Source organism: Roseibium sp. (assembly GCF_050301095.1).
GTDB lineage: Bacteria > Pseudomonadota > Alphaproteobacteria > Rhizobiales > Stappiaceae > Roseibium.
The window spans coordinates 1-56,275 of record NZ_JBNKYW010000016.1; the positions used below are offsets into that span (position 1 = coordinate 1).

At 59.5% G+C, this 56,275-nt stretch carries 57 protein-coding genes; 28 read left to right on the plus strand and 29 right to left on the minus strand.

Annotation, left to right across the window (positions count from 1 at the left end):
• Window positions 1–174: 174 nt before the first annotated feature.
• The 5 genes from ACQY7U_RS00765 to ACQY7U_RS00785 form a co-directional block, all read right to left on the minus strand.
• A complete protein-coding gene (locus ACQY7U_RS00765) occupies window positions 175–1,935 on the minus strand; it encodes an ABC transporter ATP-binding protein (protein ID WP_428640992.1) in 1,761 nt (586 codons plus the stop codon).
• Window positions 1,936–1,945: 10 nt separating this feature from the next.
• The gene (locus ACQY7U_RS00770) at window positions 1,946–3,028 is read right to left on the minus strand and encodes an ABC transporter permease (RefSeq protein ID WP_428640994.1); all 1,083 of its coding nucleotides are present in this window, start codon (window positions 3,026–3,028) and stop codon (window positions 1,946–1,948) included.
• 93 nt (window positions 3,029–3,121) lie between these two features.
• Window positions 3,122–4,522 (minus strand): CmpA/NrtA family ABC transporter substrate-binding protein, encoded by a 1,401-nt coding sequence (locus ACQY7U_RS00775; protein WP_428640996.1) that lies wholly within the window; start codon window positions 4,520–4,522, stop codon window positions 3,122–3,124.
• A 376-nt stretch (window positions 4,523–4,898) separates the two neighbouring features.
• Window positions 4,899–6,008 (minus strand): CmpA/NrtA family ABC transporter substrate-binding protein, encoded by a 1,110-nt coding sequence (locus ACQY7U_RS00780; protein WP_428640998.1) that lies wholly within the window; start codon window positions 6,006–6,008, stop codon window positions 4,899–4,901.
• A gap of 66 nt (window positions 6,009–6,074) precedes the next feature.
• On the minus strand, window positions 6,075–6,662 hold the full coding sequence (locus ACQY7U_RS00785) for an ANTAR domain-containing response regulator (protein WP_428641000.1): 588 nt from the start codon (window positions 6,660–6,662) through the stop codon (window positions 6,075–6,077).
• Window positions 6,663–7,004: 342 nt separating this feature from the next.
• Between ACQY7U_RS00785 and ACQY7U_RS00790 the strand changes: the two genes are divergently transcribed.
• From ACQY7U_RS00790 to ACQY7U_RS00805, 4 genes are all read left to right on the plus strand, one after another.
• Complete coding sequence (locus ACQY7U_RS00790) at window positions 7,005–8,498, plus strand: sulfatase-like hydrolase/transferase (protein ID WP_428641002.1); 1,494 nt, start codon at window positions 7,005–7,007, stop codon at window positions 8,496–8,498.
• 75 nt (window positions 8,499–8,573) lie between these two features.
• Entirely contained in the window at window positions 8,574–9,401 is an 828-nt protein-coding gene (locus ACQY7U_RS00795) for a trypsin-like serine peptidase (protein ID WP_428641003.1), read from the plus strand.
• Between the two features lie 189 nt (window positions 9,402–9,590).
• A complete protein-coding gene (locus ACQY7U_RS00800) occupies window positions 9,591–10,403 on the plus strand; it encodes an NAD kinase (RefSeq protein WP_428641005.1) in 813 nt (270 codons plus the stop codon).
• Window positions 10,404–10,509: 106 nt separating this feature from the next.
• A complete protein-coding gene (locus tag ACQY7U_RS00805; RefSeq protein WP_428641007.1) occupies window positions 10,510–11,034 on the plus strand; it encodes an Hpt domain-containing protein in 525 nt (174 codons plus the stop codon).
• A 164-nt stretch (window positions 11,035–11,198) separates the two neighbouring features.
• Here ACQY7U_RS00805 and ACQY7U_RS00810 read toward each other — a convergent pair whose 3' ends face one another.
• The 4 genes from ACQY7U_RS00810 to ACQY7U_RS00825 all read right to left on the minus strand — a co-directional run bounded on the left by ACQY7U_RS00810 (window position 11,199) and on the right by ACQY7U_RS00825 (window position 15,368).
• Entirely contained in the window at window positions 11,199–12,362 is a 1,164-nt protein-coding gene (locus tag ACQY7U_RS00810; RefSeq protein WP_428641009.1) for a DUF2336 domain-containing protein, read from the minus strand.
• Between the two features lie 147 nt (window positions 12,363–12,509).
• Window positions 12,510–13,820: a transglycosylase SLT domain-containing protein gene (locus ACQY7U_RS00815; RefSeq protein ID WP_428641011.1), complete on the minus strand. Its 1,311-nt coding sequence runs from the start codon at window positions 13,818–13,820 to the stop codon at window positions 12,510–12,512.
• A gap of 342 nt (window positions 13,821–14,162) precedes the next feature.
• The gene (locus tag ACQY7U_RS00820; protein WP_428641013.1) at window positions 14,163–14,765 is read right to left on the minus strand and encodes a flavin reductase family protein; all 603 of its coding nucleotides are present in this window, start codon (window positions 14,763–14,765) and stop codon (window positions 14,163–14,165) included.
• Window positions 14,766–14,768: 3 nt separating this feature from the next.
• Window positions 14,769–15,368, minus strand: coding sequence for a nitroreductase family protein (locus ACQY7U_RS00825; RefSeq protein WP_428641015.1), 600 nt, complete (start codon window positions 15,366–15,368; stop codon window positions 14,769–14,771).
• Window positions 15,369–15,725: 357 nt separating this feature from the next.
• Here ACQY7U_RS00825 and ACQY7U_RS00830 point away from each other — a divergent pair, with 357 nt between their 5' ends.
• A complete protein-coding gene (locus tag ACQY7U_RS00830) occupies window positions 15,726–16,796 on the plus strand; it encodes a hypothetical protein (protein ID WP_428641017.1) in 1,071 nt (356 codons plus the stop codon).
• 99 nt (window positions 16,797–16,895) lie between these two features.
• Here the strand turns inward: ACQY7U_RS00830 and ACQY7U_RS00835 are convergent, their stop codons facing one another.
• From ACQY7U_RS00835 to ACQY7U_RS00855, 5 genes are all read right to left on the minus strand, one after another.
• A complete protein-coding gene (locus ACQY7U_RS00835) occupies window positions 16,896–17,750 on the minus strand; it encodes a lysophospholipid acyltransferase family protein (RefSeq protein ID WP_428641018.1) in 855 nt (284 codons plus the stop codon).
• 141 nt (window positions 17,751–17,891) lie between these two features.
• Window positions 17,892–19,862: a threonine--tRNA ligase gene (gene thrS, locus ACQY7U_RS00840; protein ID WP_428641020.1), complete on the minus strand. Its 1,971-nt coding sequence runs from the start codon at window positions 19,860–19,862 to the stop codon at window positions 17,892–17,894.
• A 139-nt stretch (window positions 19,863–20,001) separates the two neighbouring features.
• Window positions 20,002–21,468: a RimK family protein gene (locus tag ACQY7U_RS00845; protein WP_428641022.1), complete on the minus strand. Its 1,467-nt coding sequence runs from the start codon at window positions 21,466–21,468 to the stop codon at window positions 20,002–20,004.
• Between the two features lie 4 nt (window positions 21,469–21,472).
• On the minus strand, window positions 21,473–22,603 hold the full coding sequence (locus ACQY7U_RS00850) for a peptidase C39 family protein (protein WP_428641024.1): 1,131 nt from the start codon (window positions 22,601–22,603) through the stop codon (window positions 21,473–21,475).
• 215 nt (window positions 22,604–22,818) lie between these two features.
• A complete protein-coding gene (locus ACQY7U_RS00855; RefSeq protein WP_428641026.1) occupies window positions 22,819–23,271 on the minus strand; it encodes an Lrp/AsnC family transcriptional regulator in 453 nt (150 codons plus the stop codon).
• Window positions 23,272–23,405: 134 nt separating this feature from the next.
• Between ACQY7U_RS00855 and ACQY7U_RS00860 the strand changes: the two genes are divergently transcribed.
• Entirely contained in the window at window positions 23,406–24,293 is an 888-nt protein-coding gene (locus tag ACQY7U_RS00860) for a DMT family transporter (RefSeq protein ID WP_428641028.1), read from the plus strand.
• A 28-nt stretch (window positions 24,294–24,321) separates the two neighbouring features.
• On the opposite strand, the gene ACQY7U_RS00865 is transcribed toward ACQY7U_RS00860, so the two are convergent.
• The 3 genes from ACQY7U_RS00865 to ACQY7U_RS00875 all read right to left on the minus strand — a co-directional run bounded on the left by ACQY7U_RS00865 (window position 24,322) and on the right by ACQY7U_RS00875 (window position 27,040).
• Entirely contained in the window at window positions 24,322–26,106 is a 1,785-nt protein-coding gene (locus ACQY7U_RS00865) for a B12-binding domain-containing radical SAM protein (RefSeq protein ID WP_428641030.1), read from the minus strand.
• Between the two features lie 102 nt (window positions 26,107–26,208).
• Window positions 26,209–26,559, minus strand: coding sequence for a membrane protein insertion efficiency factor YidD (gene yidD, locus ACQY7U_RS00870; protein ID WP_428641032.1), 351 nt, complete (start codon window positions 26,557–26,559; stop codon window positions 26,209–26,211).
• Between the two features lie 28 nt (window positions 26,560–26,587).
• Entirely contained in the window at window positions 26,588–27,040 is a 453-nt protein-coding gene (locus ACQY7U_RS00875) for an iron-sulfur cluster assembly scaffold protein (RefSeq protein ID WP_428641034.1), read from the minus strand.
• Window positions 27,041–27,324: 284 nt separating this feature from the next.
• Here ACQY7U_RS00875 and folE point away from each other — a divergent pair, with 284 nt between their 5' ends.
• The 10 genes from folE (at window position 27,325) to ACQY7U_RS00925 (ending at window position 35,395) form a co-directional block, all read left to right on the plus strand.
• Window positions 27,325–27,960, plus strand: coding sequence for a GTP cyclohydrolase I FolE (gene folE / locus ACQY7U_RS00880; RefSeq protein WP_428641036.1), 636 nt, complete (start codon window positions 27,325–27,327; stop codon window positions 27,958–27,960).
• A 48-nt stretch (window positions 27,961–28,008) separates the two neighbouring features.
• Window positions 28,009–28,464: a phosphoribosyl-AMP cyclohydrolase gene (hisI, locus tag ACQY7U_RS00885; RefSeq protein WP_428641038.1), complete on the plus strand. Its 456-nt coding sequence runs from the start codon at window positions 28,009–28,011 to the stop codon at window positions 28,462–28,464.
• A gap of 361 nt (window positions 28,465–28,825) precedes the next feature.
• Window positions 28,826–29,347 carry a ferredoxin-type protein NapF gene (gene napF, locus ACQY7U_RS00890; RefSeq protein ID WP_428641040.1) on the plus strand — a complete coding sequence of 174 codons (522 nt, stop codon included), beginning with the start codon at window positions 28,826–28,828 and terminating at the stop codon, window positions 29,345–29,347.
• Window positions 29,344–29,646, plus strand: coding sequence for a chaperone NapD (locus ACQY7U_RS00895; protein ID WP_428641042.1), 303 nt, complete (start codon window positions 29,344–29,346; stop codon window positions 29,644–29,646). The genes napF and ACQY7U_RS00895 overlap by 4 nt, the downstream gene beginning before the upstream one ends.
• Window positions 29,633–32,125, plus strand: coding sequence for a nitrate reductase catalytic subunit NapA (gene napA / locus ACQY7U_RS00900; RefSeq protein ID WP_428641044.1), 2,493 nt, complete (start codon window positions 29,633–29,635; stop codon window positions 32,123–32,125). Before ACQY7U_RS00895 ends, napA begins: the two co-directional genes overlap by 14 nt.
• 20 nt (window positions 32,126–32,145) lie before the next feature.
• The gene (napG, locus tag ACQY7U_RS00905) at window positions 32,146–32,964 is read left to right on the plus strand and encodes a ferredoxin-type protein NapG (RefSeq protein WP_428641046.1); all 819 of its coding nucleotides are present in this window, start codon (window positions 32,146–32,148) and stop codon (window positions 32,962–32,964) included.
• Window positions 32,961–33,872 carry a quinol dehydrogenase ferredoxin subunit NapH gene (gene napH / locus ACQY7U_RS00910; protein ID WP_428641048.1) on the plus strand — a complete coding sequence of 304 codons (912 nt, stop codon included), beginning with the start codon at window positions 32,961–32,963 and terminating at the stop codon, window positions 33,870–33,872. Before napG ends, napH begins: the two co-directional genes overlap by 4 nt.
• A gap of 21 nt (window positions 33,873–33,893) precedes the next feature.
• Window positions 33,894–34,337 carry a nitrate reductase cytochrome c-type subunit gene (locus tag ACQY7U_RS00915; RefSeq protein WP_428641050.1) on the plus strand — a complete coding sequence of 148 codons (444 nt, stop codon included), beginning with the start codon at window positions 33,894–33,896 and terminating at the stop codon, window positions 34,335–34,337.
• 24 nt (window positions 34,338–34,361) lie between these two features.
• Complete coding sequence (locus ACQY7U_RS00920) at window positions 34,362–35,066, plus strand: NapC/NirT family cytochrome c (protein ID WP_428641051.1); 705 nt, start codon at window positions 34,362–34,364, stop codon at window positions 35,064–35,066.
• Between the two features lie 62 nt (window positions 35,067–35,128).
• A complete protein-coding gene (locus ACQY7U_RS00925; RefSeq protein ID WP_428641053.1) occupies window positions 35,129–35,395 on the plus strand; it encodes a hypothetical protein in 267 nt (88 codons plus the stop codon).
• Window positions 35,396–35,675: 280 nt separating this feature from the next.
• On the opposite strand, the gene ACQY7U_RS00930 is transcribed toward ACQY7U_RS00925, so the two are convergent.
• From ACQY7U_RS00930 to ACQY7U_RS00940, 3 genes are all read right to left on the minus strand, one after another.
• Window positions 35,676–36,356, minus strand: coding sequence for a hypothetical protein (locus tag ACQY7U_RS00930; RefSeq protein WP_428641055.1), 681 nt, complete (start codon window positions 36,354–36,356; stop codon window positions 35,676–35,678).
• 259 nt (window positions 36,357–36,615) lie between these two features.
• On the minus strand, window positions 36,616–37,047 hold the full coding sequence (locus tag ACQY7U_RS00935) for a CBS domain-containing protein (RefSeq protein WP_428641056.1): 432 nt from the start codon (window positions 37,045–37,047) through the stop codon (window positions 36,616–36,618).
• A gap of 98 nt (window positions 37,048–37,145) precedes the next feature.
• On the minus strand, window positions 37,146–37,931 hold the full coding sequence (locus ACQY7U_RS00940; protein ID WP_428641058.1) for a rhomboid family intramembrane serine protease: 786 nt from the start codon (window positions 37,929–37,931) through the stop codon (window positions 37,146–37,148).
• Between the two features lie 513 nt (window positions 37,932–38,444).
• Between ACQY7U_RS00940 and ACQY7U_RS00945 the strand changes: the two genes are divergently transcribed.
• The 3 genes from ACQY7U_RS00945 (at window position 38,445) to ACQY7U_RS00955 (ending at window position 41,507) form a co-directional block, all read left to right on the plus strand.
• A complete protein-coding gene (locus ACQY7U_RS00945; RefSeq protein ID WP_428641060.1) occupies window positions 38,445–39,089 on the plus strand; it encodes a PAS domain-containing protein in 645 nt (214 codons plus the stop codon).
• A gap of 371 nt (window positions 39,090–39,460) precedes the next feature.
• A complete protein-coding gene (locus ACQY7U_RS00950) occupies window positions 39,461–40,096 on the plus strand; it encodes a PilZ domain-containing protein (protein ID WP_428641062.1) in 636 nt (211 codons plus the stop codon).
• Window positions 40,097–40,892: 796 nt separating this feature from the next.
• A complete protein-coding gene (locus tag ACQY7U_RS00955; RefSeq protein WP_428641063.1) occupies window positions 40,893–41,507 on the plus strand; it encodes a transglutaminase-like cysteine peptidase in 615 nt (204 codons plus the stop codon).
• 138 nt (window positions 41,508–41,645) lie between these two features.
• Here ACQY7U_RS00955 and ACQY7U_RS00960 read toward each other — a convergent pair whose 3' ends face one another.
• Complete coding sequence (locus tag ACQY7U_RS00960; protein WP_428641065.1) at window positions 41,646–42,173, minus strand: gamma carbonic anhydrase family protein; 528 nt, start codon at window positions 42,171–42,173, stop codon at window positions 41,646–41,648.
• Window positions 42,174–42,178: 5 nt separating this feature from the next.
• Window positions 42,179–42,505, minus strand: a complete 327-nt coding sequence (locus tag ACQY7U_RS00965; RefSeq protein WP_428641066.1) for a DUF6949 family protein — start codon at window positions 42,503–42,505, stop codon at window positions 42,179–42,181.
• Window positions 42,506–42,593: 88 nt separating this feature from the next.
• Here ACQY7U_RS00965 and ACQY7U_RS00970 point away from each other — a divergent pair, with 88 nt between their 5' ends.
• Together ACQY7U_RS00970 and ACQY7U_RS00975 are read left to right on the plus strand one after the other, a co-directional pair.
• Window positions 42,594–42,722 carry a hypothetical protein gene (locus ACQY7U_RS00970; protein WP_428641067.1) on the plus strand — a complete coding sequence of 43 codons (129 nt, stop codon included), beginning with the start codon at window positions 42,594–42,596 and terminating at the stop codon, window positions 42,720–42,722.
• Window positions 42,719–43,432, plus strand: a complete 714-nt coding sequence (locus ACQY7U_RS00975) for a hypothetical protein (protein WP_428641069.1) — start codon at window positions 42,719–42,721, stop codon at window positions 43,430–43,432. The genes ACQY7U_RS00970 and ACQY7U_RS00975 overlap by 4 nt, the downstream gene beginning before the upstream one ends.
• A 95-nt stretch (window positions 43,433–43,527) precedes the next feature.
• Here ACQY7U_RS00975 and ACQY7U_RS00980 read toward each other — a convergent pair whose 3' ends face one another.
• On the minus strand, window positions 43,528–43,743 hold the full coding sequence (locus ACQY7U_RS00980) for a DUF3126 family protein (protein WP_428641071.1): 216 nt from the start codon (window positions 43,741–43,743) through the stop codon (window positions 43,528–43,530).
• A gap of 114 nt (window positions 43,744–43,857) precedes the next feature.
• Window positions 43,858–44,694 carry a serine O-acetyltransferase gene (cysE, locus tag ACQY7U_RS00985; RefSeq protein WP_428641073.1) on the minus strand — a complete coding sequence of 279 codons (837 nt, stop codon included), beginning with the start codon at window positions 44,692–44,694 and terminating at the stop codon, window positions 43,858–43,860.
• Between the two features lie 169 nt (window positions 44,695–44,863).
• Between cysE and ACQY7U_RS00990 the strand changes: the two genes are divergently transcribed.
• Complete coding sequence (locus tag ACQY7U_RS00990) at window positions 44,864–45,673, plus strand: enoyl-CoA hydratase-related protein (protein WP_428641074.1); 810 nt, start codon at window positions 44,864–44,866, stop codon at window positions 45,671–45,673.
• A gap of 107 nt (window positions 45,674–45,780) precedes the next feature.
• Here ACQY7U_RS00990 and ACQY7U_RS00995 read toward each other — a convergent pair whose 3' ends face one another.
• Window positions 45,781–46,665, minus strand: coding sequence for an alpha/beta fold hydrolase (locus tag ACQY7U_RS00995; protein WP_428641103.1), 885 nt, complete (start codon window positions 46,663–46,665; stop codon window positions 45,781–45,783).
• Window positions 46,666–46,709: 44 nt separating this feature from the next.
• Entirely contained in the window at window positions 46,710–47,465 is a 756-nt protein-coding gene (locus ACQY7U_RS01000; RefSeq protein WP_428641076.1) for an alpha/beta fold hydrolase, read from the minus strand.
• Window positions 47,466–47,731: 266 nt separating this feature from the next.
• Between ACQY7U_RS01000 and ACQY7U_RS01005 the strand changes: the two genes are divergently transcribed.
• From ACQY7U_RS01005 to ACQY7U_RS01025, 5 genes are all read left to right on the plus strand, one after another.
• Window positions 47,732–47,977, plus strand: coding sequence for a zinc-finger domain-containing protein (locus tag ACQY7U_RS01005; RefSeq protein ID WP_428641078.1), 246 nt, complete (start codon window positions 47,732–47,734; stop codon window positions 47,975–47,977).
• 15 nt (window positions 47,978–47,992) lie between these two features.
• Window positions 47,993–49,195: an FAD-dependent monooxygenase gene (locus tag ACQY7U_RS01010; RefSeq protein ID WP_428641080.1), complete on the plus strand. Its 1,203-nt coding sequence runs from the start codon at window positions 47,993–47,995 to the stop codon at window positions 49,193–49,195.
• A 177-nt stretch (window positions 49,196–49,372) separates the two neighbouring features.
• Window positions 49,373–50,116: a competence/damage-inducible protein A gene (locus ACQY7U_RS01015; RefSeq protein ID WP_428641081.1), complete on the plus strand. Its 744-nt coding sequence runs from the start codon at window positions 49,373–49,375 to the stop codon at window positions 50,114–50,116.
• Between the two features lie 16 nt (window positions 50,117–50,132).
• Window positions 50,133–50,642, plus strand: a complete 510-nt coding sequence (gene gpt / locus ACQY7U_RS01020) for a xanthine phosphoribosyltransferase (RefSeq protein ID WP_428641083.1) — start codon at window positions 50,133–50,135, stop codon at window positions 50,640–50,642.
• Window positions 50,643–50,836: 194 nt separating this feature from the next.
• The gene (locus ACQY7U_RS01025) at window positions 50,837–51,502 is read left to right on the plus strand and encodes a L,D-transpeptidase (RefSeq protein WP_428641084.1); all 666 of its coding nucleotides are present in this window, start codon (window positions 50,837–50,839) and stop codon (window positions 51,500–51,502) included.
• A gap of 10 nt (window positions 51,503–51,512) precedes the next feature.
• On the opposite strand, the gene sfsA is transcribed toward ACQY7U_RS01025, so the two are convergent.
• From sfsA to ACQY7U_RS01040, 3 genes are all read right to left on the minus strand, one after another.
• Window positions 51,513–52,217 carry a DNA/RNA nuclease SfsA gene (gene sfsA / locus ACQY7U_RS01030; protein WP_428641086.1) on the minus strand — a complete coding sequence of 235 codons (705 nt, stop codon included), beginning with the start codon at window positions 52,215–52,217 and terminating at the stop codon, window positions 51,513–51,515.
• Window positions 52,218–52,257: 40 nt separating this feature from the next.
• Complete coding sequence (locus ACQY7U_RS01035; protein WP_428641105.1) at window positions 52,258–53,682, minus strand: TrkH family potassium uptake protein; 1,425 nt, start codon at window positions 53,680–53,682, stop codon at window positions 52,258–52,260.
• A 256-nt stretch (window positions 53,683–53,938) separates the two neighbouring features.
• Entirely contained in the window at window positions 53,939–54,418 is a 480-nt protein-coding gene (locus ACQY7U_RS01040; RefSeq protein ID WP_428641088.1) for a MarR family winged helix-turn-helix transcriptional regulator, read from the minus strand.
• Between the two features lie 81 nt (window positions 54,419–54,499).
• On the opposite strand from ACQY7U_RS01040, the gene ACQY7U_RS01045 reads away from it, so the two are divergent.
• Complete coding sequence (locus tag ACQY7U_RS01045) at window positions 54,500–56,275, plus strand: N-acetylglutaminylglutamine amidotransferase (RefSeq protein WP_428641090.1); 1,776 nt, start codon at window positions 54,500–54,502, stop codon at window positions 56,273–56,275.

Genomic DNA, 56,275 nt, shown 5'->3' on the forward strand with positions numbered 1-56,275 from the left:
AAAGCACAGGCGACAGCATGATGCGGTTGTAGTTTCCCCGCGGCTCGGCCCCGAACAGCGTGACGTCGAACGCTTCCGGAGTATTTTCGAAAAGGTGCTCGAGCATGCGGCCCGAAGCCATGCCTGCACCGATAACGACAAGTTTCTGTTTGCTCATGTTCCCCCTCCAAGCTCTCATTCGGCGGCTTCGATGACGGCTTTTTGCCGTGCCATGCGGGCTGCGCGTTTTTCCTGGATGGATTTCAGTTGGTCTTCGCTGGGATCGGCCCCGCCCTCATAGGCCTCGAGGAAATCCAGAAGCTCTTCGCGGTAGGCGTAGTAATCCGGGTGCGCCAGCAGTTCCTTGCGCGAACGCGGACGCGGCAGGTCAACTTCCATGATGTTGCCGATCCGGGCGTTCGGCCCGTTGGACATCATCACCACGCGGTCGGCGAGCAGGATGGCCTCGTCGACGTCATGGGTGACGCAGACGGCTGTTACCTGCGTGCGCTTCCAGACATCCATAAGGACGTCCTGCAGTTCCCAGCGGGTCAGGCTGTCCAGCATGCCGAAAGGCTCGTCCAGCAGCAGCAGCTTCGGCGACAAGGCAAAGGCCCGGGCGATGCCGACGCGTTGCTTCATGCCGTTGGAAAGGTCCAGCGCGGCCTTGTGCATGGAATCGGCAAGGCCGACCTTGGAAAGGTAGTACTCGATGACATCGCGCTTCTCGGACCTGGAGGCGTCCGGGTAGACCTTGTCGACCCCGAGTTCCACGTTCTGATAGGCCGTCAGCCAGGGCATCAGGCTGGGCGCCTGAAACACCACGGCCCTGTCCGGACCGGCCTGTGTGACATGCGTCCCGTCCAGGACGATCGCCCCTTCTGTGATCTTGTTGAGACCGGCGACCATGGAAAGGACCGTCGACTTGCCGCAGCCTGAATGGCCGATCAGCGTGATGAACTCGCCCTTTTTCATTTTCAGGTCGAAACCGTCGACAACCGTCAGCGGGCCTTTCGGAGTCGGATAGACCTTCTTGAGCTGCGAGAAATCCAGGTAACGGTCCTGATTGATCGCCTCAGAGGCCCGCTCATAGGCGGCCGGCAGCTTGTCGCCCTTCACGCCGCGCCGGGTGATCGGCACGATGTCAGGCAGAACGATATCGCGTTCCAGATCCGCACCGCGCTCGGCGCCTGCTTCCATCAGGTATTCGGTGACTTCCGCCCTGAGACTGATGAATGCGTCGTCGTGATTGAGCTCGCTCCGGTCGCGCGGACGCTTGAACGACACCTTGAACTCGGGGCCAAGCGTGGCCGGTGTTCCCGGCCTCAAGGGAATGATCCGGTCCGCCAGAAGGATGGCCTCGTCGACATCATTGGTGATGAGGATGATGGTCTTCTTTTCCTCCTCGCAGATCGCGGCGAACTCGTCCTGGAGTTTCGAGCGCGTCAGGGCGTCGAGAGCCGAGAGCGGCTCGTCCAGAAGAAGGACTTCCGGCTGCATGGCCAGCGCCCGGGCGACGGCAACGCGCTGGCGCATGCCGCCGGAAAGCTCCGCAGGCTTGCGGTCCTTAGCGTGGGCAAGCCCAACCATCCCGATATATTTGTCGCAGATGGCCTTCCGCTCGGCGGAGGACTTCTTCTTGAAGACGCTGTCGACGGCAAGCGCGACGTTGCCGCCGACCGTCAGCCAGGGCATCAGGGAGTAGGACTGGAACACGACGCCCCGGTCCGGATGCGGCCCGTCGATTTCCTTGCCCTTGAAGATGACCCCACCCTTGTCCGCCTCGATGAGGCCGGCCAGCAGGGAAATGAGTGTGGTCTTGCCGGTGCCGGAAAAGCCGACAATGGCAATGAACTCGCCCTCTTCCACCTTCAGGTTGATGTTGTCCAGCACATCCGTCCTGCTGGCGCCTTCGCCGTAGGACTTGGAGACACCGGAGATTTCCAGAAAGGACATATCCGTCTCCTTAGCGGTTGGCGCTGAATGTGAAGGCGCGTTGCAGGGCGAACATCAGCCGGTCCAGCATGAAACCGATGAGACCGATCGTGACGACCGCGACCATGATCTTGGCAAGCGACTGGGAAGAACCGTTCTGGAACTCGTCCCAGACAAATTTTCCAAGGCCCGGGTTCTGCGCCAGCATTTCGGCGGCGATCAGCACCATCCAGCCCACGCCCAGAGACAGGCGCAGTCCGGTGAAGATCAACGGCAGCGACGACGGCAGAACCAGCTTGGTGACGGTCTTCCAGGTCGGCAGTTGCAACACACGGCCGACGTTCATAAGGTCCTTGTCGACCGAGGCCACACCAAGCGCAGTGTTGATCAGGGTCGGCCACATGGAACAGAGCGTCACGGTGACAGCGGAAATCAGCAGCGACTTGGACAGCCAGTCCACCGGGTTTGCATAGGTTGCCGAGACGATCATGGTGACGATCGGCAGCCAGGCGAGCGGCGACACCGGCTTGAAGATCTGGATGAGCGGATTGATCGCGCCGTTGAACGAGCGTGACAGGCCGGAGGCAATTCCAAGCGGCACCGCGATCAGGGTAGCGATCAGGAAACCGAGGCCGACGGTTTTCAGGGACGTCCCGATCTGGTCGATATAAGTCGGCTTGCCGGTATAGTCGCGCCACTTGATCTTGTCGGTCTTGCCTGCCGCCTCGAATTTGGCGTTGCGTTTCTCCTGGCGCTCGTAAAAGGCATCGGCCTTTTCGCGTTCGCGCACATGGTCGTCCCAGAGATTGACTGCCTGGGACCAGACAGCTGCAGGACCGGGCACGGCGCCAAGCGAAGTCTGGACCTGCGGTGCCAGAACGCCCCAGAGCACCAGGAACGCGGCAATCCCGAGAAGCGGGATCAGGAGCACGCGCTTCAGTTCACCCATCTGCTCCTTCGGGTTGTCGCCCGCGGCGATTTTCAGAAGCGGCACGGTCCAGCTGAGGCCGAGGGCATCCAGCCAGCCGGCCGCCTTGTTGATGCGCGTAAAGAGCTTCTCCCTGCGTGCGGCGCGGGCAAGTTCCTGACTGCCAGCGGTATCGGCATTGGCCATGATGTCGATCCTTGTTCGAATTCTGCTTGTTTCGTTTCGGAGAAAAAGGGGAGCGGCAGGGCTGCATCGCCGCCGCTCCAGTTTGGGGGCGGCCTATCCGCCGACGATTTCGCTGCCTGTCACGACCTGTTTGCCCTTCAGGCCGATCGGCAGGCTGTCGATGTAGGCATTCGGCGTTTTGCCGTCATAGGGAATGCCGTCGATGACGTCGGCGGCCGGTGTCGGCGCGCGGTAACCGTCGCTGTCCCAAGGAAAGTCTTCCCTGGCGACGAGGCCTTCCTCGACCAGCATTTCAGCGGCTTTGAGATAGATGTCCGGGCGATAGACCGACCTGGCGACGTCGTCGTACCAGTTGTCCGGCTTGTACTCGGCGATCTGCCCCCAGCGGCGCATCTGGGTCAGGTACCAGACGGCATCCGAATAATAGGGATAGGTGGCAAAGTAGCGGTAGAAGACGTTGAAGTCCGGAACGTCGCGCTTGTCGCCCTTCTCGTATTCGAAGGTTCCGGTCATGGAATTGGCGATGACCTCGGCGTCGGCACCGACGTATTCTGACCGGGACAGGATTTCGACCGCTTCCATGCGGTTGGCGTTGTCGTTCTCATCCAGCCACTTGGCCGCCCGGATCAGTGCCTTGGTAAGGGCCAGCGTGGTGTTCGGGTATTCCTCGGTGAATTCCTTGGTCAGGCCAAAGACCTTCTCCGGATTGTTCTTCCAGATTTCGTAGTCGGTGATGACCGGAACGCCGATACCCTTGAAGACGGCCTGCTGGTTCCACGGCTCGCCAACGCAATAGCCATAGATGGTTCCTGCCTCGAGGGTCGCCGGCATCTGCGGCGGTGGCGTCACGGAAAGCAGCGCGTCGGCCTGGATCTGGCCGGAGATGTCCGTTTCAGAGTAAAAGCCCGGATTGATGTCGCCGGACGCGAGCCAGTAGCGCAGCTCGTAATTGTGGGTGGAGACCGGGAACACCATGCCCATGTTGAACGGCTTGCCGTCGGCCTTGAACTTGTCGACCACCGGCTTCAGGGCCGAGGCCTTGATCGGATGCACCGGCTTGCCGTCGTCCTGCATCTCCAGGTGGGGCTTCATCATCTCGAAGATTTCGTTGGAAACGGTGATGCCGTTGCCGTTCAGGTCCATGGAGAACGGCGTCACGATATGCGCCTTGGTTCCAAAGCCGATGGTCGCTGCCAGCGGTTGACCGGCCAGCATGTGCGCACCGTCCAGTTCGCCGGTGATGACGCGGTCGAGGAGCACTTTCCAGTTCGCCTGCGGTTCCAGCGTCACGAACAGCCCTTCATCCTCGAAATACCCCTTCTCATAGGCAACCGCGAGTGGCGCCATGTCGGTCAGCTTGATGAAACCAAAGGTCAGTTCGTCTTTTTCGACATCCAGCATGTCTGCAAAGGCGCCGGTCGCAGGCATCAGAGCCGTGGCCGCCATCAGGGCGCCAATCGAAATCCGGCGGGTAGTTTTAAAATAATTTGCCATTGTCACGTCCCGTTCCCTCATTTGCCCGCAGCCATCCGCGGGGGTCAGGTCGAAAGAAAAAACCGCCGACTGATCGCGCACAGTTGGGAGGAGGCCCTATGCGGTCAGTGCGGCGGCTTTGCCTGAGCGCCCAGCGGTGAGCGCGGTATCTGATGGGCCAACGTCGGCCACGGAAACTTAAAAGCAGGAAGTGTGCCAGTTTGAATAAAACGGACTTAGTTGTTATTTTTCAGAAACTTATCTAAAATTCTCTTTCATACCTTGTCACGCCACCTGCATGATTTGTCGGCTAAGTGCGCGGGCAACTGATTGTTTTTTGTGCAACGCAACGTGATTAAATTTTGACCAGAAATCACACCGCTGTTGTTACAGCCACTCAGAAGCGCGCGCCGTCGAACATTTCCATGCCTTGAGCGTGCGGGACATTTGCCAGCCCCAGAGCCGCCAGGTAGGCGTCCGGTGAAAAGATCCTGCCGATCTCGGCAACGGCCTCAGCCGACCGCTCCACCTGCCCCCAACGCACCATCTGCTCATAGAACCATTTGCCGTGCGCCGGCATCGGTGCTGCCTTGAGGCCGCCGGAGAACGTCAGGAAATCGGGAACCCGCTTCCTGGTGTTCTGACCAAACATCATTTCACCCGACAGCGCCGCAGCGCAGATCTCCGAGGGGCACGCCAGAAGATCCGGCCGGGCCAGCAGCCTTGAAAGGTCTTGCGCATTATCAGGAGAAGCACACCAGTCTGCCGCCGCGGACAGCGCGCGCATGAGGGCGGCCAGTATCTCCGGATTGGACGCCGCCCAAGTACGCGTAACCCCAAGGACCTTTTCGGGACTGTCCGGCCAGATAGCCTGCTTGTAGGTGACGATCCTGCCCGTTCCGGCGGCGACCGCCACGCTGTTCCAGGGCTCGCCGACACAAAATCCGTCGAGCTGACCCGCCTTGAGCGCATCCGCCATGAGCTGCGGTGCAAGAACCGTGATTTCGACATCCCTGTCCGGATCTATCCGCGCCGCCGCGAGCCAGTACCGCAGTTCGTAGGCATGACCGGAAAACGGATGGACCACGCCAAAGCGGAGTAGCGGTGCCCCCATCCTTCGCCGCAAATGGATCACTTCGGCGAGCGCCCGGCCGGTCGTTTCCGGATCGCCGCCTGTGTCGGCACCGACGGAGAACATGTCCGCCCACAAATCCGACGAAACCGTAATGGCGTTGCCGCCAAGCCCAAGCAACATTGGCGCCAGCATGGGCACGGCCATGCTGGTCACGTTGAGACTGGCCGCGATCGGCATCGGCGCCAGCATATGCGCAACATCGAAATGTCCGACGGCAATGCGGTCGCGAATGTTGGCCCAGGAAGTTTCGCGCACCAGCTTCAGCGCAAGTCCCTCCCGCGCGGCGAAACCCAATTCCGCCGCCGCAACCAGAACAGCGCTATCCAGCAAGGGAATAAATCCGGCAATGACAGGCTTCAGGCTGGTATCCATTTTTCTCCGGTCCCCTTTTTGGCCGCCCCTCCCCGATCGAACATTGGCTTGCAGGTCCTCATCGACTTAGCCCTCCAGCAATCCGCTGGCGATCACCAGGCTTTGCGCCACATCGATGATCTTCCGGCTCTGGTTCATGGCCGTGCGCCGCAGAAGGTCATAAGCCTCCTGCTCGGTCACCCCCCTGGATTTCATGAGTATGCCCTTGGCCCTGTCGATGGTCTTGCGGTCCGCCAGTTCGGTGCGCGCCTCTTCCAGTTCTTCCGACAAGCGTGAAAAGGCCCGGAACCGGCTTATGGCCATATCCAGTATCGGCTTGACCCGCTCCCGCTTCAGGCCGTCCACGATGTAGGCGGACACACCAGCATCGACAGCGGCCTCGATCGACGTGCTGTCGGATTTGTCGACAAACATGGCGATGGGGCGGCGGACGGCGCGCGAGACCTGAAACATGTGTTCGAGCTGATCGCGATTCGGGTTTTCCAGATCGATGACGATGACGTCCGGATTGATGTCGGCGATCTGCCGCACCAGCCCGTTCATGTTGTGGACCAGAATGACCCGGTCATGTCCGGCATCGCGCAATCCCTGCTCGATGATGGATGCCCGGATCTTGTTGTCGTCTATGACCAGAATGCTTAGTCCGCCGCTCATGCCAACATTATGCGCAGGGCTATTTTTTATGCAACAAAAATGCTGCGTCGCAGCACAAATTGATGCCGATTTCCACGAAATTCAAATAATTCAGAGTGTTAGAAAAGAGCTCTCCTGCTGCAGCACACACAAAAGAACGCGGGGCTCCATAAATCAAACCAGGAGGCCCGTGGTCTCCGTTATTCTACAATCCGGACAGGTTTCTGCCGTACCACGATCGGCATTCCGGAGATTGCCGGACCTTTGCACGCCAAGTATGGTCACGCTCCCACTGTCGCCGGCGCGTCATTCGCGGCGGCCCCGCCGGATGCCCCAACCGTTTCGAGCAACTGGATGCGCCCGATGAAACGCCCCAATATTCTCCTGATCACTGCGGACCAATGGCGGGGAGACTGCCTCGGGACTGCCGGGCATCCCGTCGTCAGAACGCCGAACCTCGACGCCTTCGCGGAAACGGCAACGGTGTTCGAGAAGCACTTTGCCGCCACCGCACCCTGCTCCCCTGCGCGCGCTTCGCTCTATACCGGCCTCTACCAGATGAACCACCGCGTCGTCCGGAACGGCGCGGCGCTCGACGACAGGTTCGACAACATCGCCCGTGCGCTCCGGCGGGCAGGTTACACACCGACCCTCTTCGGCTACACGGATGCGGCACCAGATCCGCGGCGCCATCACCCGGACGACCCGGCCCTTCAGACCTATGAAGGCGTCCTGCCCGGCTTCGCCGTGCGCCAGGCCCTGCCGGAGGACGACAAGCCCTGGCTCTCCTGGCTTGTCTCCCGCGGGCACGATCCCGAGACGATGGACTCAATCCATCGGGTGGAGGCGGAGCCCGGAGAACGGGTCTCCCGCAAGGCTCCGCGTTATTCAAACAAAGAAACCCAGACCGCCTTTCTGGCGGACGCTTTCCTCAGCTGGCTCGGCGAACAGGACCGGGAGACGCCCTGGATGGCGCATGTCTCGTTTCTGCGCCCGCATCCGCCGATCGTCGTGCCGGAGCCCTACAACACGATGTACGACCCGGACGAGGGTCCCGATTTTGCCGGAGCAGAAACAGCCGGGGAGGAAGCCGCCTTCCACCCCCTCATTGCCGCACTGCAAGCCAATCAGCGTCTTTCCAGTCACGTTCCGGGCGCCACCGGCCTCGTGCGCGATATGACGCGACACGACCTGAGGCGCCTGCGCGCGCTCTATTACGGCATGATTACAGAGGTGGACGCGCAATTGGGCCGGATCTTCACGGCCCTCGACAACCTGGAAAACACAGTGGTCGTCTTCACTTCCGACCATGCAGAGATGTTGGGCGATCACTGGATGCTCGGCAAGGGCGGTTTCTACAAGCAGAGCTATCACATCCCTCTGATGATCCGCCTGCCCGGCGGCGCTCGCGCAAACCGCGTATCGGCCTTCACCTCCGCCGCCGACATCTTCCCTACGCTGCTGGAGCTTCTGGACGTCGCCCCCCTTCATGCCCCGGACGGCTTCAGTCTGCTGCCCTTTCTTTCGGGGCAAACACCGCTGGCCTGGCGCGACGCGGCGCTCTGGGAATTCGACTACCGTCAGCTGCTGAAGACTTCGCCAGGGCTCTTTCCCGAAACGGCCGGGACCGGATCGACAGCGCTGATCAGCCGCCTGGGAGAGGACTGGCACTATGTTCACGTCCCGGACATGCAAAGCCTCCTGCTGAAGGCAGACATGCCCGCCACGCTCCCCGAAAACAGGGCCGCAGAACACCCGGATGCCGTGATCGCCAATCTGGACGCGCTCCTGTCCACACGCATGCGCCACAACGACGAGACGCTCGCCCGCAGTCTAGTCTGGGATTATTACGCTTAAGATCAGTCCGCAATTGATTTGCCCTGGAGCGATCCGCCCCTGAATATGTGCTGGCAGGAAGCAGGACGAGGATACATGCACGGATCGGCTCAAGTGGACAAAGGTGCAAATAAAAAGTTTCGGAGCCTTGCCTTTTGGGCTGCGGCTTCCGCCTTGATAATTGCTTTTCCGGCACCGCTGCGTGCCGATGCGCCCGAACTTCAGGTCATCGACAGCACGGACGCACCCTGGCCTTCCATCGGCCGTGTCAACGTCGCCGGCTTCCGGATGACGGCTATGTGCACTGGCACGCTCATCGCACCCAAGATCGTCCTGACTGCCGCCCATTGCCTTTTCAACAAACGAACACAGAAACCGCACCCGAAAGACGACCTGCTTTTTTTAGCTGGCGTGCGCCGCGACCAGTATGCGGCACGACTGGAACCGGCTTGCGTGAAGACGCAGGAGGATTTCGCCCCAAGCCGGAAGCCGAAACTGGCAGATATCCGCAAAGATGTCGCGATTCTCATATTGAAAGAAGCGAGTCGATTGCCTCCGGTCCCGCCCCTCTCCCTGAAAGAAGCCCGCCTCCTGACGAAAGAGACCCGGTTCCGCTCCGCAGGTTATAGGCAGGGCCGCCGCTACCTGCCCACCGTTTCATCCGGCTGCAAATTGCTGGCGAAGTCCAAAGATGTCTGGATTACGGATTGTTCGACCGATCACGGTGCCTCTGGGGGCCCGCTTCTCGTGGAAACACCGCACGGCCTGCGTGTTGCGGGCATCACTTCGGCGAAAATTGACGATGACCGATCGGCAATCGTACCATTTTACACTTGGCAGGACTTGCTGAAGAACGCTTCGTGCCGTTCGGTCGACGCTCCCATACCGCCTGCCGCCCGGTACACGGTCCCGAAACGGAATTGACGGCTAACCAAGCCTGAAACTGACAGATTCCGGGCAGGATCGCGTTGCAGGTTTCATCGCGAGAAAGTTGAAAATTTCACTGCCGTGAACCGCCCAGCCCGGTTATGGTGCTCTCCGGGACCGGCAAACCCCGCGCCACGCCGCTTGATACCCGGGCGACAAATTGAAAGACGCAAAGTACCCTTGGAAATGAACCATTCCTCGCCTTCCCTTCACTCGGAGCCCAGTCTCCGGATTTCGGCCGACAAACTTGCGTTTGTCGCAAGCGATACCGGGGAAGCCCGCGAGGCTCTGGACAGTCTTGCCAGGAAATACGGCAATGTCCCGGTGGAGGAAGCCGACGCCATCGTGGCGCTCGGCGGCGACGGCCTCATGTTGCAGACGCTGCACGCCCACATGGGCAGCGGCAAGCCGATCTACGGCATGAACCGGGGCTCCGTCGGCTTCCTGATGAACGAATACCGGGAAGACAGTCTGAACGAACGGCTCTCCAAGGCAGACGCCACCACCATTCGGCCGCTTGAAATGACCGCCATCAACGAAGACGGCTCGAAACACAAGGCGCTTGCGATCAACGAAGTCTCGCTATTGCGCCAGACGTCCCAGGCCGCTCGCCTGAAAATCTCCGTCGACGGCCGTGTCAGACTGGAGGAACTTGTCTGCGACGGCATCATCGTCTCGACGCCCGCCGGCAGCACCGCCTACAACCTGTCCGCCCACGGGCCGATCCTGCCGATCACGGCTCAGCTTCTTGCCCTTACCCCGATCAGCGCCTTCCGTCCGCGCCGCTGGCGCGGCGCACTGCTGCCAAACTGGGCCCATGTGGACATCGAAATTCTGGACCCCGGCAAACGTCCGGTAAGTGCCTCTGCGGATCATCGCGAATTCCGGAGGGTCACGCATGTCTCCGTCAGGGAATCGACGGACACGGAAGGCGTGATCATGTTCGATTCCGACCACGGCTGGGATGAACGCATTCTGACGGAAATGTTCCGCTACTGACAATCTTTGTGCAAAAGCGTTTCCGGCAAGACCCTGTTAAGCAGGATTGACGATACTCCTATACACATATGTTTTGCGTAATCTGGAAATGAGGACAATCCGGACGATGACTGGCACCGCCAAGGATCAGGACTACGAAATCGTGTCCCCGCCGACGGACTTGCGCAAGAAGGTTCGGATACTGTCACCGCGCGAAGCCAGGAAATTCGACCCTGTGAAGGCCGCGGAAGACGCCGTCAAACGCCTTTCGCCCCAATTCAGCGTGTGGATGGACGATGAAACCAGAAGGCTTCTCCAGGCCTGGGAAACCATCCAGTCCGAAGGCATTTCTGAAGAGGTTCTGGCAACACTCTTCCAGTCCGCGCACAACATCAAGGGTCAGGCTCTGACACTTGGCTTCCCGCTGGTTGGAGAAGTCGCCGCCAATTTCTGCCGCCTGATAGAGAAGGTTCCGTCCCCGGAACGGCTGCCGCTGGAACTGGCCGAACGCTACGTAGAAGCCATTCGCGCGATGGTCATGGAAGGCGCCAAGGACGACGGCAACAAGACCGGCGTCGAACTTTTGGAAAAGCTGAAATCCGTTACGGACGATTTCCTGGAACAGCTGACACCGAAATCCGAAGACGATTAATTTCCGACGAGGATTTTAACCGCCTTCTGGCGGCTTGCATCTGCCGGTCGCCGCGTCCCGACAGCAATCAGACAAACGCGCAAACAGCAAACGAGCCGCGAGAGCGCGGTTCGGAAGCCTTCCGTCGATTTCGCGAGAGCAGGGACGAAAGCGCCGGACAGGCCTCAGGCGGCCCGGGTTGCCTGTGTCAGTTGCAGGCTGCCGTTCTTGACCAGAAGCCGGGCCTCCAGCCGTGCCACGTCGATGGCAAAACGGCGCAGGAAAGCGGTGACGTCCTCGTCGGTTCCAAGCGCTCCGTCCTGCATTTCAGCGAGCAGGGTTTCGGTCAGCATACGGGCTTCGTCGAGCGCAAGGTCGTAGGTGAAATCCGCATCCGCCTGCCGCGCAACGTCAATCGCCAGCAAAAAGGCCTGATGGGAGCGCAGCGGCAGTCCCGCCTTGCGCAGGATCGCCTGAAGCGCAGACCGGCGCACGGTCAAGAGCAGCTTGCAAAGGCGCGGCAGAGGAACCTGCCCGAGATTGGCCAGGGAAGCTGCAAAGAAACGCAGGCGCCCGCAGCAGACGGCCCGCAGCAGCAACCGCGTGGTCAGCTTGCCGTGGACGCGTAAGTGCTCGACGAATTCCGGCAGGTCTTCGTGCCCGGCCTCCAGAGCAAGGCGAAGAACCACCTTGTCTTCCGCATCGCTCAGGAAGGTCCGTCGCTGATGTTCCGGCACCCGCTCAAGAATGATCGGATGATCATCCAGATTCTCCGCCAGCTTCATCAGGAGCTGATAGCGCATGGCAAGCGGCAGCTCCCTGCTCTTCAGAAGTTCGTCGCAGACTTCCGGGTGGTTTTCGAAACGTTGCGCCAGGCGCAGCAGAGAGGATTGCAAAACCTGCGCGCTGGTATTGCGAAGCAGGGTCCGGCAGGCTGCTTCGCTGCCGACTTCGCAGATCGCGGCGCAAATGGCAGCCGACAGCCCTTCGCGTTCGGCAATGGCGCATTGCATGGCGTCGGTGCCTTCCGCCAGCAGATCGACGAGCTCAGCTTCCGTCAGGATGGGAGAATGTTTCAGAATGGGAACCGCGACTTCATCGACGTCGCTGGCAAGGCAGCGCACGACATGCCCCGGAGCATAGGGGCTCGAAGCCAGCGCCTTCGCAATCGCCTTGCGAACCGCCCGGCTCGGATCGTCCAAGAGCACGGTCAACGCCGCTGCCATGCTGACCCTTTCCTGACTGCCCTCATCCGCAGCCAAATAGCGTTCGGCGAATTCCAGCGCGGCCCGGACATCCAGGGTGTGCTCGTCATCGTCGGTCAGTTGCAGAAAGTCATGTACTGTCATGGCGGTAAAACAATCTTCCCAAGAGGTCGGACATCAGTCTGACATCAAAGGCTTAACGATCGGTTCACCATAAATTTCCCTAGTTGTTCCGTCTGTGGATGAAGCCGGAACCCTGCCTTCCCGTAGGGATACGGGAAAGCAAACAGATCATGCCGGCGGCAGAAGATCCTTTTGCTCTTCTTCCGCTTTCAGGCGCAGGAACCGCGTCAGATCGAGAGGTCCGCCCTGGTTGCTCAAGGCCAGCTCCTGTGCGACCACCTGGCTGGAGGCACCGGTCAGGGTGCTGAAGAGAGCCGCTTCCTCCACAGCCGCAAAGGCTGAAGCGAAGCGTGGATTGACCGCGGCCTGGTTCGATCCCTCATCGTTGCGGAACAGGGCTTCGAACGGATTGACGGTTTCCGTCGCCTGGAAGGCAGATAGAACACGCGTCGTTGCCTCGTCCGAACCGGTTCCGTTGAGGGACGCTTCGCGCGGATCCTGCGGTGCCGGTCGTGCGGGCGCTGCGGCCACCTTTTCCTCCTGCAGGAAGACCGCGCTTGCAGCGGTATTCGAAGGCCGCTCGGGCCGGCTCTGCGGCAGCGGCACATTCGCCTCGGCAAGCTGCACCGGATCGGCATCAGGAAGTTGCGGAACCGCCTGTTCCGCAGCGGCCAGTTGAGCCGGTCCCATGGGCTTGGAGCGCATGGCAAAGGCAGCCGCGGGATCGCCTGCCAGATGGTCGAACGTATCCTGGTTGATCCCGGGAGCATCGTTCACCGGCTTGGCATTGGGCAAAGTGGCGACGGCGGTGAGCTCGCCGGAGGTGCGCAGGTTTTTCTTGCCGCTGGCTTCCGCAATCATCGTGACCGCATCGTGCTTGGACACGATGACCTCATAGACCTCCTGCATGGAACGGGCCTTGCCGTTCCGCTGATAGAAGATCGGCTTGTTGGCCCTTGCCTGAGCCGAGAAGATCTTGTCGGCACGCATGTCCGGATTGGAGCCGGCAGATTCAATCAGCTTGCTGGCCCCGTGCGCCCCGAGGAAGTGCGCCATATAGAGTTCGCCGTCCGTCGGCTCGCGACCGATTCTGCGTTCCAGGTATTGGGAATTCTTCTGAGTGAGGGCTCCCGCCATCATCGACGAAATTTCGGGATCCTTGCGAAGGTCAAGGATTTCGCGGCGCATGTCCGCGTCCTTGACGTAGTACTTCCCGCTCTTCGTTCGTTGGATGTGGTCGGAATATTTCTCAAGGCCATGGCGCGGTCCGGCTTCCTTCATCGTCTCCAGCCAGGTGGATTCAATGAATTGAAACAATCCTGTAGCACTCGAAGTCTTTGCCTTGGCCGCCGGGTTGAACGACGACTCTCTCGCAGCGGTTTTCACCAGGTAGTCAAATGACGTACCTGTCGAAGTACTCGCAGACTGAAACGCTAGCTCGATCCTGGACGCGACCGAGGCGGTGTCAGCAACCCGCATGACCCTGTCTCCTCGACGGAACTAAGTTATTACTTCGTTAACCTTCAGCGTTAACTTTCACGCCCAAAAGGTTAACAAAACCTTAACAGCACACAGGAGGTGCACTAAGCAACGGCAGGTGAGTCGTTTTTCTTTTCAGACTGGTCAGATATACCTAGGCCGGCAACAGCGAATGTGGACATACAAGCAGTTTTCTGACCTTTTCTTGGGAAAAACACGACAGGAAATTCAGTCGTTTGCGCGGCTCGAATAGGCCCCTGCGGGCGAGTCGACTGTACAAAACCAAAAAAGACGCCGACTCGACCGGCGTCTTTCCGTTCCCTCGAGGAAAAGCGTTAATTTCTAGACCTTGGGACGGGTCATCTGGAACACGTCCGTAACCACGGCATAGTCCATGTAGCCGAGACGGGAGAGCGGCCTGAAGCGGGTGACGTCGACGATGCCGTCTACGATCACGCTGTCGTCGATGTGCACACCGACCACCTGGCCGAACACCACCCAGCTGTCGGTCTCCTCGCCGTTGAGGTCCTTGAGGCGTAGCGTTTGCAGGTGTTTGCATTCCAGTGCCGTTGCCGCCTTGGCAACGCGCGGCACCTTGACCAGGTTCGAAGGCGCCATTTCCAGGCCGGCAAGTTCGAATTCGGACGTTCCGTGCGGAACGGCGGCGGATGACTTGTTCATCGCGTCCTTCAGGTCCCAGCTCGCCATGTTGCACACGAATTCGCCGGTCGCGTCGATGTTCGCAACGCTGTCCTTGTATCCGGAGGAGGAGAAAAGAACGATCGGTGGGCGATCGCAGACGCTGTTAAAGAAACTGTAGGGCGCAAGATTGGCGCGCCCCTCCCCGTCCAGCGAGGAAATCCACCCGATCGGGCGCGGTGACACAATGGCCTTGAACGGGTTGTGCGGCAGCCCGTGGTCGTTTTTCGCGGTCTCATAAAACATTGGCTAGTCGGTCTCGGTCCAGTTGGTGATCAGGTCAGAAAGGTTCGGGCGCGGCCGCTCGAACGGCGGTTGTGTCGGTGTTCCGATGTGAACGAACCCGGCAAAACGCTCTCCGTCCCGGGCCCCCAGAAACCGCGCGGCTTCCATGTCGAAGCTGACCCATTCCGTCAGCCACTGGGACGCAAATCCGCTTGCGGCCGCAGCCGTGACGAGGTTCATGCAGACCGCGCCTGCGGAAAGCTGCTGTTCCCAGAGAGGGATCTTCGGATGATCCGCTGCGGTGCTGACCACGCCGATAACGACCGGAGCTCTCGTGAAACGCGTGAGTTCCTTGTCACGCTGATCGGCATCAAGCGGTCCGGTCTTGCGCTCATAATGCGCCGCGAGCCATTCGCCGATCCGCTTGCCCTCCTTGTCTGCACGAAAAAGGATGAACCGCCAGGGCGCCAGCTTGCCGTGATCCGGCACTCGGGCCGCGATGGTCAGAATATCCTGCAATTGCGTGTCGTCCGGCCCGGGATCCGTCATCGTGACGGAGGGATGAGAGCGCCGCTTCCGCAAGAAAGCGAGCGTTTCGGGAGATCCGGTTTCAAAACTCGGCATGAAGCTGTCCTGTTCCACTCATTCCATTCGAGCTATGCACCTAATTTATTGAGCGCATTTGTCAACTTTAACCGCATGTCTTGAATTTGCCCGATTTGCAGTCCCATTAGGGGCCGGTGGAATTCGAACCCGCCGAGGATGATGTAAACCACCTCTTTGACCGGCAGATACCCGGGACCGCCGAGCGGTCCAGCGCTGTTCCATGGCGCCAGTGAAATCCTGTTTGGGCAAATATCGGCAGACGAAGTGGATCACGATCATCCGCGGTTGGTAAAAACTCCAAAAGACTGGTAAAACCGCCCGAGTCAAAATGATAATGAAGTGTGCATGTTGAACGCTGGATCTGTCCCGGGCCGAATGGTGGACCTGAACCGTATCGTCAAGGGCGCAACCCTTGCTGCGATGCTGTGCGCCTCGCTTTTCACCGGTAGTGTGCAGTCAGCATCCGCACAGATTGCGGATACACCGCCCGTACCGACTGCCAAACCGGATCCGGGCGTTCCGGCCGCCCCGCCGGAAGAGCCGATCATCAATCTTCTCGACAAGGAACCGGAACCGCTCTTTTCCGACATCAGTCTTCCCTATGCTCCCGCCAACCCAACCACCCGCAGCCTCGGCGGCGGATTGCAGCAGGGGGCGCTCTACCTGATGGCGAAACTCTCCGCCGAGAGTGAGCCCCTCAATGAGGGATTGGTCTGGCGGATCTATTCGGAAACCACCAATGCCGACGGCCGCCTTCAACTGGTGGCGACCTCCAAGGGCGGCGACGCGGATTTCCGTCTCGATCCCGGCACGTATCTGATCCACACGGCCTACGGTTATGCCCAGGCAACCAACCGGATCGTCATCGGCAAGGAAGTCCAGTCGAAAATGGTGACGCTGAACGCCGGCGGCATCAAGTTCGGCGCGGCTCTCAAGGATGGTGAAGACCTGGACGGCAGCCCCGTTACCTTCAACGTCTACGGCATGGATTTCGATGAACGCGGCGAGCGGGACCTGATCGTCGGCAACATCAAGCCGGGCTCGATCGTGCGTCTCAATGCGGACACCTATCACGTGGTGAGCCGCTATGGCGACGTGAACGCCACGGTGCGCGCCGACATTCAGGTGCTTCCCGGCAAACTGACGGAAGCAACCATCTTCCACAAGGCTGCAGATATCACCCTGAAACTGGTCAACGAGCATGGCGGCGAGGCCATTGCCAATACCACGTGGTCCGTCCTCAGCCCCGGGGGAGACGTGGTGGTGGAAGCAACCGGTGCCTTCCCGGACTTCGTCCTGGCCGCCGGCGAATACGAGGCCCTTGCCCGCAACAACGGCCGCACCTACCAGCACACCTTCGAAGTGGCGACCGGCGAAGATCGCGAAGTGGAAGTGGTCACCAGCCAGGCCGAACTGATCGGTCAGCAGCCAGGTTCAAACAATTAGGGGCCACTGCCGGGCAGTTTCAACAGTGGCCTGCTCCGCGCTTTGCAGCAGCGTCACAAGCGTTCGAAAGAATTACCACGGCGCCTGGCGAATGCGCCTCTATCCTTTCATGCGCACCCTGCGTGACGGATACCGCCTGACAGGTGGAGCCATTTCCAGAACCTTTGCCTGCAGATAATCCATGATTTCCTTCTGGCCGTCGAAGCCTGACAGGGTCTCGTAAGGAATCGGTTTTCCCACACGCGCGCTGATCACCGAGCCAAGGATCCGGCGGAATTCACGCACCAGCAGAGACAGGCGCAGGGTCAGCGAATATCTGCTGACAAGGTGAAACAGCCAGGAATTCTGGCCGGCGAAATACAGCGGTAATACCGTCGCCCTGGACGAGCGGATCATCCTGGCGGTAAAGGTCTTCCAGGGCAGTTCCTCGGCCCGGCCGAACGGCCTGGCTGCCGTTGCCACACCGCCTCCGGGGAAGACGATGATGGTCGTGCCTTGCTTCAGGAGGCGCAGTGCCTCCTTGCGGGTGGCCATGTTGGTTTTCAGGGCTGCCCGGGTCTCCTCGAAATCGATCGGCAGCGAAAACGGCCGGACTTCGGGAACTTTCAGGAGTTCGTTGTTGATAAGGATCCTGAATGGACGGTTCAGCTGTTCGGCAAGCGCCAACACCGCCAGGCCGTCGCCAATGCCGTAGGGGTGGTTGGCGATCATCACCAGCGGACCTTCCGGCAGGTGCTCCGGCGGCCATGCATCGCCTGAAACGGACACATTCAGATTGATCAGGGTCAGCAGGTCGTTCCAGATGAAGTCCGATGTGCCGACCATCGTGTCTTTCCACTGGTCATAAAGGCTGACGAGTTTCCGGCGTCCGGAAAGGCCTTCGATCGCACGGATCGTCCAGCGCTTCAGCAGCGGATGATCGGGATTGGCATAACTGAATTCTGCGTAGTCCACGGCAATCGTCCTGCAGCTGACGGAAATCCGGCAAATTCGAAACCGGATACCAGAACATCCGCTTCTTGAATATGACAACACCGCCCTCGTTGGAGGGCGGTGCGCTGTTTTTCTGGTTGCGGCAGACCGGAGAGCCGCAGTCTATTTCAAGTCGGGCGGTGTTGCTTCTTCGACAAACGCTGCAATCGCCTCGTCGAGGCCCATCGGGGTTTGGTCCTTGGAACCGAGCCGGCGGATGTTGACCGTCCGTTCCTCCGCCTCGCGCATGCCGCAGACGATGATCACCGGCACCTTGGCCAACGAATGCTCGCGGACCTTGTAGTTGATCTTCTCGTTGCGGAAGTCGGTCTCCACCTTCAGGCCTTTGGCCTTCAGCAGATCGGCCACTTCCTGGCCGTAGCTGTCGGCCTCTGAAGTGATCGTCGCAACGACGATCTGCAGCGGCGCGAACCAGAGCGGGAAATGGCCCGCATAGTTCTCGATCAGGATGCCGAGGAACCGCTCCATGGAGCCGCAGATCGCACGGTGGATCATTACCGGCGTCTTCTTCTCGCCGTCACTGTCGACATAGAAGGCGCCGAAGCGTTCCGGCAGGTTGAAGTCCACCTGCGTGGTGCCGCACTGCCATTCGCGGCCGATGGCGTCCCGGAGGGTGTATTCGAACTTCGGACCGTAGAAAGCCCCCTCGCCCGGCAGGATATCGGTCTTCACCCGGCCGCCGGACTGGTCCTCGATCTGCTTCAGAACCTTGCCCATGACGTCTTCGGCATGATCCCAGAGTTCGTCGCTGCCAACCCGCTTCTCGGGACGCGTCGAGAGTTTGACGACGATCTCGTCGAAGCCGAAATCCTCGTAGACCGAAAGGATCAGGTCGTTGATCTTCAGGCATTCGTCCGCCATCTGCTCTTCGGTGCAGAAGACATGCGCATCGTCCTGGGTGAAGCCGCGCACGCGCATCAGCCCATGCAGGGCGCCAGACGGTTCATACCGGTGGACCACACCGAATTCTGCAAGCCGCAGCGGCAGGTCGCGGTAGCTCTTGAGCCCGTGCTTGAAGATCTGGACGTGCCCCGGGCAGTTCATCGGCTTCAGGGCAAAGACCCGGTCGTCGTCGGCTTCCGGGTCGGCGGACTGCACGGAGAACATGTTCTCCTTGTACCACCCCCAGTGACCCGACGTTTCCCAGAGCGAGGTATGCAGCACCTGCGGCGCGTTGACTTCCTTGTAGGTGTCCCGCAGCACCCGGCGCTTGTAGGCGATCAGGCTCTGGAACATGTCCCAGCCCTTGGGATGCCAGAAGACGACGCCGGGCCCCTCTTCCTGGAAGTGGAACAGGTCCATTTCCCGGCCGAGCTTGCGGTGGTCGCGTTTCTCCGCTTCCTCCAGCATGTGAAGGTAGCCCTTCAGCTCCTTCTCGTTATGCCAGGCGGTCGCATAGATGCGCGACAGCATCTCGTTGTTGCTGTCGCCGCGCCAGTAGGCCCCTGCCACCTTCATCAGCTTGAAGGCGTCGCCGATCTGGCGGGTGGAGGCCATGTGCGGGCCCCGGCACAGGTCGAGCCACTGGCCCTGCTTGTAGATCTTGATTTCCTGGTCTTCCGGAATGGCGTCGACCAGCTCGACCTTGTAGTGCTCGCCCTTGGCGGCAAAGTAGGTCTTTGCTTCCTCGCGGGACCAGACTTCCTTGGTGAACTGCGCGCCGCGCGAAATAATTTCGCGCATCTTCTTTTCGATGACCGGTAGCTCTTCCGGATGGAATGGCCAATCTTCACCCGTGTCCGGATGGACGCGCTTGAAATCGTAGTAGAAGCCGTTCTCGATCACCGGACCGATGGTAACCTGCGTACCCGGCCACAACTCCTGCACGGCTTCGGCCATCACGTGGGCTGCATCGTGGCGGATCAGCTCCAGCGCACGCGGGTCGTCACGGGTTACGATCTCGATCTGGTGATTGGATTCGATCGGGTCAGAGAGATCTTTAAGTTCCCCATCCAGTGCCATCGCAACCGCCTTCTTGGCGAGCGACTTGGAAATGCCTTCGGCAACGGCCAGACCAGTGGTCCCAGGCTCGTATGCGCGCACGGAATTGTCGGGGAAAGTCAGTTCGATCATCATTCTTCTCCTGCTCACTCCTGCAGACAAGGCAGGTAAGCTCATCAATGGTAATTGGATCGCCTGCTGATAGGGGATTCAAGGATGCCGGGCAACCATTGAGCGGACATTTCTTTCGATTTTGTAGCGAATCGGCGGCTTAACGAGACTCGAGCCGCCGCACGAACCAACGGATCAGCTGCTCCCAAACACTATCCTTTTCGGCAAGATCTTCCACACCGTGGTCCAGATTGGGATTGTCGTTGATCTCGATGACGACGACCCTGTCGCCGATGACCTTCAGGTCGACCCCGTAAAGCCCGTCTCCGATAAGCCGCGCCGCCCGCACCGCGATTTCGACAACAGCCGGCGGTGTCTCCGACAGCGAGACCGTCTTGTACCCTCCCTCCACAGACTTCTTGCCTGCTTCGTGACGAACGATCTGCCAGTGTTTCTTGGCCATCAGGTACTTGCAGGCAAACAGCGGCTCGCCGTCCAGGACGCCGATCCGCCAGTCATAGTCCGTCGGGCAGTATTCCTGGGCAAGCAGGATGGCGCTTTCCTGGAACAGTTCCTTGAGCTTTTCCCTGATCGGTTCCGCCCCTTCAACACGGAACACACCTCGGCTGAAAGATCCGTCCGGGATTTTCAGAACCAGCGGCGAGCCCAGTTTCGTTTCCAGGTCACCCGCCTCCTTGAGAGAAGACAAGACAATGGTCCTGGGCGTTGCAATGCCATGACTGTGCAGCAGCTCAGTCAGGTAGACCTTGTTGGTGCAGCGGATCATCGAAACCGGATCGTCGATGACTGGCATGCCCTCCTGCACCGCCCGACGCGCGAAACGGTAGGTGTGGTTGTCGATATTCGTTGTCTCGCGAATGAACAGCGCATCGAACTGGGCGAGCTTGTCCAGGTCGCCCTTGCCGATCGGGACAACTTCGACGCCGTGCCGTGCCGCCACTCTGGCCATATGCTTCAGGGAAGCAATGCTGGATGGCGGCAGCTCCTCCTTCGGATCGGACAGGACCGCCAGCACGTATTTCATCAGGGCGCGCTGCCTCGGAGCGCGCCAGGGCCGCGTCGTGTAACTTACGACCGCCGACAGAAATACCGCCCGTTCCTCGGGGGAAAGATCGTCCACGGCCAGCGGGCGTATCCGTTTGATGCTCCGCCATTCCCCGTCTTCAAGCAGGACCTCCAGAACCGGCGCGCGGAACCAGTCGAACAGAAGGCGTGCAAACGGATCCAGTACCGGTTCCCCAGTCTGCCCAAGACAGACGAGGATCCGCGTCAAGGACGCAGCATCCGGCCCCGGCATTTTGCGCAGGCACCGGTTCAACCGGTCTTCAAGCTCCGGCAAGGCTCGCTGGTAAAGCTGTTTGCGCGACAGCTCGATCATTGTCTCCACGGTCGGCACGACACGATGCTGACGGGCTTCAGCAAGCAGGGAAGCGTAATATCCGGCCCCCTGATAGGCGTAGGAGCGCGACAGGTTCAGGATCGTCGGCTTGGCACCGGCAAAAAGCTTCGGGTGCGTGAGATATTCACGCACCGTCATCACCTTGTGGGGTGTCTCGGTGTTGGAAACGTCTTTCAGCGTGTCGACCAGAATGACCCAGGAGGACATGGGATCAGCTCACCTTTCTTATCAGAATTTGCGCACGAACCTGGTTGCGGCCCCAGCGAGCCATCCGGTCGAACTCGGCAAACGGAATGGGAAGATTGGCGGCGTCCGCACTGCTCTCATGGCGCTCATGCGCAAGCCAGGGATCGTGAATGATCAGATGACGGTCGTCGGCGCCGTGAACGAGGATCCAGTGTGGAACCTTCTGGCCGAACATGCGGTAGCCCGAGATCAGTACGATGGCGAGTGCGCCATCGGCAATCTGACGGGCAAGGGCTTCTGCGTCCAACGGCTGATCAGAACGCAAAACACCCAGATTTTCCGCTTCGGCGCGGTAACCTTCCTGAACCATCGTCAGGATCTTGCGTTTTTCCGGATCCCGCACCGAGGTCAGAAACAACGGTTCGTCCGGGAAAAGCCGCACTTCGGCGGAAAGAGCGCGGCGCACGAGCGCATTCGCCAGGCCGAAAGGCCCGCAGCCGCCGTGCCCCGACGCCAGATAGATCGTCGTTGCTTCACGCCAGAGCGTGAGTTCCTCCAGCGGCGCCGCAGGAAACGCTGCGTCGAAATGCCGGACCGCCATCAGTGCGCAGGCAGGACCGCAGGTGAAATCGGTGGTCTGCGAATAGTACGGGGCCCGACCCTTTCCGAGATCCGGCCCGTGCAGAAGTTTTTCCATACGTACGGCACTGCAACCATCTTCATAATAATCACCGATACGCCCGATGTCCCGGTAGCCGGATTTGCGGTAAAGCGCCAGCGCCGCATCATTGTCCGCGCGCACTTCAAGGCGCAAAACGATGCGATCGTCCTCGAAGGCCTTGTCTTCCAGGGCTTTCAGTAGGCGAACACCCAGTCCCTGCCCCCGGGCTGCCGGATCAATTGCCAGAGAATAGAGCCGGGCAAGCGCAGTGCCCTGCCGCAACAACAAAAGCCCGTAGCCACGAATACCCTCGCGGTCCAAAGCAACGAGCAGCCGCGCCCGTTGACTAGCCAGAAATCGTTTGAAGCTTCGCCGGGAAATGCGATCCCCCGGGAAAGAACCGGTTTCGACACGAAGGAGATCGGCAAGATCGCCGCTTTGGGCAATGCGGATCTGAATATCCCCGGTTCCGGCCTGGGGAGACGCCTTGTTCATGGTGCCTTGAAGGACCCAAACGCCCGGTGCGCCGCGCCCGGTAACCATCCATCATTGGCGACGATCCGGCAGCGCCTCCGCGCCTGCCCAAACCCATCGGCGGCACTTGCGAAATACACCGATTTTCAGGTGCTGTCTTTCGGTATTTTCAGGGCGGCAGCATATTTTGCCCGACATCGGATCATCTGCGCAGACGGCACGCATATACGGTGCTTTCAACGCCCCTCGTCCCGGATGACCAGAGGCGGCGGCCGACGGCGAATCGGCTGTGATTTGATGATGGAGGTGCTGGTTTCCGCCTTGTCGGCGATCCTGTCCAGGATACCGTCGAGCTTGTCGATGGAAGGCACCGCGAGTCGCGCGATGAAACAATCGTCGCCGGTCACCTTGTCACACTCGCAGAACTCGGGAATATCCTGGATCAGCTGCTGCACGATATGCAGCTTTCCCGGCAAAGGCCGGATCCGAACGATTGCCTCCAGCGAATAGCCCAGCGCCTTCGGGTCGATCTCGGCTGTGAAGCTTCGAATGACCCCTCGCTCCAGCAACCGCCTGATCCGCTCCGAGACACCCGGCGATGACAGCCCGGCATGGGCGGCCAGATCCTTCAAGGACATGCGGGCATCTCCAATCAACGCTTCAATTATTTTTGTATCTGCCTCATCCATCTTCATAGAGCGCCTGATTTCCGAATTGAAACCTAATATAATAAAGTAATTTCAGAAAATACCTAATTTATCGAATGGATTCACTGGTCAGGCTTTGTCACTCTTGCCCCAACCTGGTTTTCTCGGAGACAAAGATGGACAAGACACTCCGCGGCGCCGTGGAAATGACCGCCGCAATGACAATTCTCGGATCGATCGGACTGTTTGTGGTTCTGTCAGGGCAAGGCGCAATCGACGTCGTTTTCTGGCGCTGCGCCTTTGGTGCGTTGGCACTCCTCGTCATCTGCGGCGCGCAAGGGCTTTTCCGGGCGAAGATCACATGGAAGCAACTTGCCATCGCGGCAATCGGCGGTGTGGCCATCGTCGTCAACTGGGCGATGTTGTTCAGTGCCTACGGCAAGGCCTCCATCGGCGTCGCGACGGCGGTCTACAACACCCAACCCTTCATTCTTGTCGCCTTCGGCGCGCTGTTTCTGGGCGAACGCATTACGGCCAACAAGCTCGGTTGGCTGGCCTTCGCCTTCGGAGGTGTGGTCATGATCGTCCAGGCCGAACCCGGCAACGTCGATTATGCGGGTTCGGGTTACGCGCTCGGGATCGCACTTGCCCTCGGCGCTGCCTTTTTCTGGGCCGTCGCTGCACTCCTTACGAAAAAACTGACCGGCATGCCGCCGCAACTGATCGCGCTCATTCAGGTCTGCATCGGCATCCTGATGCTCGCGCCTTTTGTCACCTGGAACGCCCTGCCGCAAGGCACCACGGCCTGGGGTGCGCTTATCACCCTTGGAGCCGTTCATACCGGCATCATGTACATCCTGATGTATGGCGCCGTTCAGAAACTGCCGACCTATCTGCAGGGTGCCTTTTCCTTCATCTATCCGGTGGTGGCGATTTTCGTCGACTACGCCGCCTTCGGCCACCAGTTGAAGCCACTCCAGCTCCTGGGTGCGGCAGCCATCGTCGTCTCGGCAATGGGCATGACCTTCGGCTGGCGGCTCATCCGCTACAAAGCCCCCGTGTGACCCTCCCGAGTAACCGATGCCCCCCTCGTTAGGAGGCGGCCTTGGCCCGGTCCTTCCCGGCCTTGCGCAAGGCGGCATCGCGGACATTTTTGGCGACGGCTTCCGTGCCGCCGCGTGTTTCCCTGATCATCGCCAGGTCTTCCTCGGCAGCCCCGTCCATGGGGGCAATGGCAAGATCGCTGTAGTTGCGCCGATCCGGCGAGGCTTTCACCTTCCGGTAGATGCGGTAGACACGCCAGGTCGCCGACACATAGGCCCAGTGTTTGGCCAGGATTTCAGACAGATAGCGCGGATAGAAGACAAGCGGATGTTCCACCGGCAGACCGCTGCGCCGGTCCCTGCGGTACTTCAGACGGAAATAGCCGCCTTCCAGCGGATGCACCCCCTCGCATTGCACCATCAGCTTGAACCACATCATCAGGAACAGCTTGTTGCCGGGCCGCCCCTTCTTGTGGGCTGCCGCCCGGCGCAGCACGGTCTCGATGTGCTCATCTGAATAGTAGCTTTCCCAGGCCTCGCGGTAGGCCTCCTCCCACTCCGTGTCACTCATCTTGGGATGATGGGTGACACGGTGGTTGAGGTCGTATTTGTTGAGATCCGGATCCATCCAGATGCCCTTGGAGAGAAGCACCTTGTGATCCTCCGATCCGGGCAAAGGCGTCAGATAGAAGAACTCGAGCAGGTCAAGCGGCAGTTCCTTCTTGATGATCTCAACATCGTGCAGGACCGCTTCCTTGGTATCCCCCGGAAAGCCGATGATATAGCCGGCATAGGTCGTTGCCCCGTGCGCACGCCACTTCTGCAGCATCTCCCGGTATTCCGTGATCTTGTTCTGGCGCTTCTTGGCCGCCATCAGGTTGTCCGGATTGATGTTCTCCAGACCGATGAACACGCGGTTCACCCCGGCGCGCGTCGCCTTCTCGATGAAGTTCGAGATCCGGTGGCAAAGCGTATCCACCTGGATGATGAACTTGATGTCGAACTTCTCCTCTTCGCGCAGAAAGATCAGCCTGTCGAATAGCGGCTCCCATTCCCGGTTACGGGCGAAATTGTCGTCGGTGATGAAGAAGCGGTCGATGCCTTGCGCATAATTGTCCCTAATGATTTGCTCCAGATCGTCGGCGGAGCGGAAACGGCTCTTGCGGCCCTGAACGTTGATGATCGTGCAGAAGGAGCATTGGAACGGGCAGCCGCGGCCGAGATCGAAGCTGGAATGCGATCCGGCGGTGTTGCGGATGTGCTGCGTCGGCAGGATCGGCGTGGGCTCGCCCGAGAGCGACGGCAGATCGGCCATAAAATTGTAAAGCGGCTTCAATTCGCCTGCGAAGGCATCCCGGAACACCATGTCCAGCCTGCGGTCCTCCGCCTCCCCGGCGAAATAGCTGACGCCCTCCTTCTGCAACTGAACCATTTCCTCCGGCATGTCTTCCAGCATGGAAATGCAGCCGGACACGTGGAAGCCGCCGATGGCGGTCGGCAGTCCCTCTTTCTGGAACCTTCGGGCAAGGTCCGTCGCCCGCGGAAACTGGTTCGACTGAACACCGACAAGCGCCACCAGCGCCTTGCCACCCTCGGCCCGGATCATTTCGGCAATCCTCTCCGGCCGGACCCGTTTGTTGGTTTCGTCATAGGTGTGCAGGTGAATGCGGACGTTTTCCCCGAGTACCTTGCGCTTGCTGGCGGCTTCCGCCAGGCCGTTCAGACTGGCGAGCGTGTTTGAGGGAATGGCCGATCGCAGCCACTGGATCGGATAGCCGTCGTCGTCGTAATGGGTCGGCTTGATCATCACGAAATGAAAGTCGTGCGCGTCCATATGGCCCTCACCTTCTGGCATGAAGGCGAAGCGTTGCACCCAACTGACGCAAGGTCAATCTTATAGTATCAGAAAGGACAATACCCGAAGTCCGACCGTCTTTCAGTCGAGCCGGTGCTCGTCCGGAATGTGCCGGCCGGTCCAGCGCCCGTAGCGCCAGGGACACCACCAGCGTGCGGTTTCCGGCAAGGTTTCCGGCAAGGGATCGAAGCCGGACGCCCCCCAGGGATTGCATCTGAGAATACGGGCCAGTCCGATCCAGCCGCCGGTCCAGAATCCGTATCTTCGGATCGCCTGCTCCGTATAGTCGGAACAGGTCGGAGCATAGCGGCAGGCCCGCCCCATGAAGAGCGACAGGGAATGACGGTAGATCCAGATCAGTCCGATCGCGATTAATCCGGCAGGGCCGAGCCGCTTGTCAGGATTGGAATGCTGGTTGTGGTTGCTGCACATCTGAAGGCCGGAATACCTGCCAACCCATTCAGGCGGCGGCGCCGTTTTCCTTTACCTTCGCCTCGATCTGGTCGAGCGCGTCCACGACGGCGTCAAAGGTCAGCATCGTCGAGGCATGCCGGGCCTTGTATTCGCGTACAGGCTCCAGAAACCTGAGGTCCTCGAACCGGCCCTTGGGCGGCTCGCCTCCCTCTTTCAGCATCGCGCGCATACTCTTCTGGACCTCACGCAGCTCCTCGGCTGTCGCACCGATCACATGTTGCGCCATGATCGACGACGACGCCTGACCGAGGGCACAGGCCTTCACGTCGTGAGCGAAGTCGGTCACCACGCCGTCCTTCATGCACAGGTCGACGAGAACGGTCGATCCACACAGTTTGGAATGCGCTTTTGCCGTCGCGTCGGGATGCTCCAGACGGCCGATCCGGGGGATGTTTCCGGCGAATTCGAGGATCTTCGCATTGTAGATGTCGTCGAGCATACTCGCCTCTTCGTGAATGCCTGTGAAGCGCGATACATTGAAGGCACGCTGCTTTCATATATATAGATCAGACGCCACTGCAAATTCGCAAGGGGCAGAGTGGTCGCAGTTGGTAGGCAAAAGTGACGTTTGTGCGCTTGAAACCGGCTCAATCCTCTCAGAAACTGTGCGTTCGCTTTTTGTGTAGAGTATGATAATGGTCCGCGGCTTCAGGCCTCGATACTGATCTGTGCACAAGCGAGCGCCGTATGACGAGTGACAAGGGTAATTTTGTGAGGATCTCCATGGACGCCGTCCTCAAGCCGGTTGAAAAATCCTTCGAAAGAAAGACACCGGACCAATTGCACCGCCCGAGCCGCGAGGAAGTGGAAGCGGCCGTGCGGACGATTATCGCCTGGACGGGCGACGATCCTGACCGTGAGGGTCTCCTGGAAACGCCCAAGCGCGTCGTCAAGGCACTTGGCCAGCTTTACGGCGGTTACTACGAGGACCCGGCGGAGCATCTGGAGCGGACCTTCGAGGATGTCGGCGGCTACAAGGACATCGTTCTTGTCAGCGGCATCCCGTTCCACTCCCACTGCGAACACCACATGCTGCCTTTCATCGGCGAGGCGCATATTGCCTATTATCCTGCCGAAGGCGTCGTTGGTCTTTCCAAGCTCGCCCGCGTGGTTGACATCTACGCCAAGCGCCTGCAGACGCAGGAGAACTTGACGGCGGAGATTGCTTCGGTCATTGACGATGCCCTGGCGCCGCGCGGCCTTGCCGTGATGCTGGAAGCAGAGCATCAGTGCATGACCATGCGCGGCGTGCAGAAACCGGGGGTCTCCACGATCACCACACAGTTCACCGGCGTCTTCCAGGACGATGCGGCCGAGCAGGCCAAGTTCATGTCCCTGGTGCGCGGCAAGGGCGCCTGATCTCGGGCCTGCCCTTGCGGATGAAAGCAAGGGTAAGGGTTTTTCCCGATGTGCAACACATCCTTCGCCGAGCGCGGCGACAAGAAAGCGGTTGAAGACGGCGACCTACTGATGCCGAAATTTGACCGCGACGGTCTGATTGCCGCTGTCGTCACGGACGTGACCACCGGGGACATCCTGATGGTCGGCTATATGAATGCCGAGGCCCTGAAACGGACGGTCGAAACGGGCGAAGCCTGGTATTGGAGCCGCTCCCGGCAAAGCTTCTGGAAAAAGGGCGAGACCTCCGGCCAGGTCCAGACCGTGCATGAAATCCTGACCGATTGCGACCAGGACGCCCTGGTTCTGAAGGTTTCCGTAGCCGGCAACGGTGCCACCTGCCACGTGGGCTACCGGTCCTGTTTCTACCGCAAGATCGTCAAACCGGAGAGTGGTGCGCTGCGGCTGGAAAGGGTGGAAGCCGAGAAGGTCTACGATCCCGGGGACGTGTACGGAAAGTCCTGATCGGGCACGCTCCGATACCGGCGACACGAGAGACCTCTCGCGTCGCATTTGTTCATTATATTCAGATACTTGAATTTAGTATAACACCTTATACGCAGCATTCCCAATGTTGCGCTTGCGGCAAGATTGCCTAGTCTTCCCTGAGGGAGGGCGACGAGACGGGTCGCCATCCTGGATATATCCGCGCGCTTAGGGAGGGGACATGGCGGAACACGATAGTCAATCGGAGCGGGACGAGCGCTCGGCGTTTGTCATACCGGCAATTAAGATTGCAGCTGTACCTTCCGTCGCAAGTTCGGAGGTGACGGGATCATGCTCGTGATGTCTCGGCCTTTCCTGGACCTGACTGCGGGCTGAACTCATGCCACAGTCCCCCCAGTTCTCGGCAAGCCGCAGGGCGTTCTTTCGCCTGTCACGCCAGCCGAAAGAAGACGTTTTCAGGCCTCCCTGGTCTGATGAAGCGTCCCTCGCCGCGCATTGCACGGGATGCAATGCGTGCGCAGAAGCTTGCCCTGAAAAAATTATCTCGCTCGGAAAGGACCAGCGTCCGTTTCTGGATTTCAACAGCGGAGCCTGCACTTTTTGCGGCGCTTGCGCCGAGGCTTGTCCGACTGATGCGCTGGATCACGCGCGCGAACTTGATTGGCCGTGGAAAGCTGACATCCAGAAAACCTGCCTTTCCCTGCAGGCAGTCACGTGCCGAACCTGCGAAGACGTCTGCGAGCCGCGTGCCATCCGATTCAAGCTCGCAACAGGCGGAATATCGGAACCAGTTGTTGACGAGGGTCAATGCACGGGTTGCGGAGCGTGTGCACATTCCTGCCCCGTGCAAGCAATAAGTCTCAAAAAACCCCCGATCCAATCAGAGAAGGTGACAGCATGAACATCTGCGGCTGCCTGGTCCACGCAACTGCCGAAAAGGCCGATACCGTCCGCGACAGCGTCGAGGCAATGGAAGGTGTCGAAGTTCACGCAGCCAGCGAAGACGGTCGTCTCGTAGTCGTTGTGGAAGACACCGACACCGCGACCGCCTCTGAGCAGATCATGGCCATTCACCAGATTCCCGGTGTGATTTCCGTCACGCTCACCTACCATCATTTCGAAGACCTTGCGGCGAACGACACCGTTTCTCTGCCAGCCAAATCTAGCCAAGTCGGAGACCAGACTCATGAAAACCTCTGAATCCCGCAGGACATTTCTGAAGGCGACCGCGGCAGCCGCTACGGCATCCGCGGCAGGGATCCCGCTTTCCGCAGGATCGGCTCTTGCACAGCCCGGGTCCGTTGACATCCGCTGGGACAAAGCGGCCTGCCGTTTCTGCGGAACCGGATGTTCGGTGCTTGTCGGAACCAAAAACGGAAAAGTCGTTGCCACGCAGGGTGATCCGGATGCTCCCGTGAACCGGGGCCTAAACTGCATCAAGGGCTATTTCCTGTCCAAGATCATGTACGGCAAGGACCGCTTGACGCAACCGCTCCTGCGCAAATCGAACGGTGTCTTTGACAAGAACGGCGAGTTCGAGCCGGTCAGCTGGGACGAAGCCTTTGATGTCATGGCGCAGAAATGGAAAGAGGCGCTGGCCAAGAAAGGCCCGACTTCGGTCGGCATGTTCGGCTCCGGTCAATGGACGGTCTGGGAAGGCTACGCCGCCTCCAAGTTGATGAAAGCGGGCTTCCGTTCCAACAACATCGATCCGAATGCCCGCCACTGCATGGCCTCCGCTGTGGTCGGCTTCATCCGTGCATTCGGCATTGACGAGCCGATGGGATGTTATGACGACCTGGAGCATGCCGACACATTCGTGCTGTGGGGCTCGAACATGGCCGAGATGCACCCGATCCTCTGGTCCCGTCTGACAGATACGCGACTGACCAAGCCGGGGTGCGAAGTTCATGTCCTGTCGACATTCGAGCACCGGTCTTTCGAGCTTGCCGACAACGGCATGGTGTTCACGCCGCAAAGCGACCTGGCAATCCTGAATTACATTGCCAACTACATCATCCAGAATGATGCGGTGAACTGGGACTTCGTCAACGCACACGTCAACTTCAAGAAAACCGACACCGATATCGGATACGGTCTTCGTGACAGCAACCCCTTGCAGCAGGAAGCGGCCAATCCGAATTCCGGCAAGCTCAGTGACATGAGCTTCGATGAATATGCAGCTTCAGTGGCCGAATACACCGTCGAGAAGGTGTCTGAAATGTCAGGCGTCCCCGCTGAACAGCTGGAACGTCTCGCACAGCAATATGCCGATCCCAACCGGAAGGTCATGTCCCTCTGGACAATGGGCTTCAACCAGCACACCCGGGGTTCCTGGGTCAACGGGCTCATGTACAATGTGCACCTTCTGACCGGGAAAATCTCCGAACCCGGCAATTCGCCCTTCTCGCTGACCGGCCAGCCTTCAGCCTGTGGCACCGCACGCGAAGTCGGTACTTTCGCACACCGCCTGCCGGCGGACATGGTGGTCGCCAACGACAAGCATCGCGAAATCTGCGAGACCGCCTGGAATATTCCGGCGGGAACCATCCCGCCGAAGCCCGGTTTCCACGCCGTGCTGCAGCACCGCAAGTTGAAGGACGGCGAACTCAATGCCTATTGGGTTCAGTGCAACAACAACATGCAGGCAGCGCCCAACATGAACGAGGAAGGTCTGCCGGGGTATCGAAACCCGGAAAACTTCATCGTCGTCTCCGATCCTTATCCGACGGTGACCGCCATGGCGGCCGACCTGATCCTGCCGACCGCCATGTGGGTGGAAAAGGAAGGTGCGTACGGCAACGCCGAGCGGCGCACGCAGTTCTGGCGCCAGCAGGTCAGCGCTCCGGGTGAAGCCAAGTCGGACCTGTGGCAGCTCATGGAGTTTTCCAAGCGCTTCACGGTTGAGGAAGCCTGGGGCGAGGAACTGGTTGCCAAGAAGCCCGAACTGGCAGGCAAAACCCTGTTCGACGTGCTCTTCAAAAATGGCGTGGTCGACAAGTTCCCGCTGTCGGAAACCGCCGAAGGCTTTGGCAACGACGAATCGAACCATTTCGGCTTCTACGTTCAAAAGGGTCTTTTCGAAGAATACGCCAATTTCGGACGTGGCCATGCCCATGACCTGGCTCCCTTCGAAATGTATCACAAGGCCCGCGGACTGCGCTGGCCGGTCGTCGATGGCAAAGAGACGCTCTACAGGTTCCGCGAAGGCTACGACCCTTATGTTACGGAAGGCAAAGGCGTCGAGTTCTACGGCAAGCCAGACGGCAGGGCGAATATCATCTTCGCGCCTTACGAAGCGCCGGCGGAAAGCCCGGATGAAGAGTTCGATCTCTGGCTCTGCACGGGCCGTGTGCTTGAACACTGGCATTCCGGCTCGATGACCCGAAGGGTTCCGGAACTGCACCGTGCGTTCCCGGCCGCCGTGGTGTTCATGCACCCCGACGACGCAAAGGCACGCGACCTGCGCCGCGGTCAGGAAATCCTGATTTCAACGCGCCGCGGTGAAATGTTGAGCCGCGTGGAAACCCGCGGCCGCAACAAGCCGCCGCAAGGTCTGGTTTTCGTGCCTTGGTTCGACGAAGGACAGCTCATCAACAAGCTGACGCTTGATGCGACATGTCCGCTGTCAAAGGAAACCGACTTCAAGAAGTGCGCTTGCAAAGTCGAGCGCGCCTAACGCGAACCAGGTAGCCAGCAATGCCCGCCACCGGAAAGCCCAAATCTGTCGACCGCCGCCGTTTCCTGTCGGAAACGGCGCGGATGGCAGGCGGTTGTGCGGTCGCGGGCACGTTGCTTGCCTACCTTGCCCGTGATGCCCGCGCACTGCCCGCAGAAGCAATTCGCCCGCCTGGCGCGGTTTCCGAAGAGGATTTTCTGTCGGCATGTGTGCGTTGCGGACTTTGTGTGCGCGATTGCCCGTATGACACGTTGAAACTCGCCGAGCTCGGCGAAGACGGCCCTGCGACAGGCACACCCTATTTCACGGCACGGACTGTGCCCTGCGAGATGTGCGAAGACATACCCTGCGTCGCTGCGTGTCCCACCGGCGCCCTGGATCCGGCCCTTACGAATATCGACGATGCGCGTATGGGTACTGCTGTCCTTGTCGACCAGGAAAACTGCCTGAATTTCCTGGGTCTTCGGTGCGACGTCTGCTATCGCGTATGCCCGGTCATTGATGAAGCAATCACCCTGGAACTGTCTCACAATGCACGTTCCGGTCATCATGCCATTTTCGCTCCCACGGTGCATGCGGACCATTGCACCGGATGCGGCGTTTGCGAAAAGAGTTGTGTCTTGCCGGAAGCAGCAATCAAGGTCCTGCCTGTGCGGCTGGCACGCGGCACGTCCGCCGAGCACTATCTCAAAGGCTGGGAAGAGAAGGAACGCAAAGGCGCTCCGGTGGTCGAGGGCATCATAGATCTGCCCGACCGTTTACCCGAATTGCCTGGCGGAACCACGGAAGCTCCTGGAGCATTTGAGCCTTCCTTCAAACTCCCGGGAGGCGGTCAATGAGCAGCAAGACCAGACTTCCCGTGGGTCAGGAAGCTATCCAGGTCAAGGGCTGGCTCAGGGCGCACCGCTTCCTGTTGCTTCGGCGCCTTTCACAGACGTTTTTTCTGCTGCTGTTCCTCCTTGGTCCCTGGTTCGGTGTCTGGTGGGTAACCGGCACGCTTGCCAGCTCTCGGACCTTCGACCTGCTCCCGTTGACTGACCCGTTCGTCCTGTTGCAGAGCGTCTTTGCAGGCCACCTGCCGGAACTCACCGCGCTTGCCGGTGCGCTGATCGTCCTTGCAGTTTACGCCCTCATAGGCGGCAGGGTTTATTGCTCGTGGGTTTGCCCGATCAATCCGGTGACCGACGCTGCCTACTGGCTGCACGACCGCCTGGGCCTTCAGAAAGGCTGGCAACCAAAACGGTCAACACGATACTGGCTGCTCGGCACGGCGCTCGTCGTCAGTGCGCTGACCGGAACGATCGCCTGGGAACTGATCAATCCAATCACGATGCTGCATCGCGGACTTGTCTTCGGCATGGGGTTTGTCTGGGCACTCGTCGCCGCGGTGTTCATCTTCGATCTTGCGGTATCCCGAAGAGGATGGTGCGGCCATGTCTGTCCGGTTGGTGCCTTCTATGGCCTGGCCGGTACGAAGAGCATGCTACGCGTCAGCGCGGCCAACCGCATCGATTGCGATGATTGCATGGATTGCTACGCGGTATGCCCGGAGAACCATGTGATCTCCCCGGCGCTGAAAGGCAAGGATGGCGATACCCCGCTTATCCTGTCACCCGACTGTACAAACTGTGGACGCTGTATCGACGTGTGTTCGGTAGACGTGTTCGCATTCACCCACCGTTATGACAACAGAGCCAAGAAAGCCGTCTCAGTGACGGTGGACACGGTAGACGAACAGGCTGCCTGAACGGAGCAACGGAGAACCGACATGAAAATGCCCGTCCTTTTGGGAATATCTGCCATTGCAATCACAACTGTGCTGGCTGGATTCGCAGTTGCGCAGTCCACAGGCAATGTCCAGAGTTTGCGTGGTGTCGAATTGGACGAGACACGTCCCAGTGACGACGTCCATAAGCAGATCGAAGGCCGGATGCCGCGCAACTACCGGCAGCAGCCGCCGCTGATCCCGCATTCCGTTGCCCAGTACCAGATGGACAAGCGGACAAACCAATGTCTCAGCTGTCATGACTGGACCGTCGCCGGGGAACGCGGCGCCCCGACCCTTTCCATGACCCACTATCTCGACCGGGAAGGCAACCAACTGGACACGGTTGCCGGAACCCGCTGGTTCTGCAATCAGTGCCACGTTCCGCAGGCAAATGCGCCTGAACTTGTCGGAAACGACTTTCAACCATCCAACGAACTGCGCTGACCAGGCAACGGGAGAGACAAGTTCATGACGGAAGAGAACGATACGCCGAAGCGTGGTCTGATTGGCAGGGTTTGGAACGGCTTCTGGAGCCCGGTCGCTGCATTCAGTGTGGGCTTTATTGTGATTGCCGGCTTCCTCGGAGGAATCATGTTCTGGGGCGCCTTTAACTGGGCCATGGAACTGACAAACACCGAGGAATTCTGTGTCTCCTGCCACACCATGGAGACAAACCTTGGTGAGTACCGCGAAACCGTGCATTACAACAACCACTCGGGGGTGCGAGCCATCTGCTCCGACTGCCATGTGCCGCATGAATGGCAGTACAAGGTCAAGGCCAAGATCATCGCAGTGAAGGACGTGTATCACGAGATCATGGGCACGATCAGCACACCGGAAAAATATGAAGAACATCGCCTGAAAATGGCAGCGCTGGTCTGGCGCAAGATGAAGGCCTCAGATAGCCGCGAGTGCCGGAACTGCCATTCCTTCGAGTACATGGATTTCACCATCCAGGAGACTCGCGCCGCCGATGCACACCAGCGTGCAATTGACGAAACCATGACCTGTATCGATTGCCATCAGGGCATCGCTCACAAACTGGCACCTGGGTATCAGGAAGAATACAAGCGCATTGTCGATGAGTTGCAGGCTGAGGCAGCACCTTCATCTACCAAAACAAAAGACGTTGCCGAAATTCGTTCCTACGTCGCTGGCTTGTCAGGAAAATAAACGTCCGGCGCCAATTGCGCTGGCGGGCCCACTAACATTAGCTCGTTGGAGAAGGCTGAAACATGCTTGGTATCCTTGATTTACTTGGAACTATTGGCGGGGACATTTTAAGTCTTCCTGGTATTCTCGGCCTGGCGCTTGGTATGGCGACCCGGAACTGGATTCTTGCCGCTGTCCTGGGTGGTGCCGTAGGCGCTGCGCAAACTATCGTGTTTGCCGGTTTCAACATGGCTGAGGTGCAATTGCTCGGTCTTGCCATTGCCGTTCTGGTCGGCGTTCTGGCAAGCAGTGTCGGGTGCGTTATCCGGCACAAGGGGGCAACTGTCTGAAGCCAGGTTTAAAAAGCTCTCAGGACCTTGGTTTCGCAAGTGGACGAGGCTGGCCCGACGGCCAGCCTTTTCCGTTCAGGGCGGGTTCTGTCACGGTCAAGGCGTGACCCGCGGTGACGCTGAACGGAAATTCCGGTTACAAGGCAACAAACGAGCCAGGTATTTCAGCCTCAACATCAATTCATCATGCCAGACCTAACAAACAGGAACCGGTCTGATGGCCTCTTTCGGCTCGCCTGACTGCCTCGCGCTGCTAGAACGGCCAACCAGGCAGAACCGGCTAACGCGGATAGGCTGACACGCGTGTCATAAAGATCAGCCCGCGCGAGCTGCGCTCGATATCGACGACGTAGGTCCACAAGCCGCTGAAAGACACCAACGCCTGCCCATCGCCGGTCAGGGTCTTTGCAAGACGGCTCTGAACGTAATTGCCATAGAGCGAATTCCGGGCAACGTCTTCCGCCGTTCCCATTTGACCCTCGAGCATCGACGCTGCCGTGCGGGCAACGACCTGCGGATCCCAAAAGCGGCTTGCTGCAAGTCTGGCTTCGAATCTCCTGCGCTGCGGGTCCGGCAGTGAGAAGAGCTTTTCGGTTTGTTGCCCGACTTCTAACCGGAAGGCAGGCGTGGCCGTCAACTTGTCTTCAAGCTTCGTCACAGGAAGGTCGGCAAGCGCACCATCCGCATAAGCGCGGATCGCGCTCCAGTCGTCACCAAAGACCTCTTCGACCAGCCAGGCGCCATGTGCATTCGGAAACTCAACCGATAACCGCCCGATGTCGAACCCATCGCCCTGCTCCCTCAGGAAGCGAATGACCTTGCGTTCGTAAACCTCGAACTTTGCAATCTCGTCTTCCGTCATTCCTGATGGGTAGAGGCTCGCGGAAAGAGCGGCTGAGACGGAGAAAACCAGAGCCAGCCCGGCAGCGGAAATTCGCGCAATAAATTTTTGAACCGTCAAGATGACGCTCCTTAAAGTTTCGGCGAGAAACGGACGAAACACTCCGCATCAGAACTATCAAGACAAAAAGGCTCGCCGGATAGATTTTCTATTCCGACAAGCCACTCTCTGAATATCCGATTTTGAAAGAAGAAACAGCAGGCAGGCTCCGGCATCCACCAGCCGCAACCGCTCCTCTTTCGGTCTCTTCAACCGGCAAACGGTGCAGGTGACGGTAGCCATCAGATTGAAAACTGGCCCAGCCGGCCAGCCTCCGAAATCAGGCCATCGTGATGTAGCTGCGCATCTGTTCCGCTTCCAGTTCGACCTGTGCGATCTTGAACTTGACCACATCCCCGATGGAAATCAGTCCGGCGAGCTTGCCGTCCTTCACCACCGGCATGTGGCGGAACCGGCGCTGGGTCATGAGCGCCATCACTTCGTTTATGTTGTTGTGCTCGGTGCAGGTCACCACGTCCTTGGTCATGACGCTGGAGACGGGCAACTGCAGGGCGGAAGCGCCTTGCGTTCCGATAACACGCACGATGTCGCGTTCGGAAATGATCCCTTCGATCCCATCTTCGCCATCGGTGACGACCACCGCACCGATTTTCTTGCTTGCCAGGGTTTCGCAAACTTCGCTCAGCGGCACATCGCTCCGCGCGGTAATCGTGTCGTGGCCTTTCCCACTCAGGATTGCGGCAACGGTCATTCAGAACACCTCCCATGGCATCAACGACCCGTCACTTACGGGACAAATGTATCATGGCAAAAAAATCAGCATTCGCAAACCGTTGACACGACTTCTCGTCAGGGCTTGCGGCGCGGCACCGGATCGAAGAAGGGAAACAGCGCAAGTCCTGCGACAAAACCGCCAATATGGGCCTGCCACGCGATCGTTGCAGCCTGACCGGCGGCCGGACCACTCATGAGACCAAAAAAGAGGTTCAGACCGAACCAGACGGCCACGAAAACGAGGACCTGCCGGTTGCGGAAACAGTCGGAAAGCGGTTGAGCCGGCACGAGATAGGCGGCCCGGTCGCTTCTGCGGAACGTTCCGAGCGGCCCGCCGAGTTCAAAGGCAAAACGGATCGCAGCCGCCATCTGGCCGGAGATTGCCGCGGACGCGCCCACCATCGGCACGGTTTCACCCCAGTGAGTCGCGAGATGCGCCATGGCTCCGCCGACGGAACAGGCCGCCGAAAAGACCAGAAAGCGCCCGACTCCGAATCGGCGCGCGACGGCACTGCCGAATATCGCCATCCAAAGCAGATTGAAGATGATGTGCATGGCGCTGCCATGCAGCAGACTGTAGCTGACACTCGCCCAGACACTCGAGGCAAGATCCAGCGGCGTCAGGCTGGAAAGAACCGAATACTTGCCCGGCCAGAAGGCAAACAGATAGAGGATGAGATTGTCCCAACGGACGGGCAGCACAAACGAACGCAACAGATGAATGGCGATCATCGCGCCCCCGAGCCATACGATGACACCGGGCAGATTGAACACAGGAGGATTCGAGGGGCGCTTGGGCTCCTCCATCTTGCGGGCCTGCTCCCGCCGCGCACGCTCATCGTCGAATTTGTAGACGTTCATCAAACCTGTGCCTTTTGCCGCTTCATTCCAGCTCCCTTCCGTAAGTCAGAATAAAGTCAAATCAAGGGGTATCACCCCACAATAATACGAAACGCCGGCCATCCCACGAATGACCGGCGTTTCTTTTGCCCCCCAAAGCAGGCCGCGTCCCCGTGACGCCCGCTCAAGGACAGGTGTTCCCGGATATTGCCGGCGCTTTCTTGACCGGGGCGGCCTATTGCTGGCCGTTCCTGCCGGTCCGCAGCCAGAGCAATGCTGGCAGGGTCCTCCCGCCCGCCGTTTCCGGTGAACTGGTCGCTAAGCTGCCAACACACGACCCGCAAAACAAGCTTTACTGAAAATTAACCTTAATTTACCGGCCGAAACTTGAAGATTTCCCTCATTCGGCGAATTGGCACGCCTCCTGCTTTGTTACCGTCAAACACAGAAAGGGAAACCCCTTCGTCCCGTTTTGAAACAAGCACTGTCTTGAGACGAAACACCGGACGAAGACCGGCGAAGAGGCGAAAGCAGATGAAACACGGCGTGACGCAAACTCTTTATTCATACTGGGACAACCTGCGCGGCGCCCGCCCTGCCCCCAATCGCAGTGAGGTCGATCCCGGCGAGATCCGCGGGCTTCTGGGCGACACCTTCATCCTGGAAACCAACGGTCCGCGTGACGTCCGGTTTCGGCTTGCCGGAACCCGGCTCTGCTCAGCCCATTGCCGGGAATTGAAGGGGCGGAATTTCCTGCGCGGATGGAACACCAAGGACCGTGAGGCGCTTGAAAGCCTGATTGCAGCGATCACGGAAGATGCCGCCGCCGCGGTAATCGGCATTAACGGTCACACCGAGCGTGGCCAGGTTCTTCACATGGAGATGCTGCTTGTACCGCTAAACGTTCCGGGCGAAGGCCGCATCCGGATCCTGGGCAGCTGCACACCTATGGACAAGCCCTACTGGATTGGCCTTCATCCCATTTTGAACCAGTCCATTGCCAGCCTGCGGCTGATCTGGCCCGATGAACGTCCCTATTTCATCGAGGAACCGGCGAGCGTGAACCCGCTTCTGCCTCGTTTCACCGCAGAAGGAATGCCGATGAGGGCAGCGCCGCTTCCGCAAGGCGCGGAACGCAAGGTCGGCCACCTGACCGTATACAGCGGCGGAAAATCATAAAATACCGCCATAAGGGGAGTATGCCTTTGCGTCCTGGAACAGTTGTCCTGTTCCAGGACGTTTTTTTGTCCTCTGCTACATTTCGCCCCAAGCCAGGGCCAACAGGTATTCCGCAAGTGATTCCTTTTTGAAAATCAGGTCAAAATTCCCGGAAACACGCCGAACCTTCGCAGACATCTTCACGCTCCGCCTCATGTTCATGTCATTTTTGCCGATATTATTGTGCCGGAACCCTAGACCTGAAGGCCGTATCGTCTACACTCTCTTACACATCGTTAACCCCGACTGCCTAAAGTGTGCGGGAGGGGAATCGGGATACTCTTCTCAGCCAGGGATAGTGCGGTTCACGCACAGTTTTGGATAGAGCAGGCATGAGCGCCGGATTGGCAACAGCACAAGATGGAAGCAAGTCGCTTCAGGTCACTGATCGTCGGCGGCATCAGCGTGTCCAGGTCAACATTCTTGGACGTTTCATGCTGGAAGACCGGCACGAATATCCCTGCCAGGTCATAGACATGTCGCCTGGCGGCATGGCAATGATCACGCCCGTTCCGGGCCGGGTCGGCGAACGGGTCATCGCCTATCTCGACCATCTCAGCCGGGTTGAAGGAAAGATCGCCCGCCTGATTGATGGCGGCTTTGCTGTTGAGCTGAACAACACGGCCCGCAAACGCGACAAGATCGCCAACGTCTTGACCTGGCTGGCAAACCGCGACGAGCTCAATCTTCCCGAAGACCGCCGTCACGACCGCTTCGTCCCGAAGAATCCGATTACCAAGATGATCCTGCCCGACGGATCCGTGCATGTCTGCCGTATCGTCGACATTTCCCTGTCCGGAGCAGCCATCGAAACCGATGTCATTCCGGAGATGGGCGACAGCATCACGCTTGGCAAGATGCAGGCGCGTGTCATTCGCCAAATCGAAGGCGGGATTGCCCTGGAGTTCGCCGCTGTTCAAAGCCGTGAGCTGTTGGAAAAACACATCTCTGCTCCCGACACTGACTGATACGTCCCTCTCGTCTTTTTGCGCAGATATCCAGGGTTTCGCCTGGCGGGTTGAGCGCCTGCAGGTGAACGCTCGTCGCGAACTGAACGGCCGACACGCCTGGACCGCAGCAACCGGCAAACTTAATTGCGACTTCGACAGACAGCCCGGCCGGCTGTCCCGCGCTTCCGCAAGGACCGGTTTATTCCAAGCTGAATTGACACGCCCCATCTGACCGTATTCGGACATCCGTTCGGCAAGGCAGCCATCGCGAGGCGATGCGGTGAACCGGTCAAAACATGCGATGCGGCGGAACAGTCTCAAAAAGGCTTACGTGAGGCGTTTCTGCTCTCCGGACAGTCTCAACGCGGCCTGAACGGCCAGCCAGGCCGCGCCGCGCAACGCGACTTTCCGGCAAACCATGCGCCCCATCCGACTGCCTCCTATCGTTTACGTCAGGTATTCGGCACGCTGCACCACATCAGGTCGCACTTTTTTCCCCTGACACATCATTTTTTCTTACCCTTCCCTGGCGCGCGTTCTCCCGCGTCGAAGGGATTTCCCTGAAGGTATCGGAAGCAAACCGGCGCTTGTCAGGTTCCGCTCCAATTTGAAAAACACACGTCAAAACATGGTTCTATGGAGGATCGCTAAAATTTTACGAAAATTTCCATAAACCTTGATTCAAACAAGACGAAAACAATAATAAAACAAATATCAAACGAAGCTAAAATGAACTTATTGTTTTAGCCTGAAGATTTCCCCCAAGTAAAAATCATTACGTCATCGTTACATCAGCCTTGGGGAGGGCGTGACGATGAAATTACTTCTGAAAACTTTGTTCGCTTCTACTGTATTGATGGCCACAATGGCGGCGGCAACCTCGGTCCAGGCAGGTCCCGGCCGGTTCATGGAGATGAATGCGGTCGTGAAGGCACCGATCGGGCACAAGCAGTTTTGCCGTGACAACGGCTGGGCTTGCCCGGACGAGCGCTACGAGCCCGTCGTGGTCCGGTTGGATGAAGCACGCTGGAACGAACTGATTGCGATCAATGCCGAAGTGAACCGCCGCATCCGGCCGATGACCGACGAGGACCTGTTCGGCAAGGTCGAATACTGGACCTACCCGGTCGACGGATACGGTGACTGTGAAGAATATGTCCTGGAGAAGCAACGCGTTCTGATCGAAGCGGGCTGGCCGAAAAGCGCCCTTCTGATCACCGTTGCCAAGGACACCCAGAATGCGGGTCACGCGGTGCTCACGGTGCGCACGGACCATGGCGACATGATCCTCGACAACCAGATCGAAGCTGTTTTGCCGTGGTATTCGACACCGTACCGTTACATCAAACGCCAGTCTGCAAGGTCTCCCCTGGCCTGGACCGGCATCTCCGACACTCGCGTCACCACGGTTAGCAGCGTGTCGAAATAATTCTGGGTTCGGTCCGGTTCTGCCGGGCCCGAAGGACGATCCGGTCGCGTCCCCACCCTCCCCATCCCTACCACGACCGGGTCAGGGAACCGGCCAGCCCCCCGCAGGCCGGTTCCCGCTTTTCCGGTGGTGGAGAAATCAGACTTCCTGCAGCCCAGCCTTGAAGCGCCGCCAGTTTCGGACATAGCCGGCCGCGGATTTGCGAAGATCCCCGGCGGCCTCTGGCGGCAGGGTCCGGATCACCTTTCCCGGCATGCCGACGACGAGGGAGTTGTCCGGTATTACCTTGCCTTCCGCGATCAGGGCGTTGGCGCCGACAATGCAATTGGAACCGATGACCGCGCCGTTCAGGATTGTGGCCCCCATGCCGACGAGCGAATTGTCGCCAATGGTGCAGCCGTGCAGGATCGCCTTGTGGCCGATGGTGCAGTCCGCGCCGACGGTCAGCGGGAAGCCCATGTCCGTGTGGCAGACACAGCCGTCCTGGATATTTGAGCGCGCACCGATCCGGATGAGTTCATTGTCGCCGCGCAGAACCGCGCCAAACCAGACGCTTGTCTCCTCGTCCAGCAGAACGTCCCCGATCAGCGTCGCATTGGGAGCGACCCAGTAGTCGCCGCTATCCGGAAAAACGGGTTTGCGGCCCTCGAGAGAATAGACAGGCATGGAACTCAGTGAATTCCGCTTAGGATCAGTGCGACGTTCATCACGAACAACCCGGAACACATGCTCCACATGCCGGCAATGGTCGACGATGCGACGAGCCAGCCCAGAGGCCGGTTCTCGATGCGCCGGCCACGAATGGCATTACGCATGATGATGAAGGGACCAGCGAATATGCACATGAACATTCCGGCCAGAAACGACAGGACCGACTCACCCGTAAAATTGAAACGCGGCGGCTCCTTGGTAACGAGCTGATAAAGGCTGCCGAGCACGCCGGCGGCCACAAAGCCCGCACAAGCGATATATCCAGCAAGAAGAAGTTTGAACAACACAGCCGTTAACTCCTTGTTAACCCTTTCACATGGAAAGTGTTTAAGAATTCGTAAAGGGTCAAGTGCAAAGACTGTGCCGGAAAGGCAAATGGCCGAAAACTCCCAAATCAGGCCCGATCATGAGGCCTTCTGGATGCTCCGGAACGGAACCGGCGTTTCATTTCAGGACACGCTGTCCCAGTTCTGCGCAATCGCGGACAGGGAGGCCGTTTCGTGATCCCCGTCTCCCTGCCGGCACCGATCCGCACCGAACCCCGGCATTTCACCTGGCTTGCCCTGGCAATCTGCGTGCTGTCGGCTGCATTTGTCGCCGAGCGTGCGGTTTACTGGTCGGACTACTGGAAGAGCGATATTCAAGGTGCGTTGAATACGGCACCGGTTCATTTGAAAATCGGCGGCACGGACTTCCGCATGCCCTTGAATGCCATTGCAACGCCCAGCCAGCGTCACAAGGCAATGAGCGGTGGCTCCAGCTTCGATATGCTGCGCCTGACGATGACCTGGCACGCGACCGACGCCGGTGACGGCAGCCTTGACACCGGCAGCCAGCGGACACCGGCGAACAGGATACTGATCGAGCTGGAACACAACCCGGAACGGGAAAGCGTCAGGGCACGCCTGGAACCCTTTTACAGACGCCTTGCAAGAGGCGGGGAGCTCTCCGGACCCGGCGGGTTGAGGGTTTTGACCCTTTCGGCCCGCAAGGCCTCCAGGGCGGACAGGATCGTCTATGACCCGTCCGCACAAAACGGCTTTATTGCCCGCTGCCGCAAAGCTGCCGCGTCTGCGGATACCCTCTGCCATCGCGCGGTCGTGTTGGCATCCGGCCTGGAATTGCGCTACCGGTTCGATCAGGCCCTCTTGCCGGACTGGCGGGAACTGGATCGGGCCGTGATTCGCAGGGTTGACGGTTACAGAATGCGATGAACCGCTATCCGGCACCCTGCATTTCAAATCCGCTTTAAAACGAAAAAAGGCGGCCCTTTCGAGCCGCCCGTGATCTTGCCTGCCGTTGATCTGACTCAGACGTCTTCCAGGTCGATTTCCAGAATGGCCATTTGAAAGTTCCAGCTCAGGTCTTCATCTTCGTCATCGCGGAAGATAACGCCAATGAACTCCTCGCCGATATAGACCTCTGCCGAGTCGTCTTTGCGCGGACGGGCCCGGACCTGCATGCTCGGCAGTTCGAACTTCGAACGCAGATACGCTTCGATCTTTCGGATTTCATCGGGTTTCACGGCGTTCTCCTATCATTTGCCTTAAGCATTATTCTGGCGCGGACCCTACAAGACCGGACGGAAATGCCAAAGCATTTCCATGTTCTTTCCCCGTCTTCCTGATCCGGAACGACTTCAATCCGTCTGTACGGCGTCGTCGCTCAGCAGCTGGTTCATGCTTCTGGCAGGTTCAGCGCAACCGGCCTTGCCGACGATCTTGGCCGGAACGCCAGCCACGGTCGTGTTGGCGGGTACATCCGCCAGCACCACGGAGCCGGAGGCAATCCGCGAGCAATGGCCGATTTCCAGGTTGCCGAGCACCTTTGCTCCAGCCCCCAGAAGAACACCGTGCCGGATCTTCGGATGACGGTCGCCCTGCACCTTGCCGGTCCCGCCAAGAGTTACGCCCTGGAGAATGGAAACGTCATCCTCTATCACCGCCGTGCCGCCGACGACGATGCCGGTGCCATGGTCGATAAAGATGCCGCGTCCGACCGGGACGGCCGGATGAATGTCGATCTGGAAGACCTCGGAGGCGCGGCTCTGCAGGTAGAGCGCGAAGTCTTCGCGTCCCCGACGCCACAGCCAGTTGGCCAGCCGGTGGGTCTGCAGGCCATGGAAGCCCTTGAAGTAGAGAACCGGCTCCAGATAGCGGTAGCAGGCCGGGTCACGATCGAAGACCGCGACGATGTCGACACGGAAGATCTTCGCAAGCTCCGGCTCGTCGGCCAGGGCTTCCAGATAGGTCTGACGGATCAGAGACGCGGATACGACGTCCCGCCCGAGGCGGTCGCCAAGACGGTGTACGACGGCTTCTTCCAGACTGTCGTGATTGAGCACCGTTTCATAGACAAACGAAGACAGGGCCGGCTCGGCCACCACCATCGCCTGCGCTTCATCGCGCAACTGCTGCCAGACCGGATCATGGGTCGGAACCTGTTTCAATTCTGACTTGCCGATCGGTGCCGACATGGCCTGTCTCCTTTTCAAGCCGTCCTGTTGGAGCCCTTAAAATAGGACTGCCGTCTGATTTTCCAAAATGAATCTTCCTGATATCAGATATAAAGCTCGCGAATGAGCCAGGGAAATTCAGGGTATTCAGCTCGTTGCCGCCCATTATAGCAAATTTCGAGGAGTGACAATGTCCACCATGCCGCAGCCGGACGAAACGGCAAATCCCCTGCTCACCATCCGTGGCCAGGTTGCCGAACTCCTTCTGAACGCACCGGAAAAAAAGAACGCCCTGCCGCTGGCTGCCTGGCAAGCCATGCCCGATCTTCTGCAGCGTGTCGCCGCAGAGGGAGAAGTGCGGGTCTGCATCGTCAGAGGGGCGGGCGGCAAAAGCTTCTGCGCCGGCGCGGATATTTCCGAGTTCGAAACCATCCGCTCGACACCGGAAGCCGCAAAGCACTACGACGAGATCAACGTGGCCGCCTTCAATGCTCTGAAAACGTTGCCCATTCCGGTCATTGCCGCCATCGAGGGGCCCTGTCTCGGGGGCGGACTCGGCCTCGCGCTTGCCTGCGACATCCGCATTGCCAGCCGTTCCGCCTTCTTCAGCCTGCCGCCAGCCAGACTGGGGCTGGCCTACCCGCCGGAAGCTCTCAGCGACATACTGGAGGCTGTCTCCGTCTCCGACGCGAAAAGCCTCCTTTTTACCGGTGAAAAGGTATCTGCGGAAAAGGCGTTTCACATCGGCCTGATCAACGAGATTGCCGAAGAAGGGCAACTGGACGGCCGGATCGCCACTTTGTGCGAGACGATCTGCGCCAACGCCCCCTTGTCGCTCAGGGCGGCAAAGCAGGCCTTGAACCAGCTCGCCCGTCCGGCCGCCGCCGCAGACCTCAGCAAAGCGCTTGAAAATGCAGAAGCCTGCATCAACAGCCAGGACTACCGGGAAGGCTACAGGGCGTTTCTGGAAAAACGGAAACCGCAATTCAAGGGGCGTTAAACCAGAACCGACTGCAGTCGCCCTCAACAGGGAACGAAAGCTGCTCGGCCGGAATCACTTTCTCAGAAAGCCTGCTCAATCATCTGGAATTGCTTTTCATTTCCCGATCAGGCCAGAGCCGCGCAGGCCTTCAGGCCAAGGAGGAAATCTTCGACGGCGGATGCAAAGACATCATTCCTGTCGCCGGCAACCATGTGTCCCGCGTCGCGGATATCGGTGAACTGCGCATGCGGTACCTGCGCCTGAAACTCGCGCACGTGGTCCATGGAGACCAGCTCCGAGTTCTGTCCCCGGATGAGGAGCACGGGCAGCGACAGGTTCGCGGTGGCGGCAAGCATTTCCTCCTGAGCGGCCGCCGCAAGGCTGGCGTCTTGATGTTGCTTGACCTTCAGGAAAGCCGGATCCCAGTGCCAGCGATAGCGGCCGTCGTCATGAAGACGCAGGTTCTTCGAGAGCCCCGAGAGGTCCTTCGGCCGCTTCCGGTTGGGAAGATAGCGGGCAATGGCCTCGGCGGCTTCTTCAACGCTCGCAAACCCTTCTTCGACCTTCTCGCCCATGAAACCCAGTACCTTGTTGGCACCGTCCATGTCGATCCGGGGCGTGATATCGACAAGAACCAGCGCCGCCATGCCGCCATTATTCTTCCGGCCTTCCGCGAGCATTCCCGCGAAACCGCCGAGCGAGGCTCCGACGACCACCGGCCTGGAACCGTGAAATTCCCTCACCCGCCGGGTGACAGACACAAGGTCCCTGGCAAAATCCTGAAAGGCGTAATTGCCGCTCTCAACCCAGGCGCTTTCGCCATGACCACGCTGATCCAGCGCGTAGACGGGATGGCCCAGCGCCGCAATCCGGCGCGCGGCCGCGTCCCAGGAATGCCGGGTCTGCCCGCCGCCGTGCAGCATGACAACCGGTTGCGTCCCCTCACCGTATCTGTCGGCGACAAGGCGGTTTTCTTCCGCCCCCAGAAATTCCACACGCTGCGGACCCATGACCTCTCCCATGCGGCGGCCCTTGAGAAGACCGTCCAAATGCTTCACGCGTCGATGTTGTTCAAAAAAGCCAGGACACCCTGCTTGTGGACCTTGTCCCCGACCGCCACCATGTGATCGCGTCCGGGAATTTCCAGAACCTCGGCATGCGGTATCAGTTCGGCCAGCTTGTGCGGCGAACCGGCGATGTCATCTTTCGTACCGACCGCGACCAGCACCGGCCGGTCGATCCGTTTAACGTCCTCTTCGCTGATTTTCTGCCGCGAGGAACGCATGCAGGCGGCCAAGGCCAGCCGGTCGGAACCTGTTTGCTCGGCAAAAGCCCGGAACGCCCGGCCGGCCCTGTCCCCGATGTCCTGGATCCGGTCCGTTTCCAAAGCGGCTGCGATCGGCTCAGGATCGCCGATGCCGGTGATCATGCCGTAGCCAAGACCGCTGAAAACCGCACGCCGCACCCGGTCCGAATGGTTCAGGGTCAGAAACGCCGATATGCGTGCACCCATGGAATAGCCCATCACATCAGCGCGCTCGACATCGAGATGGTCCAAAAGCCTCCGGGCATCTTCCGCCATGATCGGAGCTCCATAGGCATCAGGATCATGGAACTTCTGGCTGTCGCCGTGCCCCCGGTTGTCGATGGCGATCACCCGCCGGCCATCCTTGACCAGGAGATCCACCCAGCCAGGATATTGCCAGTTGACCTGCTTGTTGGAGGCAAATCCGTGAATCAGCAGGATCGGATCCCCTTCTCCTTCGTCCAGGTACGCTATTTTGACGCCATCGGCCTCGAATTGCGGCATAGGTAGATATGACCCTTACGTAAACGGAAAACACTTTCTTCGGTACAGTAAAATGTTTGAACGCCGATGGCAAAGGCGAATTGACCTCATCTGCCCGAAACGCCCTTGCCACCATCAACCCACGCAGCGCCGTTGCGCCCTTCGGATCCAGATGCACCGGAGCTGCGCAGGAAGTCCCTGTTCAGTCATTTTACAAATGGATATGGTCGCCATTATTTGCTATCGGGTCGGCAGCAAAGGCTCCCGAGATAAAAAGGACTGTGACAATGGCGGATCATGTTGTCCCGCATTTTCAGAATTCCAGCGGCCACGATTCTGTTGCGATCGGTGCGCGCGAATTCATGTGCATCGGCGCAAATCCTCCGTTTGACCATCCGCATGTCTTCCTGGACATGGGCAGTGAAAACGAAGTGGTCTGCCCCTACTGCTCGACGCTGTACAAGTTCGACGGCACCTTGAAGGAAACCGAATCCTCGCCAGCCGATTGCACCTGGACGCCGGCCGCGGCCTGATCCGGAAGCAATCCGATGGCCCAGAACGGGGAAGCCGAAAATCCGATTGTGGTTGCCGGCGCCGGCATCGGCGGCCTGACCGCCGCCCTGGCGCTTCGGCAAGCCGGACATGACGTCGTCCTGATGGACAGGGCAGCGGAACTGTCGGAAGTCGGCGCGGGCCTGCAACTGTCCCCCAATGCGGTTTCCGTGCTGGACCGGCTTGGCGTTCTGGAGGCCCTCGAACCCTACGTCTGCGCCCCCGAATATCTTCGGATCTGGTCAGGTAGAACTGGACAGCAACTGGGCCGTGTCCGCTTCGGAGACTTTATCCGGAAACGTCACGGACATCCGTTCTGGGTGGTCCATCGGGCCGACCTGCAGCGTGTTCTTCTGGAAAGAGTTCAGGAAACAGCGGGCATTTCGGTTCGCCTCGGCACGGAAGTTTTCGACCTGACCTCGTCGCCCTACGACGACCTAATGTGCGTTTATCGGGACGATACGGAAACCGGCAAGCTCTGCTGCAAGGCCCTGATCGGCGCGGACGGTGTCTGGTCGAAAACCCGGCGGATCGTTCCCGGCCACCAAACCGCCCGTTTCAGTGGCCAGGTCGCCTATCGCGCGACCCTCCCGATGGACGGCGTTTCGGAAAGATGGGCCAGAGACAGCGGCCTCTGGCTGCACAAGGACAGTCATCTGGTCCACTATCCTGTCAGGGCCGGACGCGAGTTGAATATCGTCGGTCTGGTCCAGGAAGACTGGGAAGACGAAACCTGGTCGGCCAGGGCGAACACGGAAACCCTGCTTCATCGTTTCCGCGACTGGCCGTCGGACATCCGCAACCTTCTCACAATTCCGGACACATGGCTGAAATGGGCGCTCTGCAGCGTCGATGCCTCCGGCCCGTGGACCCACGGCCAGGTGGCGCTTGTCGGGGATGCGGCCCACGCGATGCTGCCCTATATGGCGCAAGGGGCCGCCATGGCCATCGAGGACGCTGCCGTGCTGGCCAGGCATTTGCCTTCTGATGTTCAGAACATTGCGTCCGCCCTCAGGGCCTTCGAACGGGAGCGCAAACCGCGGGTGTCGCGGATCCAGAACATCGCCTTCCGCAATGCCAGCGTCTTCCATTATTCCGGCGCAGGCGCCTTTGCCCGTGACGCCGTTCTCCGCTTGTCGAAGCCGGAAACCCTGACGGCACGATTCGACGATATTTATAGCTGGACGCCGGACGGCTGAACTGATGTAAATTCCTTGGGACACCAGTCCGCCGCCCTGACCGGACCTCCACCCGTCCCGGGCGGTGTCCGGAAGTTCGAACAACTGGCTTGCCGGACATTCTGGCCCGCTTTCGCTTGAGCTCTTTTGCAAGCTGCGATAAAGCCAATCCCCATTCATGTGTCAGGGAGTGTAAAAATGACCGGTCGGAAGGCAGATGACGTTGTAACCGCTGCGTTTCTGGTCATCGGCGATGAGATCCTGTCCGGCCGCACCAAGGACAAGAACATCGGCTTTGCGGCTGATTACCTGACATCGCTGGGCATTGACCTCAAGGAAGTCCGGATCGTACCCGACGAAAAGGCGGAAATCGTTTCTGCCGTCAACGCCTTACGTGCCAGATACACCTATGTCTTTACCTCCGGTGGCATTGGCCCGACCCATGACGACATCACCGCCGAATGCATCGCCGAAGCCTTCGGGGTCGCCTTGAACCTCGATCCGCGCGCCGTCGCGATCATGGAAAAGCACTATCCGCCCGGCCAGTTCACGCCGGCACGCCAGCGCATGGCCCGAATTCCGGAAGGCGCCGACCTGATCGAGAACAAGGTGTCCAAGGCGCCGGGATTCCGGATCGGCAACGTTCACGTCATGGCGGGCGTACCGTCCATCATGCAGGCCATGATGGATGCCATCGCGCCGACACTGGCAACGGGCAGGAAGATGCTGTCCGAGACAGTTGCCGCCGACATGCCGGAAAGCCGGATCGCCGACCGGCTGGCGGCCATTCAGGATGCTCACCCCGAAACGCTGATCGGTTCCTATCCGAGAGCGAACGAGGGAAAATTCACTACCGAAATCGTGATCCGGTCGCGGGACGAGGCGATACTGAAGGCCGCTGCCCGCGACGTGGCGCAGGCCGTTGCCGAACTCCTGGGATAATCTGAAGGACAAATTCATGGAAAACCCCGCCCAAAACAAAGCCTTCCCTGTTTCCTGGGACATGTTTCACCGCGATTCCCGCGCCCTTGCCTGGCGCCTGTCGAGCGAAGGCGAATGGAAGGCGATCGTCTGCATCACCCGCGGCGGCCTCGTTCCGGCCGGTATCGTGGCCCGCGAACTCGGCATCCGGACCATCGAAACCGTCTGCATTGCCTCCTACCACGACTATGAAAACCAGGGCGAACTGCAGGTCATCAAGCCGATCGATCCCAAGGTGATCGACCTGAAGGAAGGCGAAGGCAGTGGCGTTCTGGTCATCGACGATCTCGTCGACACCGGCAAGACACTGAAGGTCGTGCGCGAAATGCTGCCCAAGGCCCATTACGCGACCGTCTACGCCAAGCCGGTCGGCGTACCGATGGTGGATACCTTCATCACCGAAGTATCCCAGGATACCTGGATCTATTTCCCCTGGGACATGGGCTGGCAGTTCCAGCCGCCGCTGGCCAAGGATACCGCCGGCTGATCGTTTTTGCAGGAATGCAACACCCGGCGAGAAGCATAACGGTCCTCACTTCGAGTTGAAGGCCGCGCCTCTTTTCCGACGAATTTTTGCTGATAAGGCTTGTCGCGGCCGGTTGGACGATCCGTTCGACCGGCCGTTTTACATTCAGCGGCGCCCTCCCGCGCCGCGACCGGCTCTATTCAACGGAATTTGGAATGCTGAACAGACGACTGTTTCTTGCCTCGGCCGCCGCTACGCTCGCAACCGGGTGTGTCTCCTCCCGTCAGGTTGCCCCGCAGCCGGCCGGCCCGACCTATCAGGGCCGCCCGATTGCCCCGGAATATCTTCAGATGTACCGGGCCATGCCGGAAGAGCGCTTTCCGATTCCGGCCGTCGACCTCAGCAAGATCGATCCGGCCTATTACCGCCGTCTGGTCGACTATTATTCACCGGAACCGGCCGGCACCATCATCGTCGACACCGCCAACCGCTACCTTTACCTCACGATGGAAGGCGGCAAGGCCATGCGGTACGGCGTCGGCATCGGCCGGGCCGGGTTCGAATGGGGTGGCCGCGCGCGCATCCAGTACAAGAGAGCCTGGCCAACCTGGACCCCGCCCGCAGAGATGATCGCCCGTCAGCCGGAACTGGAGGAATTCAGGAACGGCATGCCGCCGGCACTCGACAACCCGCTCGGTGCCCGTGCGCTCTATATCTTCGAAGGCAGGAAAGACACGCTCTACCGTCTGCACGGAACGTCGGAATACTGGTCAATCGGCAAGGCCGTCTCCTCCGGCTGCGTACGTCTGCTCCAACAGGACATCATCGATCTCTACAACCGGGTTCCGGACGGCACGCCTATCATAGTCCGGCAGGCCTGAGCCCCTACTTTCAAGCCACGATCTCCACCGGCTGGACCGCATCGATGCCGTCCAGCCGAACGTCGCAGCCGATGGCATAGGCTTCGACACCGGCCTCACGGGCTGCAGCAAAGGCCGCGGCATAAGCCGGGTCGATGTCGCCTGCCAGTCCCAGGGTGGCACAGTCCGGACGCTGGACCAGAAACACCATGACGGCCCGGTGGCCTTCGCCAACCATATCCGCCAGTTCGGCCAGATGCTTCGCGCCCCGGGCGGTGACACTGTCGGGAAACTCCGCAAATCCCGGCTGGCGCATCAAATGGACGTTCTTGACCTCGACATAGGTTTTGGCCCCGTCCGTGCTCTCCAGCAAAATATCGACCCGGGAGTTCTTGCCGTATTTGACTTCCCGCTTCAGCGAGGCAAAACCGGCCAGTTCCGGAATTCGGCCATCCTGAAGCGCCTCTTCCACCAGCTTGTTCGGATGGGCGGTATTGATGCCGACCAGTGCACCGTCCGCCTCCATCACCTCCCAGGAATATTTCAGCTTCCGCTTCGGATTGTCCGACAGCGACAGCCAGACCCGTGAACCCGGCTCCTTCAGCCCCAGCATGGAGCCGGGATTGGCACAATGGGCGGTGATTGCGGTCCCGTCCTCATCGAGAATGACATCGGCCAGGAAACGCTTGTAGCGCTTGACGAGACGGCCGCTGACCAGTGGTGCGGAGAATTTCATGCCGTGACCTCGGGTGGAAAATCGGGAGTGCCGTTGAACGTTATTTGGACCAGAAGTCCGGATCAAGCAGGACCAGAACGGTAAAAAGCTCAAGGCGCCCGACCAGCATGGCAAAGGAAAGCAGCCATTTGGCTCCGTCCGGCAGAGGCGCGAAATGGCCGGCGGGACCGATCATGTGCCCGAGCCCGGGACCGACGTTGCCGACCGAGGTGGCCGCCGCGGAGATTGCGGTGATGAGATCGAGATCGAAGAACGACAGGGCCACGGTAATGACGCCGACGGATCCCATGTAAACGACCAGGAAGGCCAGGACCGAAAAGGAGAGTTCGGGCGTCAGGCGCGTGCCCGAGTATTCTTCCGACATGATCCGGTTCGGCCGCACCATCCTGCGCAGGTGTGCCCGCACGGTGCCGAAGAACACCAGGAAACGGAAAATCTTGATCCCGCCGGTCGTCGATCCCGTGCAGCCGCCGACGAACATCAGCATCAAGGTGATGCCGACCAGTGGGGCCCCCCACTGGGAAAAGTCGCCTAGGGCATAACCTGTCCCGGTGACGATGGAGACAACGTTGAACGTCGCGTTCAGCAGCGCCTCGTCGAAGGGGAAGTTCATGTTGACGCCCAGATAGACGGTCAGGGTCAGGGACACCAGCGCCAGGAACCCGATAAGCGCCCTCACCTGGGGATCGCGCCACAGATGCAGCGGTTGGCCGCGAAGCGCCTGAATGATCAGCACGAACGGCAGCGCGCCAATCACCATGAAGACCACCGCGACCCAGGCAGTGGACGGGTTCTTGAAATAGGCAAAGGAGGCATCGTGTGTCGAATAGCCTCCGGTGGCAATCGTCGTCAGGGCATGGTTGAAGGCATCGAACAACTCCATGCCGGTGAAAAGATAGGCGGCGATGCAAAGTACGGTCAGGAACATATAGGCCAGACCCAGTAGGCGAATCAGCTCGACCGAACGGCTGACGATCTTTTCCGAGCGGTCCGAATTCTCGCTCTGGAAAAGCTGCATTCCGCCGATCCTGAGGAAAGGCAGCAGAACGATGGCCATGACGATGATGCCGATCCCGCCCATCCACTGCATGATGGACCGCCAAACGAGCAATCCCGGAGGCAGGCTGTCGAGACCGGTGAGGACGGTTGACCCGGTTGTGGTGAAACCGGAGACGGCCTCAAAGACCGCATCCGCGTAGCCCACCCCCAGCCAAAGGAACGGCAATGCGCCAAACGCCGGCAGGGACGACCAGGCCAGCGTGGTCAGGATGAATGTCTGACGGGTATCCAGCCCCTCCCGCAGCGACCCGCCGACGGCAATCGACAGCAGCATGCCGATGGTGCCTGTCAGCAATGCGGAAAAGACAAAGGCCTGCCAGTCGGCGTTCTTCTGCGCCACATCGACGATTGCCGGAATAAGCATGGCGGTGGCAAGACCGACATACAAAAAGCCGAGTACGTTCAAAACTGGTCTAAGAGAAATCAAGAAATACTCTTCCCGAAAACCACAGGCCGTTTACCGATGGCCGAATACCGCAGGAGCGCGCACGTTCTCCCCGCAAGAAGACATGAGCCCCCCGTCCTAGCCTCTTTCTTGCCATTTTCCAATGGGGAGGGCTGTTCCCTCCCCGGAAGAAGCAAACGTCTCCGGGGATCAGCCGCGAAATTTTGCGCATGTTCGGCCGGAAACCGCGCGTTTCCAGAGCCTCCTGCCTCGACTCTCAATCCGAGGCCTTGCCCGTCATCAGGATCGGTGCCGCGTCGAGCTTGTGGGCATTCATCATTTCCGCGATCTGCTCGATCGCGATAACCAGCTGGTCACGGTCGCCCGCATCCAGCCCGGCAAACTTCCTCTCGAACTCCTCGTGCAGCAATCCGGGCAGGTTCGACGAAATTTCGCGGCCTCTCCCGGTCAGTTTCGCGTGTACGATTCTCCGGTCGGAAACCGAGCGATACCGCTCGATCAGCCCCTTTTCCTCAAGTTTGTCGAGGATGGTGACAACCGTTGCCGAACTCAGATCAGCATTGTCGGAGAGGGCTTTTGTCGTCACTTCCCCAAGATCCCTGACACCTTGCAAAACAACGATTTGCGGAATTGTGAGGCCCGTTAGCCGGGACACTTCCTTCGAGCGCAAGTCAATGGCCCGGACGATTTTCCGGATTGCCTTGACCACCTGCAGTGACTGCGCCGACTGCATCATTACACCTCTATTGATTTGAACTCTAACAATTAGAGTTCTATATAGTCTCAGTCTTTTCAGGAAACGGAGAAACTTGTCAATATGTGCGGCATTTGCGGCGAAGTGGTTTTCAATGGCGGTCAGGCGGATGTTGTCCGGGTCAGCCGGATGGCGGATGCAATGGCGGCGCGTGGTCCGGACGGCATGGGCGTAACACAGCGCGGCCGGGTTGCCTTTGGCCACAGACGCCTGAAAATCATCGACCTCAGCGACCGCGGCACACAGCCGATGACCGACATGGCACTCGGGCTGACCCTGGTCTTCAACGGCTGCATCTACAACTACCAGGACCTGCGGTCCGAACTCGGTGAGAAGGGCTATTCCTTCTTTTCCACCAGTGACACGGAAATCATCCTGAAGGCCTGGAAGGAATGGGGAAAGGACTGTTTCTCCCGCTTCCACGGCATGTTTGCCGTTGCTGTCCTGGAGCATGAGAGCGGACGCGTCCATCTGGCGCGCGACCGGTTCGGTATCAAGCCGCTCTATCTCAGCGAGGCGGACGGACGTTTGGGATTCGCCTCCACCCTGCCCGCCCTTCTTGCCGGCGGCGGCATCGACACGTCGATCGACCGCGTTGCGCTTCACCACTACATGAGCTGGCACGCCGTCGTCCCCGCTCCCCGGACTATTCTGAACGGCGTGCGCAAGTTGCCCGCGGCGACGGTTCGAACCATCGAAACCGACGGTTCTTCCGCCGATTACACCTATTGGGAACCGGTTTTCGAGAAATCGGCCGAAGATCTTTCCCGATCAGCGGACGACTGGAGGGACATGGTTCTGGAAAGTCTGCGCACCGCTGTGCGCCGCCGCATGGTCGCGGACGTCCCGGTCGGCGTGCTTCTGTCGGGCGGGGTCGATTCCAGTCTTATTGTCGGCCTGCTTGCCGAGGAAGGCCAGAAGGACCTTGCCACCTTCTCCATCGGTTTTGAGGAAGCCCATGGCGAGAAAGGCGACGAGTTCCAGTATTCCGACCTGATCGCGGAGCACTACGGCACCAATCACCACAAGATCTTCATCCCGTCCTCCGAACTGCAGGACAACCTTCCGGGAGCGATCCGGGCGATGTCCGAACCGATGGTTTCCTATGACAACATCGGTTTCTACCTGCTGTCGCGCGAGGTTTCCAAGCATATCAAGGTGGTGCAGTCCGGCCAGGGCGCCGACGAGGTATTTGCGGGTTATCACTGGTATCCGAAGCTGACCGGATCAAACAACCCGCTTCAGGACTATGCCAGCGCCTTCTTCGACCGGACGGAGGCACAGATGGCGGAGGCGGTCTCTCCCGCTTATCACTGTGGCCGGGACGAAAGCCTTGCCTTCGCGGAAAAACACTTTGCCCGGCCCGGAGCCGCGGATCCGGTCGACAAGGCCTTGCGACTCGACACCAACGTCATGCTCGTGGACGATCCGGTCAAGCGTGTCGACAATCATTCCATGGCATGGGGGCTCGAGGCGCGCGTGCCCTTTCTCGACCACGAGCTGGTGGAGCTTGCCGGAAGAATTCCAGCGGAATTCAAGCTTGCCCAGGAGGGCAAGGGTGTCCTCAAGGAAGCGGCCCGCAAGGTGGTCCCGTCGGCGGTCATCGACAGGCCCAAGGGGTATTTCCCGGTCCCGGCGCTCAAATACATCCAGGGCGACTATCTGGACATGGTGCGCGATACGCTTTCCAGCCAGGCAGCCAGAGAGCGAGGTCTATTCAACCAGACTTATCTGGACAAGCTCTACGCGGACCCGACCAGATACATAACGCCCCTGCGCGGGTCGGAGCTCTGGCAAGTCGCCCTTCTGGAAATGTGGCTGCAGACACAGGAGGTCTGA

Coding starts and splice junctions, on each gene's coding strand:
- ACQY7U_RS00765 (WP_428640992.1), bottom strand. CDS start 1,935: ATGTCCTTTCTGGAAATCTCCGGTGTCTCCAAGTCCTACGGCGAAGGC.
- ACQY7U_RS00770 (WP_428640994.1), bottom strand. CDS start 3,028: ATGGCCAATGCCGATACCGCTGGCAGTCAGGAACTTGCCCGCGCCGCA.
- ACQY7U_RS00775 (WP_428640996.1), bottom strand. CDS start 4,522: ATGGCAAATTATTTTAAAACTACCCGCCGGATTTCGATTGGCGCCCTG.
- ACQY7U_RS00780 (WP_428640998.1), bottom strand. CDS start 6,008: ATGGATACCAGCCTGAAGCCTGTCATTGCCGGATTTATTCCCTTGCTG.
- ACQY7U_RS00785 (WP_428641000.1), bottom strand. CDS start 6,662: ATGAGCGGCGGACTAAGCATTCTGGTCATAGACGACAACAAGATCCGG.
- ACQY7U_RS00790 (WP_428641002.1), top strand. CDS start 7,005: ATGAAACGCCCCAATATTCTCCTGATCACTGCGGACCAATGGCGGGGA.
- ACQY7U_RS00795 (WP_428641003.1), top strand. CDS start 8,574: ATGCACGGATCGGCTCAAGTGGACAAAGGTGCAAATAAAAAGTTTCGG.
- ACQY7U_RS00800 (WP_428641005.1), top strand. CDS start 9,591: ATGAACCATTCCTCGCCTTCCCTTCACTCGGAGCCCAGTCTCCGGATT.
- ACQY7U_RS00805 (WP_428641007.1), top strand. CDS start 10,510: ATGACTGGCACCGCCAAGGATCAGGACTACGAAATCGTGTCCCCGCCG.
- ACQY7U_RS00810 (WP_428641009.1), bottom strand. CDS start 12,362: ATGACAGTACATGACTTTCTGCAACTGACCGACGATGACGAGCACACC.
- ACQY7U_RS00815 (WP_428641011.1), bottom strand. CDS start 13,820: ATGCGGGTTGCTGACACCGCCTCGGTCGCGTCCAGGATCGAGCTAGCG.
- ACQY7U_RS00820 (WP_428641013.1), bottom strand. CDS start 14,765: ATGTTTTATGAGACCGCGAAAAACGACCACGGGCTGCCGCACAACCCG.
- ACQY7U_RS00825 (WP_428641015.1), bottom strand. CDS start 15,368: ATGCCGAGTTTTGAAACCGGATCTCCCGAAACGCTCGCTTTCTTGCGG.
- ACQY7U_RS00830 (WP_428641017.1), top strand. CDS start 15,726: ATGGTGGACCTGAACCGTATCGTCAAGGGCGCAACCCTTGCTGCGATG.
- thrS (WP_428641020.1), bottom strand. CDS start 19,862: ATGATCGAACTGACTTTCCCCGACAATTCCGTGCGCGCATACGAGCCT.
- ACQY7U_RS00845 (WP_428641022.1), bottom strand. CDS start 21,468: ATGTCCTCCTGGGTCATTCTGGTCGACACGCTGAAAGACGTTTCCAAC.
- ACQY7U_RS00850 (WP_428641024.1), bottom strand. CDS start 22,603: ATGAACAAGGCGTCTCCCCAGGCCGGAACCGGGGATATTCAGATCCGC.
- ACQY7U_RS00855 (WP_428641026.1), bottom strand. CDS start 23,271: ATGGATGAGGCAGATACAAAAATAATTGAAGCGTTGATTGGAGATGCC.
- ACQY7U_RS00860 (WP_428641028.1), top strand. CDS start 23,406: ATGGACAAGACACTCCGCGGCGCCGTGGAAATGACCGCCGCAATGACA.
- ACQY7U_RS00865 (WP_428641030.1), bottom strand. CDS start 26,106: ATGGACGCGCACGACTTTCATTTCGTGATGATCAAGCCGACCCATTAC.
- yidD (WP_428641032.1), bottom strand. CDS start 26,559: ATGTGCAGCAACCACAACCAGCATTCCAATCCTGACAAGCGGCTCGGC.
- ACQY7U_RS00875 (WP_428641034.1), bottom strand. CDS start 27,040: ATGCTCGACGACATCTACAATGCGAAGATCCTCGAATTCGCCGGAAAC.
- folE (WP_428641036.1), top strand. CDS start 27,325: ATGGACGCCGTCCTCAAGCCGGTTGAAAAATCCTTCGAAAGAAAGACA.
- hisI (WP_428641038.1), top strand. CDS start 28,009: ATGTGCAACACATCCTTCGCCGAGCGCGGCGACAAGAAAGCGGTTGAA.
- napF (WP_428641040.1), top strand. CDS start 28,826: ATGCCACAGTCCCCCCAGTTCTCGGCAAGCCGCAGGGCGTTCTTTCGC.
- ACQY7U_RS00895 (WP_428641042.1), top strand. CDS start 29,344: ATGAACATCTGCGGCTGCCTGGTCCACGCAACTGCCGAAAAGGCCGAT.
- napA (WP_428641044.1), top strand. CDS start 29,633: ATGAAAACCTCTGAATCCCGCAGGACATTTCTGAAGGCGACCGCGGCA.
- napG (WP_428641046.1), top strand. CDS start 32,146: ATGCCCGCCACCGGAAAGCCCAAATCTGTCGACCGCCGCCGTTTCCTG.
- napH (WP_428641048.1), top strand. CDS start 32,961: ATGAGCAGCAAGACCAGACTTCCCGTGGGTCAGGAAGCTATCCAGGTC.
- ACQY7U_RS00915 (WP_428641050.1), top strand. CDS start 33,894: ATGAAAATGCCCGTCCTTTTGGGAATATCTGCCATTGCAATCACAACT.
- ACQY7U_RS00920 (WP_428641051.1), top strand. CDS start 34,362: ATGACGGAAGAGAACGATACGCCGAAGCGTGGTCTGATTGGCAGGGTT.
- ACQY7U_RS00925 (WP_428641053.1), top strand. CDS start 35,129: ATGCTTGGTATCCTTGATTTACTTGGAACTATTGGCGGGGACATTTTA.
- ACQY7U_RS00935 (WP_428641056.1), bottom strand. CDS start 37,047: ATGACCGTTGCCGCAATCCTGAGTGGGAAAGGCCACGACACGATTACC.
- ACQY7U_RS00940 (WP_428641058.1), bottom strand. CDS start 37,931: ATGAACGTCTACAAATTCGACGATGAGCGTGCGCGGCGGGAGCAGGCC.
- ACQY7U_RS00945 (WP_428641060.1), top strand. CDS start 38,445: ATGAAACACGGCGTGACGCAAACTCTTTATTCATACTGGGACAACCTG.
- ACQY7U_RS00950 (WP_428641062.1), top strand. CDS start 39,461: ATGAGCGCCGGATTGGCAACAGCACAAGATGGAAGCAAGTCGCTTCAG.
- ACQY7U_RS00955 (WP_428641063.1), top strand. CDS start 40,893: ATGAAATTACTTCTGAAAACTTTGTTCGCTTCTACTGTATTGATGGCC.
- ACQY7U_RS00960 (WP_428641065.1), bottom strand. CDS start 42,173: ATGCCTGTCTATTCTCTCGAGGGCCGCAAACCCGTTTTTCCGGATAGC.
- ACQY7U_RS00970 (WP_428641067.1), top strand. CDS start 42,594: ATGGCCGAAAACTCCCAAATCAGGCCCGATCATGAGGCCTTCTGGATG.
- cysE (WP_428641073.1), bottom strand. CDS start 44,694: ATGTCGGCACCGATCGGCAAGTCAGAATTGAAACAGGTTCCGACCCAT.
- ACQY7U_RS00990 (WP_428641074.1), top strand. CDS start 44,864: ATGTCCACCATGCCGCAGCCGGACGAAACGGCAAATCCCCTGCTCACC.
- ACQY7U_RS00995 (WP_428641103.1), bottom strand. CDS start 46,665: ATGGGTCCGCAGCGTGTGGAATTTCTGGGGGCGGAAGAAAACCGCCTT.
- ACQY7U_RS01000 (WP_428641076.1), bottom strand. CDS start 47,465: ATGCCGCAATTCGAGGCCGATGGCGTCAAAATAGCGTACCTGGACGAA.
- ACQY7U_RS01005 (WP_428641078.1), top strand. CDS start 47,732: ATGGCGGATCATGTTGTCCCGCATTTTCAGAATTCCAGCGGCCACGAT.
- ACQY7U_RS01010 (WP_428641080.1), top strand. CDS start 47,993: ATGGCCCAGAACGGGGAAGCCGAAAATCCGATTGTGGTTGCCGGCGCC.
- ACQY7U_RS01015 (WP_428641081.1), top strand. CDS start 49,373: ATGACCGGTCGGAAGGCAGATGACGTTGTAACCGCTGCGTTTCTGGTC.
- gpt (WP_428641083.1), top strand. CDS start 50,133: ATGGAAAACCCCGCCCAAAACAAAGCCTTCCCTGTTTCCTGGGACATG.
- ACQY7U_RS01025 (WP_428641084.1), top strand. CDS start 50,837: ATGCTGAACAGACGACTGTTTCTTGCCTCGGCCGCCGCTACGCTCGCA.
- sfsA (WP_428641086.1), bottom strand. CDS start 52,217: ATGAAATTCTCCGCACCACTGGTCAGCGGCCGTCTCGTCAAGCGCTAC.
- ACQY7U_RS01040 (WP_428641088.1), bottom strand. CDS start 54,418: ATGATGCAGTCGGCGCAGTCACTGCAGGTGGTCAAGGCAATCCGGAAA.
- ACQY7U_RS01045 (WP_428641090.1), top strand. CDS start 54,500: ATGTGCGGCATTTGCGGCGAAGTGGTTTTCAATGGCGGTCAGGCGGAT.